This is a genomic window from Streptomyces mangrovisoli (assembly GCF_000974985.2).
Classification (GTDB): Bacteria; Actinomycetota; Actinomycetes; order Streptomycetales; family Streptomycetaceae; genus Streptomyces; species Streptomyces mangrovisoli.
Genome location: NZ_LAVA02000103.1, coordinates 1 through 57,671, shown reverse-complemented (window position 1 = coordinate 57,671; position 57,671 = coordinate 1). Strand labels below are relative to the sequence as shown.

The following is a 57,671-nucleotide window of genomic DNA, read 5'->3' as shown; positions in this document are numbered from 1 at the left end:
GCGCGGCCGTGGGGACCGCTGGACTTCGCTCCCCCGACCGGCTTCGCCCCCCGGCCCGCTTAGCACCCGACCGGCTTCGCCCCCCGGGCCGCTCGGCACCCCCGACCGGCTTCGCCGCCGGACGCGCCGCGCCGCCGTCAGCCCGCGACGGGTACGCCGACCGCCGCGAGGCCGCCGGTGAGGTAGGCCGCCCGGGAGGCGTGCCGCTGGATCTTGCCGCTGGAGGTCTTCGGGATGGTGCCCGGCTGGACCAGCACGACGTCGTGCAGCGGCAGTCCGTGCGCCTCTCCTACGGCGCTGCGGATCAGCTCGGTGATCGCCGCTGCCTCGCCCGCCACATCCGGCGTCAACTCGGCTATGAGGACGGGCTGTTCGCCGTCGATCCCGCCGTCACCGCCGTCACCGCCCGTGCCGCCCCCGTCGACGGAGAACGCGGCGGTGCAGCCGGGCCGCAGCGCCGGGTGGGCGAGTTCGGCCGTCAGCTCCAGGTCCTGCGGGTAGTGGTTGCGGCCGTCGACGACGATGAGGTCCTTCAGACGTCCGGTGACGAAGAGTTCGCCGTCGCGCAGGTGGCCGAGGTCGCCGGTGCGCAGGAATCGCCCCTCGTGGCCGGGGAGTTGCGCGCGGAAGGTCTCGCGGGTGGCGAGGGCGTTGCGCCAGTAGCCCTTCGCGACGCTCGCACCCGCGACCCAGATCTCGCCGGTCTCGCCGTCGGGCAGTTCCTCGCGCCGCTCCGGGTCGGCGATCACGACGGTGAGTCCGGGAGCGGGCCGGCCGCAGCCGACGGCGGCGGCGTCCGGGGAACCGGCGTGGTCGGGCTGGGTGGCGGCGAGCGTGGGCGCGGTGCCGGGTGTGCCGCCGGTGACCATCAGGGTCGCCTCGGCGAGGCCGTAGCAGGGGTAGAGGCTCTCGCGGCGGAAGCCGGCGGGGGCGTAGGTCTCGGCGAAGCGGCGCAGGGTGGCGGCGCGCACGGGTTCGGCGCCGTTGAAGGCGACCCGCCAGGAGCTGAGGTCGAGGGCGGCGACGCTCTCGGGCGTGGCGTGCTTGAGGCACAGCTCGTAGGCGAAGTTGGGGCCGCCGCTGGTGTGCGGGCGGTAGCGGCTGATCGCGGACAGCCAGCGCTGCGGTCGCTGGAGGAAGTGCAGCGGGGAGAAGAGGGTGCCGGTGGCGCCCAGGTAGAGGCTGTTGAGGACCGGGCCCATGAGGCCCATGTCGTGGTAGACGGGCAGCCAGCTGACCATGAGTTCGTGGCCGTACGCGGCGACGGTCTCGGGGGTGTGGCCCATCCGCTCGGAGATGACCCGCTCGTTGTCCAGCAGGTTGGCGTGGGTGACCATCACGCCGCGCGGGGCGGAGGTCGAACCCGAGGTGTACTGGAGGAAGGCGACGGCGTCGGCCGCGATGCCGGGCTCGCGCCAGGCGTCGGCGGCCTCGTCGGGTATGTCCTCGGTGGCGATCCTGGCTATGTGGTCGAGTTCCGGCAGATGCTCGGCGAGGGCGCCGAGCGCGGCGATCACCTCGCGGCCGCCGAGGACGACCTTGGCGTCCGCGTCGGCGATCAGGCGCTTCATGCGGTGCAGCGCGCGATGGTTCTGGGCGCGGCCCTGCGGGGGCACGCCCGGTACGGCGACGACGCCCGCGGCGAGGCAGCCGAGGAAGCCGGAGACGAACTCCAGGCCGGGCGGGTACAGGAGCATCGCGCGGGAGCCGGCGAGGCCATGCTCCTGGAGCCAGGCGGCGACGGCGCGGGTGCGGCGCAGCAGGCGCGCGTAGGAGATGTCCTGGATCTCGCCGTCGCAGTCCCCCGTGACGAGATGGCGGTAGGCGGTGCGGTCCGGCTGGTCGGTGGCGTGCGCGGTCAGTAAGTCGACCAGATGTCGAGCCATGGGCGAGTCTCACCTGTCTGGATAGGTGGGGGATGAACTCTTGTTCGAGGGCCGCGTGCACGACGCGCAGAAGCCGTGGCCGAACCGGCACCCTTGCCGGCCGTCCTTCTCGACCCCCCACGCGAGGAGTTGCGTCTCCGCGTCCCCCGACTCCCCGCGCTCCCCGTTCCGTTGCTACCGGTCGCCGTTCGATTGCTACCGGTGAGTAGCACCATAGCAAGCCACCACAGGCCGACATGCCGAAGGCGTGTAAACGGTGCGTGTCCAACAGAGTTGGCCGATCCGGCACCCTTCCGCCGATGTCCGTCACGGCTCCTCGATACGCTCTGCCGCGCACCGCGGCCGTGCGGCGCCACGAGCGGGAACGCCGAGCCGACGGCCGAATCGGAACGGTCCCTCCCGGCCGGTACGGCCACCCGGCGGCCCGGTGCGAGCTCCCGGCCACAACCCGCGACGGCGAATTCCGGTCAGAGCGCCATGACCGCCCCTCTGTCGCCTTTGATCCCAAATGCCCGATCACCGATTCGGCCCTACCGTTGTCCTATGGAGCACGCACTCAGTCCCGCGACCCTTGCCGAGCTGCGCCGCCCGCGCCCCTATCCCGCGGTGTCCGTGCTGACGCCCACGCACCGCCGCGAGCGCAGCAGCGCCCAGGACGCCGTTCGGCTCCGCAATGTGCTGGCCGACGCCAAGAAGCAGCTGGAGTCCGATCCGGCGGTGACCCGGGACCGCAGGACCGATGTCGAGGAACAGCTCGACCGGGCCCTCGCCGAGATCGACCTCGCGCACGCCGAGGACGGACTGGTGATCTTCGCCGCGCCCGGCGAGCACCAGGTGTGGTCGCTCGGCCGCACGGTGCCCGAGCGTGTCGTGCTCTCCGACACCTTCCTCACCCGCAACCTCGTCTCCGCCCAGGCCGCGGAGCGCCCGTTCTGGGTCGCCTCGCTCTCGCCCGACCGGGTCACGCTGTGGGACGGCGGGGCCGACCGGGTCACCGAGCACCACGGCGACGGCTTCCCGATGGCCCGGGAGCCGCGCAACTTCGACCCCGAGCGCCAGGAGCGGATCGGCGACACGCCCAGCGCCTTCCGGGACGAGGACACGCGGCACTTCCTGCGCGAGGCCGACGGCGCGATCGGCGCGATGCTGCGCGACGACCCGCGGCCGCTGTACATCACCGGCGAGCAGGCCGCGCTGTCCCTGCTGGACGAGGCCGGCAGCGCGACCCGGAGCGCGGGCGCGGTGCACATGCCGCACGGCGGCCTCGCGCACGGCACCCCCGAGGCGGTCTGGCAGGCCGTACGCCCGTACCTGGACGAGGCCACTCGCGAGAGCGCGGCCGCGGTGGCCCGGGAGCTCGAATCGGCGCGCGGGCGCAAGAAGTTCGCGGCGGGCGTGGACGAGCTGTGGCAGAACGCGCGGGAGGGCCGGGTGCGCCTGCTCGCGGTCGAGGAGAACTACCGCGTGACCGTCCGCGACGACGTGGGCGACCATCTGATCCCGGCCGAGACCGGCGACATGGACGCCCGCGAGGACATCGTGGACGAGATCGTCGAGCAGTGCCTGGAGACCGGCGCCGATGTGCGCTTCGTCCCGGACGGCGCCCTGGACGGCATGGACGGCATCGCGGGGGTCCTGCGGTACTGAGCCCACGACTCCGGCACCCCTGATCGCCGACGGCCTGCGGGCGGCGCCCGAAAAGGGCTGATCTACGCTGGCGGGAAGTCTCGGCGACAAAGGAGTGCGCACGTGGGTGACCTGCTGGGCGTTGCGGTACTGGGCGCGGGCCACATGGGGGCCGATCACATACGGCGGCTGGACCGGGTGGTGAGCGGCGCCAGGGTCGCCGCGGTGGCCGACCCCGACGGCACACGGGCGAAGGAGGCGACGGCCGGCATCGAGGGCGTCTCGGTGCACACGGACGTCGAGGCCGCGCTGGACGCGCCGGGCGTGGACGCCGTACTGATCGCCTCGCCCGGCCCCGCGCACGAGGACGCCCTGCTCGCCGCGTTCGCGCGACGGCTGCCGGTGCTGTGCGAGAAGCCGATGGTGCCGGACTCCACCGGCGCGCTGCGGGTGGTGGAGGCCGAGGCCCGGCTCGGGCGGCGGCTGGCGCAGATCGGGTTCATGCGCCGCTACGACGCCGAGTACCGGCAGCTCAAGTCGCTGCTGGACGGCGGCGATCTGGGCCGGCCGCTGATGCTGCACTGCACCCACCGCAACGTCTCCTCGCCGCCCGGCTTCACCAGCGCCATGCTGATCAACAGCTCCGTCTCGCACGAGATCGACGCGGCCCGGTGGCTGCTGGGCCAGGAGCTGACGGCGGTGACCGTGCTGCGGCCGCGCTCCTCGGCGGGCGCGCCCCAGGGCCTGACCGACCCGCAGTTCGTGCTCTTCGAGACCGAACGGGGCGCCCTGGTGGACGTCGAGGTCTTCGTCAACTGCGGCTTCGGGTACGAGGTGCGCTGCGAGGCGGTGTGCGAGCAGGGCAGCGCCAGGATCGGCGACACCCGCTCGATGGCCGTCACCCGCCGGGGGCTCGCCGGGCAGGAGGTGCCGCAGGACTACCTGGTGCGGTTCGCCGACGCCTACGAGCGCGAGGTGCAGGACTGGGTGGACGCCACCCGGCGGGGCGAGGTGACCGGCCCGAGCGCCTGGGACGGCTACGCCGCCTCGGTCGTCGCCGAGGCGGGGGTGCGGGCGCTGGAGACGGGGGCGCGGACCCCGGTCGAGCTCGCCCCGCGCCCGGAGCTGTACGCGGCACCGACCCGCTGAGCCGGCGCCGGGGCCGCACCGGAGCCCCCGGCGCCGTACCGCCTCACACCGTCCCGAACAGCGCGCTCAGGCCGCGGTCGACCTCGGCGGACACGTCCTCGTGGCCGGCCGGGAGGACGGCGTAGGACCGCAGCAGGAAGCGGCGCAGGGCGGCCGTGTCGAACTGGAGCAGGGCGAGTCCGTACGGGGAGTGGAACTCCACGACCGTACGGGCCCGTCCGCACGGCCAGATGTGCACGTCGCCGCTGCCCGCGGGCCCTTCGAGGCCCGCGTCGAGGAGGGCGCGGCCGAAGGTCCAGGTGACCGCCTCGCCGTCCAGCGTGACGTCCGGCGGGAAGTCGAGGTGCACGGCCAGCGGGTCCGCGGGTGTGTAGCGGAGGACGGCGGGCACGGACAGCTCGCACTCGTCGGGGGTCACCAGACGGGCACGGGTGGGCTGTTCGAGGGTGAGATCCATCGTCGGTCTCCGCTGAGGGTGAGGTGGGCCGGTTTTCCGGTGCGCTGTTACGACTCCGTGGGGGCCCGTCGGATTACGCGAAAGCCGCCATCAATCCATGTGACCTGCATCACTTGCCCCCGCCAGAGGGACGAATAGAACAGACGCACCCGGAACGTCCGCCCGACCGAATCCCGAACGCCGCCGCATGATCCATCAACCCGCGTACCCCGCCTACGACTTGCGGAAGTCCCCGGGTACGCCGAACGGGCCGGGTGATCACTCCGGATAGACGCTGGCATATGTCAGAAGCACCACCGGATCGGGTGTCGCCAAATCCCTTACAGCGCGTCGCGGGCTGTGCAACAGTCGTAACGGTCCTTCCGCCCAGAACCTGGCCGTACCGTCCCCGCATCGGAGTGCGTCATGTCGTCCCACCCCTCCGCGGACCACCCAGCCGCCCAGCCGCCGGGTCGCGGCCCGGTCGACGCCCTGATATCCCAGACGCGGCGACTCAAGGTGGACATGGACGCGGTGCTGCGGGACACCCCGAGCGAGGGAACGGACCCCGAGGAACGCTGGCAGCGTGCGCTGTGCGACCTGGCGCTCCATCAACTCCACGATCTCGACGCCCATTTGGCGCAGCTCAGGGAGGGGCCGCCACCGGTCCTCGAACCACCGTCGGCCCTCGAACCCACGGCGCCGCCCACCCCGCCCGCCGCCGCACCACGCTCCGGCTCGCTGCTCAGCCGGGTCGGCAGCGCCGAGTGGAACCTCCTGACGGACGAGGCCAGTTGGTCGGGCGAGCTCTACCAGATCCTCGGCCGCGCGGCCTCCGCGCCCCCGCTCACCCTGGACGAACTGCCCTCCGTCGTGCTCGACGAGGACCGTCCGAGACTCACCGCGATGGTCACCGACTGCCTCGTCGACGCCAAGCCCATCGACGGCGAGTTCCGTGTCGTACGGCCCGACGGCGTCGTACGCACCGTGCACATGATGGGCGAGCCCGTGCTCGACGCCGACGGCGGCACCGCCTCGATGTGGGCCGTGTTGCGGGACGTCAGCGAACTGCGGCGCAGCCAGCGGACGGTGGACGAGACCCGTGACTCGCTCCACCGTCACCAGGAGCGCGCGCAGACCGAGCGCCGGCTCGCGGTCGAGCTCCAGGAAGCCGTGCTGCCGCCCTGGCGCGGCTCCCTGCGGCTCCCGCACCGGGGCCCCCGAGCCCTCGACGTGGCCGCGCACTACGTGCCGTCGTCGAGCGGCGCGCTGATCGGCGGGAACTGGTACGACGCGCTGGAACTGCCCGACGGCGACACCCTGCTCAGCGTCGGCGACCTCACCGGCCACGGCGTGAGCGCGACCTCGGGCATGGCGATGCTGCTGGGCGCGCTGCGCGGCATGGCGATGGCGGACACCGCGCCGGGCCGACTGCTGCGTCTGCTCAACCAGTTGCTGGACGCGACCACACAGCCCGCCCTCGGCAGCGCCGTCTGCTGCCGCTACCGGCCGGAGTCCCGCACGCTTGTCTGGGCGCAGGCCGGACACCCCGCCCCGGTGCTCTTCCGGGACGGGGTGGGACACGCTCCGGCCGCACCGCACGGCGTCCTGCTGGGCGCGACCTCGGGTGCCGTCTACGGCGAGGCCGAGGAGACCCTCGAAGTCGGCGACCTGGTGGTGCTGTACACCGATGGACTCGTGTCACGGCACGAGGGGACGACGGCCGCGGGCCGGCTGCTCGGGCTCGCCCCGCGCCTCGCTCACGCGCGCACCGCGCAGGACGCGGTGCGCACCGTGATCGAGGAGTTCGACGAGTGCGAGCGCCAGGACGACACCTGCGTGCTCGTCGCGCGGGTGCAGGAATGACCGCCGCGCCGGTGCACAAGTGACGGCGCGCGACAGCAACCGGCAACGGATCTGGTGCAGTTAAGAACCAACAACGGGCGTCGGTGATACGGACCCCCTATACCCGTGCGCTGTTGCCGCCCCTGCCCTTCTGCTTGGGCAGCCTGGGCAGAGCGAGCTTGATCTCCTCCCGCAGCTCGTGGATCTTCGGATAGCTGGCGTACTGCGCGGTGAGCCGGTACATCTCGCGCAGCCGGTCCCAGGTGCGGTGCGAGGAGTTGGACCCCATCGACACCAGCGCCAACCGCGCGTAGCGGGCCGCCTGTTCGGGGTCGTCGGCGATGAAGCAGGCCGACGCCATGGACAGGAAGTCGAAGATCTTCGACCGCTGGCGCCCGTCGATCCGCAGCGCCAGCGCCTTCTCCGCGAAGTGCTGGGCATGCGAGGCCGCGCCCGGCTCGTGCTCGGCGAGCGTCCGGTAGGCGAGGGCCTGCATACCGAACAGATCCTCCTCCTTGAACATCTGCATCCAGCTCGGCGGCGGCACGTCGCCCTTGTCGGAGACGAAGAGGTCCTCCGCCTGGCCGAGGGTGCGGCGCATCGCCTGCCCCTTGCCCATCGACGCCTGCGCCCAGGCCTCGATCGTGTAGAGCATGGCCCGGGTGCGCGGCAGCACCTCCTCACCGGAGCCGGACTTGGCGAGATTCATCAGATCGAGCGCGTCGTCGGGCCGACCCAGGTGCACCATCTGGCGGGCCGCGCGGGAGAGCGCCTCCCCCGCGCGAGGCCGGTCGCCGCCCTCGCGCGCGGCATGGGCGGCGATGACGAAGTACTTCTGGGCCGTGGGCTCCAGGCCGACGTCGTGCGACATCCAGCCCGCGAGGACGGCGAGATTGGCGGCGACGCCCCACAGGCGCCGCTGGAGATGATCGGGGTGGCGGTAGGCGAGCATGCCGCCCACCTCGTTGAGCTGGCCGACCACCGCCTTGCGCTGGAGGCCGCCGCCACGGGCGGCGTCCCAGGCCCGGAACACCTCGACCGAGCGCTCCAGTTCCTCGATCTCCTGCGACCCGATGGGGGCGGCCTCATAGCGGTCGTACCCGGCGGGGTCGGCGTGCAGGGGATGGTCGAGGTCGGGGGCGTCGGCCCGGAGAGTCGGATCGGTGTGCAGCCAGTCGTGTATGGCGCCGCTGAGTGCGGATCCCGCGGCGAGCGCGGCACCCGCGCCCACCAAGCCGCGTCGGTTGAGCATGAGGTCCATTCCCGTGAATTCGGTGAGGACCGCGGCGGTTCGTTCGGGCGCCCACGGCACACCGTCGGGACGCTCCATGCTCCCGCCGTCCTGCCGTTTCCCCGCACGCCCGTGCCGTACCAGACCGAGGTCCTCGATGGTCACGACACGGCCGAGACGCTCGGTGAACAGGACCGCCAGCACCCGCGGCACCGGATCGCGGGGGATCTCCCCCATGTCGATCCACCGCCGAACCCGTGAGGTGTCGGTCGACAGCTGGGGGTGGCCCATGGCCGCCGCCTGCCGGTTGACCAGCCTCGCGAGTTCCCCCTTGGACCAGCCGGCCAGGCCGAACAGGTCCGAAAGGCGGGTGTTGGGTTGTCCGCTCACGTCAAGCCCCCAGGTTCTCGGCTGAGTTGACAGTAGCCCTGGGAGACATGCCGGGCGACTATTCGCCAGGGTTCGCCAGGGTGCGCCAGATGGTGTGCCAGTGCGCCCCGGGTGTCGAGTAGGAACGCGCCACCCCGACCCGGTCACCGCCCCGGACGGAACCCGTGGATTCCTTCCTCGGGCATGTGCGGGCCGGACTTGCCAGAGGAACATTCCCCAGGATGTCCCCTCCGGGGCCGGGTCGGGCAGGCGCTGAATCGCAGGCACACGAAGGGATCTGTCTCGCCCATGTACGCAGCATCGTCCTCCGTGTCCGCCCCGCCCCGGCCGCTGCGCCCCCGCCCGGCGGGCAGCGGCCCCTACCTCGACCCGGTGCGTCCGCCGGCGGCCCCCGTGCTCGGTGCGGGCAGGGCGCGGCGCGTCCCGGGGCCCGGCACCCAACCGCTCAGCGGGAGACTCGACCTGTCCGGTCCCCAGGGGGCCCAGCTGCGCGCGGCGATCGCCTCCGTGCACCGGATCTGCCCGGAGTTCGCACCGGTGCAGGTGCTGCGCCGCAGCGGCCGGTCCGTGCTCCTCGTCGGAACGACCGGGCGCAGCACGGCCGTCGCCAAGTGTTTACTCGACCAGTCCCCAGCCTGGGCGGAGCGGATCCGCCACGAAATAGCCGCATACCGCTCGTTCGTCCGGCACCGCCCGCCCGTGCGGGTGCCCCGGCTGATCGCGGCGGACCCGGAGAACTGCACGCTGGTGATCGAGCGGATGCCGGGCCGGGCCGCGGCGCTGCAACGCCACCCGGTCGAGGCCCCGTCCCGCACGGACATCAGGACGGCGCTCGGCGCGGTGTGCCGGCTGAACGCCTGGCGGCCCCCGGCGGGCACATTCGACGCCCCGCTGGACTACGCGGCCCGCATCTCCCGCTACCACGAACTGGGTCTGCTCACCGACCGGGACCTGGGCGACCTCCAGAAGCTGCTGCACGGCATCGCGCACTCGGCGGGCCGCCAGGGCATGGGCCAGTTCTGCCACGGCGACGCCCTGCTGTCGAACATCCTCCTGTCCCCGGCCGGTCCAGTGCTGGTGGACTGGGAGCACGCCGGCTGGTACCTGCCCGGCTACGACCTGGCGACGCTCTGGTCGGTCCTCGGGGACGCCCCCGTGGCGCGCCGGCAGATCAGCCAGATCGCCCAGTCGGCGGGCCCGGCGGCCCGGGACGGGTTCCTGGTCAACCTGATGCTCGTCCTCACCCGTGAGATCCGTACGTACGAGATGGCCGTGCAGCGCTCGATGCACGACGCGGCCCCGGCGGCACCGGGGATGGCCCACCCGAGCGCCGCGCCGTCCGGCGAGGAACAGCGGCTGCTGCTGCGGCGGTTGCACGACGACTGCCAGCTGGCCCGCAAGGCCGTGCGCGCGGCGGTCGGCACTCGCTGACGGGGACGGAGGCCCGCGGTGCGCCCGGAGTGGCGGCGCACCGCGGGCCTTCGTGCGTCGACAGGGCCGAGCAGCCGTACCGCCGAGCAGGCCTGTCCCACCGGGCCGTACGGCCACCCATTGGTCTAGCCCACTGACGCCCCGCAGGCCCGCGGGATGTCGCCCCGAAACTCGCCGAACCCTCGTGTGACATGGGAATTCACGCTTCCCTGGGCATGATTGACGGATCGTCGGCAAGCCGGTACCACTGAGCTGCGCTCAGCCCCGCACGCCCCGGCACGACCGCCCGTCACAGGAGGCCGCATTGCGAGGATCTGCCACCGACCCCACCCGCACGCCCGGCCACAGACGCGCGCGCCGCACCGCGGGGGCCCTCGCCTCCGCGGCGCTGCTGCTGCCGCTGCTCGGCGCGGCTCCGGCTGCCGGCGCCGACGCGGCCGCGGGGGGCTCGCTCCAGAGGGCGTTCGCCTCCGCGGCCGCCGAGTACCACGTACCGCAGAGCGTCCTGCTGGGCGTCTCGTACCTCCAGTCCCGCTGGGACACCCACGCCGGTGCCCCGAGCGTCAGCGGCGGCTACGGTCCGATGCATCTGACGGACGCGAGCACCGCGCTCGCCCGCGCCGCCTCCGACGAGGCCGGTGACGGCGGCGCCGGGGACGCCCGCGGCGACTCCGCGCGCGCCGCCCTCGCCCCGACCGCGGCCGTGCCCCAGGACTCCGCGCTCCCGGACCGGCTGAAGACGCTGCCCCGGGCGGCCGAGCTGACCGGGCTGCCGGCGGCCGAGCTGCGCGAGGACGCGGCCGCCAACGTCGAGGGCGGCGCGGCCCTGCTCGCCGCCGCGCAGCGGCGGCTGGGCGAGCCGCTGAGCGCGGACCCGGCCGCCTGGTACGGAGCGATCGCCGAGTTCTCCGGCGCCGACGACTCCGCGACGGCGGCGGCGTACGCGGACGATGTCTACGACGTGATCCGCGGCGGCGAGGAGCGCACCACGGACACGGGCCAGCAGGTCGTCCTCGCCGCGCAGCCGGATCTCGCGCCGCGGACCGGGCAGCTCGCGGCGACCGGTCTGCGCACGGTCTCCGACGACGGCACGGAGTGCCCGAAGTCGGTGTCGTGCGAGTGGATCCCGGCGCCGTACCAGGAGTTCGGCGACAACGACTACGGCAACCACGACCTCGGCGACCGGCCCGCCTCGCAGAGCATCAAGTACATCGTCATCCATGACACCGAGGGCACCTGGGACGGGGTCCTCAACCTCGTGCAGGACCCGACGTACGTGTCGTGGAACTACACGATCCGCTCCACCGACGGCCTGATCGCCCAGCACGTGAAGGCGAAGGACGTGGCCTGGCACGCGGGCAACTGGTACGTCAACGCCAAGTCGATCGGCATCGAGCACGAGGGCTTCCTGACCTCGCCGGACGCCTGGTACACGGAGGAGATGTACCGCTCCTCGGCCCGGCTGGTGCGCTATCTGTCGGCTAAGTACCACATCCCGCTGGACCGGCAGCACATCCTCGGGCACGACAACGTGCCCGGCCCGACGACCTCGACGATCAAGGGCATGCACACCGACCCCGGCCCGTACTGGGACTGGGCGCACTACTTCGAGCTGCTCGGCCGGCCCTTCCACGCCACGGCGGGCAAGCACGGCGGGCTGGTGACGATCCTGCCGGACTACGCATCCAACCAGCCGGAGTACACCGGCTGCGTCACCGCGGGCGTGGCCTGCGCGGCGCACGGCTCCAGCGAGGTACGCCTGTACTCCGGGCCCGGGGAGTCGTATCCGCTGATCCAGGACATCGGTCTCGGTACGACCGCGACGACGGGCGTGAACGACCTGTCCTCGCGGGTCTCCACCGGGCAGCAGTACGCGGTCGCCGACCGTCAGGGCGACTGGACGGCGATCTGGTACCTCGGGCAGGAGGCCTGGTTCAAGAATCCGAAGGGCGAGCGGACCGCGGTGAACGCGGCCGGGTTCGTGGTCACGCCCAAGGACGGCCTGGACAGTGTGCCGGTGTACGGCCGCGCCTACCCGGAGGCCTCGGCCTACCCGTCCGGGGTACCCGTGCAGGCGGTCTCGCCGCTGCCGTACAAGCTGCTCAAGGGGCAGAAGTACGTGATCGGCGACCGGGTGCCGGGCGAGTACTACTACGCGGTGACGTTCACGACGGACTCGCACGCGGTGGTCCGCGGTACGGACCTGTACTACGAGATCCAGTACGGCCACCGGGTGGAGTACGTGCGCGCGGCCGATGTGCAGGTGGAGCCGTCGCTGTCGTAGCGGGCGGCGGGGGCCGGGTCGCCGTCGTGGCGGCCCGGCCCGCTCTTCTCAGCCCTGCTGGAAGAGTTCCGCCGGGAGCGGCTTGAGCAGGGCGTACAGGTCGTCGGTGATGGGGCGGTCCCAGGCGGCGATGGTCACCAGGACGTTGTCGCTGCGGTCGAACTGCACGCAGGCGATGCGGCCCTCGGACAGCTTCAGACGCCGCACGATCAGCAGGTTGTCGCCCTGCATGACCGGCACGTCCTCGATGCCGACGACCGTCACCTCCTCCTCGTTCTCCAGCGCCAGCAGCAGCTGGGCCACCTCGAACGGCACGTGTCCCTCGGGGACCTCCCGGGCCGGGGAGCCCTCGGGGAGGTTGCCGATGATCATCGCGGGGCCACGGCCGCCGAAGAGGTCGTAGCGCAGGAACACGCCCTGGCAGGTGCCGTCCGGGGCGGGCAGCAGGCCCGCGCCGAGATTGCCGGGCCAGTCGCCCGGGTCCATGGCCAGTACGTCGAAGTCAGGGCCCGCGGGAGTGGCACTGCGGCGGCGGAGGAACGACATGCCGCCATGGTACGTGGCCGCGGCCGCGGACGGCCCGCAGGGGCGCCCGTGACCGCGGGCCGGCCAGGCCGTCACCCATGACCCCGCTGCCGCGACACCCCTCAGGGGCGCGGGGAACTGCGCGAGCAAGCCCCACCGGCCCGCGGCCGGGCCACCGGCATGTGCACCCCCGCGGGCGCGTCGTGGCCAGTCGCGCAGTTCCCCGCGCCCCTTGAGGGAGCTGCGAGGACCCTCGCCGGATGGCGCCGGTGGCGGTCAGGCCGGTTTCAGGTCGGCCGCGAGGCCGGAGCTCTCCGTGCCGACCTTGCGGTAGACGGCGGACAGCAGGCGGACCACCGCCGCCTCGTCGACCCCCAGCTCCGCCGCGATCTCCGCCTCGCCGTGCCCCCGCGCGGCCAGCGCCGCGGCGCGGCTCTCGCGGGCGGTGAGGGCGTCGGTCTCCGTGCTGTGCAGCCGGCGCGGCCGCAGTCCGGCGGCGGCGAGTTCGTCGCGCGCGGTGTCGACCAGGCCGTCCGCGCTGCACTGCACGGCCACGTCGAGGCCCCGGTAGAGCTGCTCGGCGGCCTCCTTGGTGCGGCCGGTGAGACGCAGCTCCGTGCCGAGTTCGACCAGGGCGCAGGCCAGCTCGTAGGCGGCCGGGGAGCGCTCCAGATGGGTGACGGACTCCTCGAGGTACTTCACCCGCGCGGAGCCCGAGGACACCGCGGCGAGCGTACGCAGGGCGTGCCCGATGGTGGACGGCGCGCCGAACTGCCGTGCGCGGGCGAGGGCTTCCTGGGCGGTCGCGAGGGCCCGGTCGGGCGCGTCGTGGCTCTCGGCGCGGGCGAGCAGCAGCTGCCAGGGGCACCACGCGGGGTTGCGGATGCCCCGCGGGTCCAACCGGCGTCCCGCGGCGGCGAGTTCGGCGGCCGCTTCCTTGGTCAGGCCGCGCGCGAGCAGGAGTTCGCCGTGCACGGTCTGCGCGTCGGGGAAGACGACGGCGGCCGGGAAGGGCGGCCCGAAGCAGTACTGGTCGCCGATCTGCGTGGCCTCGGCGACCCGCCCGCGGGCCAGCAGCACCTGGATGAGGCTGCCGACGGCGTACCAGTGGGCGGGCGTGCCGGGTCCCACGCGCTCGGCAAGCCGGAGGCCCGCGCGGACGAAGTCCTCGGCCTCGCCGAGCCGGCCGCGGCGGTAACGGAGGTAACCGAGCAGGGTGTGCGCGAAGGAGAGGTGGCCGCCGCGCCAGCCCTGCTGCTCGTAGTCGGCGATGCCCGCGGCGAACAGTTCCTCGGTGCGGGCGGGCCGGTCGGCGTACATGAAGGCGAGGGCGACCAGGACGGGCACTTCGAAGCCGCGGTCGGGCTCGGCCCAGCGCAGCCCGCCGGCCAGGGCCCGCTCGGCGTGCCGGAGGGCGACCTGGGAGGGTTCGCCGCGCTGCACGGCGTCCCAGGCGCGCAGGCCGATGATGTAGCGCTCGGTGAGGTCGCGGCCCCTGAGCCGGTCGGCGAGCTTGGCCAGGCGGCGGGAGCGCGAGGGGTGGTCGGGCTCGTCGGCGCGGAACGCGTCCCACATGAACTGCTCGGAGACCAGGCGGATCTTGACGCGGGCGTCGTCGGTGCCGCGGATCTCCCGGGCGAGCAGGTCGGACGACTCGGCGAGGCGGTCGCTGTGCGCGAGCACCTGGGAGAGCCGGTAGACGATGTGCTGGCGCAGCGCCGGGTCGGCGATGGGCTCGGCGAGGGCGGCGCGCAGATGGTTGACGGTGGTGGCGGGCTCGGTGAGCAGGGACGCGCTGCCCAGTTCGTAGAGCACGGCCGCCCGGTCCTCGGTGGGCGGGGGCTCGCGCAGGGCGCGGGCGAGGTAGCTGCGGGCGGCGTCGGGGGCGCCGGCCCGGAGGGTCTCACCGGCGGCGGCGCGCAGTTGCTGCACCACCCAGGGGTCGCCCTCGGGGTGGGTCTCCAGCAGATGGCGGGCCGCGGCGGCGGGGCCCTGTCCGTCGTCGAGGACGCACCAGGCGGCCTGGCCGTGCAGGGCGACGCGGACGCCGGGCTTGATGGCCCGGTAGACGGCGGTGGCGATCAGCGGGTGGATGAACTCCAGGGTCTCGGCGCCGACGAGGATGCGCGCCCCGCGCAGCGCGTCGGCCGCGTCGGCGGCCTCCTCGGGGCCGAGTCCGGCCACCGAGGCGGCGAGCGCTGGATGGATCTCGGTGCCGAGCACGGCACAGGCCCAGGCGAACCGGACGGTGGAGGGGCCCAGGCGTTCGAGGCGTGAGATGAGCCCGCTGCCCTTGACCGCGGCGGCGAGGTCGCGCAGCAGCGGGGCGCCGTCCTCGGTGGGGCTGAGGCCGCGGTCGCTCACCTTGGCGGTGAGTTCGACGGTCTCGAAGGGGTTGCCGCCGGTGACGGCCCAGGTCTCGCGGCAGAACGCGTCGTCGGCGTGGCCGCCGAGCGCCTCACGCACCAGGTCGGCGACGGCGGCGGCGCTGAGCGGCTCCAGGTCGAGGGGACGGCCGCCGGCGCGGCCGGGCAGTCCGCGGAACGATTCGGCGTGGTCGGGGAGTTCGTCGGGCCGGTAGGCGACGACGGCGAGCATGGGGAGTTCCTCGGCGCGGGGCGCGAACGCGGCGAGCCAGCGCAGGGATTCGGGGTCGGCCCAGTGCGCGTCGTCGAGGACGAGGACCATCGGGGCGCGTCGTACGGCGAGATGGGTGAGCACCCAGTCGAGCCCGTCGGCCAGGCCCTGCGGGTCCGGGGGCGCGCCGTCGGTGGGGGCGCACAGGCCGAGGGCCGGGCCGACGATGTCGTACCAACTGCCCAGCGAGGCCCGGACCTCACTCTCGGGGACCCCGGCGAGCTGCGGCTGGAGGAGTTGCCGGGCCACGTGGAAGGCGACGCGCTGTTCCTGGTCGCCGCCGCGCGCGGACAGCACCGTGCAGCCGAGTTCGGTGGCGCGCCTGCGGACCTCGGCGAGGAGGGTGGTCTTGCCGATGCCGGCGCGGCCCGCGAAGGCGAGCAGCGCGCCACGGGGGCGCCGCGTCGGCTCCACCCCGTCCGGACGCAGGCCGGTGAGGTCGCCCAACGCCTCTTCGACCGCGGCCAGTTCACTCTCCCGCTCGAAGAGGGTTCGTTTGCCCCGTGCCGCCTTCTGCACCATGACCCACCCCCTGCCACGGCCGGCGCTCGCGCGGGGAGCGGGCGCGCACCGTGACTACAGGCACCTCAGCGTACGCCTCCCGCTGGTCCGGCGCGGGTCATCCGGGCCGGGTGAACCCGTTCGGATTCCGTTGTGTTACCCACGAGTTCGGCCGGTCGTCCCGTTCGCCGGTCCGGTTGTTCGTGTCACCGGCGCCGGGGGCCCGACGGAGGGCGTGCGGGCTGTTCTCGGACCCGGCCGGAAAGGCCCCGTTGGGGCCCGCCGGGAGGGCGGGCCCGCGGCGGTGCGCTCAGGTCAGGTCGAACTCCCCTTCCCGTGCCCCCGACACGAAGGCGCCCCATTCCGCGGGGGTGAAGATGAGCGAAGGGCTCTGCGGGCTGCCGCTGTTGCGCATCGCGATGAATCCCTCGACAAAGGCGATCTGCACATCGCCCCTGCCGCGGCTGCTGGACTGCCACTCGGCGTTGCTCAGGTCCAGCTCCGGCTTCTCCCAGCCCACCGGCGCGTGCTGGATGGTGCTCTCGGCCACGTCCGTGCTCCTCCCGATTCGTCGTCCGCGGCCAGCCTAGCGATCGGTCCCGACGGCCGACAGGCCACGTGAGGGGGACGTTTCCCAGGGCTTTGCGGGGGTTGGTCCGGGGCGCAGAACGGAGGCCGGGCCGGTCAGGTCTGCGGCGGCCGGTCCCCCACCAGCCACATGGAGAAGAACTGCGATCCGCCGCCGTAGGCGTGTCCGAGCACCCGGTGGGCGTCCGGCACCTGGTGTTCCCCGGCCTGGCCGCGCACCTGGAGCGCGGCCTCCGCGAACCGGATCATGCCGGAGGCGCCGATGGGGTTGGTGGACAGGACCCCACCGGACATGTTCACCGGCAGTTCGCCGTCGAGTTCGGTCACGCCGGACTCGGTGAGCTTCCAGCCCTCGCCCTCCGCGGCGAACCCGAGGTTCTCCAGCCACATGGGCTCGTACCAGGAGAACGGCACGTACATCTCGACGGCGTCGATCTCCCGGCGCGGGTCGGCGATGCGGGCCTGCCGGTAGACGTCGGCGGCGCAGTCCTTGCCGGCCTGCGGCGAGACGAAGTCCTTGCCGGCGAAGAGGGTGGGCTCGCTGCGCATCGCGCCGCCGAGCATCCAGGCGGGCGGCCGGGGCGAACGGGCCGCGCCCGCCCGGTCGGTGAGCACCATCGCGCAGGCGCCGTCGGAGGAGGGGCAGGTCTCCGAGTAGCGGATGGGGTCCCAGAGCATCGGGGAGGCCTGGACCTTCTCCAGGGTGATGTCGTGCTCGTGCAGATGGGCGTAGGGGTTCTTCAGCGCGTTGCGCCGGTCCTTGTAGGCGACGAGGGAGCCGACCGTGTCGGGGGCGCCGCTGCGCCGCATGTAGGCGCGCACGTGCGGGGCGAAGAAGCCGCCCGCCCCGGCCAGCAGCGGCTGCTGGAAGGGGATCGGCAGGGACAGGCCCCACATGGCGTTGGACTCGGACTGCTTCTCGAAGGCGAGGGTGAGCACGGTGCCGTGCACGCGGGCGGCGACCAGGTTCGCGGCGACCAGGGCGGTGGAGCCGCCGACGCTTCCGGCGGTGTGCACGCGCAGCATGGGCTTGCCGACCGCGCCGAGGGCGTCGGCGAGGTAGAGCTCGGGCATCATGACGCCCTCGAAGAAGTCGGGGGCCTTGCCGATGACGACGGCGTCGATGTTGGCGTACGTCAACTCGGCGTCGTTGAGGGCGCGTCGGGCCGCCTCGCGGACGAGCCCGGCGATCGACACGTCGCGGCGGGCCGCGACGTGCTTGGTCTGGCCGATCCCGACGACGGCCACGGGCTCCTTGCTCATCGCGGATCCCCTTCGAGTACGGCGACCAGGTTCTGCTGCAGGCACGGTCCTGAGGTGGCGTGGGCGAGGGCGCGGTCCGACTCGCCGCGGTGGATGCGCGCGGCGGCCTCGCCGATCCGGAGGAGCCCCGCGGCCATGAGGGGGTGGGCGGCGAGCGCGCCGCCGGAGGGGTTGACGCGGACGTCGTCGCCGAGCCGCAGCGCCTTGCGCAGGACGATTTCCTGCGAGCTGAAGGGGGCGTGCAACTCCGCGGTGTCGACGGGGCGTTCGTAGGCGCCGGCGTGTTCGGCGGCGAGCCGGGCGGACGGCGCGTCGGTGAGGTCGCGCACGCCGAGGCCGTGCGGTTCGATGCGGTGGTCGATGCCGCGGATCCAGGCGGGGCGTTCACACAGTGCGCGGGCCCGGTCGCCGGCGGCCAGGATCACGGCGGCGGCGCCGTCGCCGACGGGCGGGCAGTCGCCGGTGCGCAGCGGCCGTACGACGTAGTCGCCCTGGGGCCGTGCGCCCCGCAGCTGGGCGTGGGGGTTGGCGTCGGCGTCCGCGCGGCTGCGGGCGGCGACGGCGGCGAGGGCGGGCTCGTCGGCCTCGCCCGCGTCGATCAGGGCCTGTGCCTGGAGGGCGGCGAGGCTCACGGAGTCCGGCCAGAGCGGGGCCAGGTAGTAGGGGTCGAGCTGCCGGGTGAGGACGTCGCGGACCCGGCCGGGCGAGGACTTGCCGTAGGAGTAGACGAGGGCGGTGTCCGCGTCGCCGGTGAGCAGTTTGGTCCATGCCTCGTAGAGCGCCCAGGCGCCGTCCATCTCCACGTGGGACTCGGAGATGGGCGGCCAGGCGCCGACGCCGTCGAGGGCGAGGGTGAAGGAGAAGGCGCGGCCCGCGAGGTAGTCGCAGGAGCCCGAGCAGGTGAAGCCGATGTCGGCGGTGCGCAGTCCGGTGCGCTCCAGCACCTCGTGCAGCACCGGCATGAGCATCTCGACCTCGGACAGCTCGTCGCTGGTGCGCCGGTGGTCGGTCTGCGCGAACGCCACCACGGCGATGTCCCGCGTCACAGCAGCTCCTTGAAGGTGTCGTAGTCCGCGTCGGGTTCGCCGGTGGGGCGGTAGTGGTCGGGGAAGCGGGCGTCGTCGGTCCACACCGGCTCCACGCGCAGGCCCATGCGCACCTGGTCGTAGGGGATGCCGCCGATCCGGCCGTGCAGCGCGAGTCCGGCGCCGTCGAGGGCGATGTGGGCGTAGACGTACGGGACTTCGATGTCGAGGTTCTTGGCCTTGATGTTGACGATGCAGTACGTGGTCACGGTGCCGCGCGGGCCGACCTCGACCTGTTCGGTGGTGGCGACGCCGCAGGTGGGGCAGGCGCCGCGCGGCGGGACGTAGACCTTGTGGCACTCGGGGCAGCGTTCGCCGACCGTGCGCCGGTCGGCGAGGGCGTGGATGTGCGCGGACTGGGCGCGGCCGGGCGAGTAGACGTAGTCGAGGCGGGCCTCGGCGACGATGCCGGTGACCGGGTCGGCGAACTGACCGTCGTGCGGACGTGGTTCGCTCGTGACGGCCGCCGGGCCCTCGCGCCCGTCGAGGTCCGGCCCGGCGTACGGCTCGAAGCAGGCGATGTCGGTGATGGCGCCGGTGCGCTCGGCCGCCCAGCGGACGCGGACGCGCATCCCGGTGCGCACGGCGTCGGGTCCCGGCGCGTCGAGGGCGTGCAGCAGGGCGGTGTCGGCGCCGTCGAGGCGGACGAGGGCCCAGGCGAAGGGGGTGGCGAGCGGCTGGCCGCGGCGGGGGGCGGGGTTCCAGGCCCAGGTGGTCACGGTGCCGGTGGGCGCGACCTCGACCAGGTCACGCAGGTCCTCGGCGGTCACCGGGTCGTACTCCATGGGCGGGACGAGGACGCGGCCGTCGCCGGTGCGGACGCCGAGGACGACGCGTTCGCGCAGGCCGGTGAGGAAGGCGCTCTGGACGGGGCCGAGGGAGCGGGTGAAGGGGAACTCGACGACGAGCGGGGCCTTGAGGACTTCGGGCATGGCCGGTCTGCTCCTTCGGGTCAGGCGCGCTTGTAGACGGGCGGCCGCTTCTCCGCGAAGGCGCGGGCGCCTTCCTTGGCGTCGGCGGTGTCGAAGACCGGCCAGCCGCGGGCGAGTTCGGCGGCGAGGCCGTCGGTCTCGGTCAGCTCCGCGGTCTCGTACACCGACGCCTTGACGGCCTCGACGGCGAGCGGGCCGCAGGAGTTGACGAGTTCGGCGATCTCCAGGGCCTTGGTGAGGGCGGTGCCGTCGGGTACGACGTGGCCGACCAGGCCGATCGCCGCGGCCTCGCGGGCGGCGTAGGGCCGCCCGGTGAGCAGCATCTCCAGGGCGTGGGTGCGCGGGATCTGGCGCTGGAGGCGGACGGTGGAGCCGCCGATCGGGAACAGGCCGCGCCGGACCTCGAAGAGGCCGAAGGTGGCGGACTCGCCCGCGACGCGGATGTCGGTGCCCTGGAGGATCTCGGTGCCGCCGGCCACGCAGTGGCCCTCGACGGCGGCGATCACCGGTTTGCGCGGCCGATGGTGGCGCAGCATCGCCTTCCAGTGCAGATCGGGGTCGGCCTTGAGCCGGTCGCGGTACTCCTCCCCCGCCATGCCCGCTCCGGCGAGGGCCTTGAGGTCCATGCCCGCGCAGAACGCGCCGCCCGCCCCGGTGAGCACGATCGAGCGGACCGTGTCGTCCGCGTCGGCCTCCAGCCAGCCGTCGTACAGGCCGACGAGCATGGGGAGCGAGAGCGCGTTCCTCGCTTCGGGCCTGTTGAGCGTGAGCACCAGGGTGGCGCCCTCGCGTCGCACGGTGAGGTGTTCCGTCCCGCCCATGGGCGTCTCCCCTCTCGAAGAACGAGAACAGGTTGCAGTAGCGGGGACGGCACTTCAAGGGTTTTCTGACAGTCAGTCAGATTTGTTGGCCGCGGGCCCTTCACAGTTGCGGTGCCCTTTGCTCTGATGACCGGCGGACCGGCAACCGAGGCACGCCCGGGGTCAGGAGGAGCGGTGGAGTACAACATTGCCGACCTGTTCGAGTCGGTCGTCGACGTGGTCCCCGACCGCGAGGCGCTCGTGTATCTCGACCACCCGGGCACCGGCGCGGAGCGCCGGCTGACCTACGCGGAGTTGGACGCGGCCGCCAACCGCGTCGCCCATCACCTGCTCGACAGCGGTATCCGGCCCGGCGAGCACCTTGGCCTGCATCTCTACAACGGGATCGAGTACCTCCAGACGGTCTACGGCTGCCTCAAGGCGCGGATCGTCCCGGTCAACGTCAACTACCGCTACGTCGAGGAGGAGTTGGTCTATCTCTACCGGGACGCGGACCTGGTGGCCCTGGTCTTCGACGCGGAGTTCGCCGACCGGGTCGCCGCCGCGCTGCCGAAGGTCCCCGGCCTGCGGCACCTGGTCCGGGTCGGCCCGCCCGCCCCGGAGGTCCCGGGCGCGGTGCCCTTCGCCGAGGCGGAGGCGGGCGGCTCGCCCGAGCGGGGATTCGCCCCGCGCTCCGGGGACGACCAGTTCATCATCTACACCGGCGGCACCACCGGGATGCCCAAGGGCGTGATGTGGCGCCAGGAGGACCTGTTCTTCTCCGGGCTCGGCGGCGGGGCGCCCACCGGCGAACCGGTCAAGGCGCCCGAGGAGCTGGCCGAGCGGGTGGCGGCCGGCGGCTACGGGATCACCTTCTTCCCGACCCCGCCCCTGATGCACGGCACCTCCACCCTCACCGCGCTCATCGGCTTCGACTTCGGTCAACGCGTCGTGCTGCACCGCAAGTTCGTGCCGGAGGAGGTGCTGCGCACCATCGAGAAGGAGAAGGTCACCAGCGTCTCACTGGTCGGCGACGCGATGCTGCGCCCCCTCATCGACGCGCTCGAAGGGCCGCTCAAGGGCACGGACACCTCATCGCTGTTCAGCGTCTCCTCCTCCGGCGCGATCATGTCGGAGACGGTACGGCGGCAGTTCGGCGCGCTCGTCCCGAACGCGATGCTGCTGAACAACTTCGGCTCCTCGGAGTCGGGCTTCAACGGCACCGCCACGGAGGACTCCGGGCCCGAGCGGGGCTTCCGCATCCGGGTCAACTCCCGCACCCAGGTGGTCGATCCGGCGAGCCGGCTGCCGGTGGCCGACGGCGAGGTGGGCCGGATCGCGCAGTGCGGCCATGTGCCGCTCGGCTACTACAACGACCCCGCGAAGACCGCCGAGACCTTCTTCGAGCGGGACGGCGTGCGCTGGGTGCTGCTCGGCGACATGGCCACCGTGGACGAGGACGGCGTGGTCACCGTGCTCGGCCGGGGCTCGCAGTGCATCAACACCGGCGGCGAGAAGGTGTACCCGGAGGAGGTCGAGCAGGCGCTCAAGTCGCACCCCGACGTGTACGACGCGCTGGTGGCCGGGGTGCCGGACGCCACGTGGGGCCACCATGTCGCGGCGGTCGTGCAGGTGCGCCGGGGGGCCGCGCACCCCTCCCTGACCGACATCCAGAGCCACTGCCGCGACCGTCTCGCCGGGTACAAGATCCCCCGCCAGCTCGTCATCACCGACACGATCCAGCGCTCCCCGAGCGGCAAGGCGGACTACCGGTGGGCGCGGGAGGTGGCGGCCTCGGCGGACGGGTGAGCCACGGCAGTCGCCCCCGGACGGGCGGTCACCCGGGACCGCGCCCCATGACGGCGCACCCGTCCCGCCGAGGAACCGGCCCACTCGCCCGGTGAACCACGCGGGGTCGTCCGGCCACGGATGGTGACCGGCGCCCGGCTGCGCGCCGACGTCGGCGCGCGGGGACGCGTCGGCGACGCGACCGCGGGCAGGGCCCGCCGGCGAGCTCTCCGGCCGCACCCCTGGGGCGGGGTGGGCGCGCCCCTTCAGGGGCGCGGGGAACTGCGCGAACGGGCACCACGGAGCCGCGCGGGGGCACTGTGCGGTGTGTACGGCTGCGGGCCGGTGGGGGCTGGTCGCGCAGTTCCCCGCGCCCCTTGGGTGGGTGGGCCTGGGCCCCGTCGGAGAGGCCTGGGGGGCAACGCCCCGAGTGCCGAGGCCGTCGACGCGCGGGCCCGCGCCACGCGCGTGGGGTGGCGGGCGGCGTAGAGCATCGCGAGGCTGCCGCCCGCCGAGTGGGCGAGCAGGTCGATCCGGTTCAGGCCGAGGTGCGCGCGCAGCGCCTCGACGTCGCCGACCAGCCGGTCGCAGCGGTACGACGCCGGGTCCGCCGCGGCCGCCGAGTCACCGGTACCGCGCAGGTCCAGCAGGATCAGCCGGCGGTGCGCGGCGAGTCCTCCCAGGTCGCCGAGGTAGCGGGCGGCGCGCATGGGGCCGCCGGGCAGGACGACGAGCGGGGCGCCCTCTCCCGCGGCGCGGTAGGCGAGCGTGGTCCCGTCGGGCGCGCAGAAGGTCGGCATGGCGTCGATCCTCCGCCGCGTGCCCGCCGCCCCGCAACGGAAAAACACCCGGCCCCACCCCTTGCCAGCAGGCGGGACGGCCTGAATTACTGGCCCCGGAGAACTCGACCGAATGATCGGTCGCCCGTATTGGCACGGTTGGTGAGGGAGACATGCCCATGGCGGACGCGACGGAGCTGCTGGACGCGGGCGAACGGCTCGGCCTCGACGAGCTGCGCGAGCTCCAGCTGGAGCGGCTGCGCGCCTCGCTGCGGCACGCGTACGCGAACGTGCCGTTCTACCGGGACTCCTTCGACAAGGCCGGCGTCCACCCCGACGACTGCCGCTCCCTCGCCGACCTGGCCCGTTTCCCCTTCACCGCCAAGGCGGACCTGCGCGAGAACTACCCGTACGGCATGTTCGCCGTCCCCCGGGACCAGGTCCGCCGCATCCACGCCTCCAGCGGCACCACCGGGCGCCCCACGGTCGTCGGCTACACCGAGAACGACCTGTCGATGTGGTCCGACATGGTCGCGCGCTCCCTGCGCGCGGCGGGCGCCCGGCCGGGCGACATCGTGCATGTGGCGTACGGCTACGGCCTGTTCACCGGCGGCCTCGGCGCGCACTACGGCGCCGAACGGCTCGGCTGCACGGTCGTCCCCGCGTCCGGCGGCATGACGGCCCGTCAGGTGCAGCTGATCCAGGACCTGAAGCCTGGCGTCATCATGGTCACCCCCTCCTACATGCTCACCCTGCTCGACGAGTTCGAACGGCAGGGCGTGGACCCGCGCGGGACCTCGCTGCGGGTCGGCGTCTTCGGAGCCGAGCCCTGGACGCAGGAGATGCGGCGCGAGATCGAGGAGCGGTTCGCGATCGACGCCGTCGACATCTACGGGCTCTCCGAGGTGATCGGCCCGGGTGTCGCGCAGGAGTGTGTGGAGACCAAGGACGGGCTGCACATCTGGGAGGACCACTTCTACCCGGAGGTCGTCGACCCGATCACCGGCGAGGTGCTGCCGGAGGGCGAGGAGGGCGAGCTGGTGTTCACCTCGCTCACCAAGGAGGCCATGCCGGTGGTGCGTTACCGCACCCGCGACCTGACCCGGCTGCTGCCGGGCACGGCCCGTACGTTCCGGCGCATGGAGAAGATCACCGGCCGCAGCGACGACATGGTCATCCTGCGCGGGGTCAACCTCTTCCCCACGCAGATCGAGGAGATCGTGCTGCGCACCCCCGGTGTCGCCCCGCACTTCCAGCTGCGGCTGACCCGCGAGGGGCGCATGGACGCGCTCACCGTCCGGGCCGAGGCCCGGCACGGCGCCGGCCCGGAGTCCCGGGACGCCGCCGCGCGGGCCATCGCCGCGGCCGTGAAGGACGGCATCGGGGTGTCCGTGACCGTCGAGATCGTCGAACCGGAGTCGCTGGAGCGGTCGGTGGGCAAGATCCGCCGGATCGTGGACCTGCGGCCCCGGTAGGCCAGGCCCACGTCCGCCCGCCGGCTACGCCTCGCCGAACCGGTCCCGCAGCTCCCGCTTGAGGATCTTCCCGCTCGCGTTGCGCGGCAGCTCGTCCACGAAGAGGATCCGCTTCGGCGCCTTGAAGTGGGCGAGCTTCTCCTTGGCGTGGGCGAGGAGTTCGGCCTCCGTGACCTCGCCGCGGGGCACCACCACCGCCGTGACGGCCTCGATCCAGCGCTCGTCGGGCAGGCCGATCACGGCCGCCTCCGCCACGCCCTCGTGCGTGTAGAGGGCGTCCTCCACCTGACGCGAAGCGACCAGCACACCACCGGAGTTGATGACGTCCTTGACCCGGTCGACGACCGTGAAGTAGCCGTCGGCGTCGCGCACCGCCAGGTCGCCCGAGTGGAACCAGCCGTCGCGGAACGCCTCCTGGGTCTCCTCGGGCTTGTCCCAGTAGCCCTCGCACAACTGCGGTGAGCGGTAGACGATCTCGCCCTGGGTGCCGTCCGGCACCGGCCTGCCGTCCTCGTCGACCACCCGGGCGTCGACGAACAGCACGGTGCGCCCGCAGGAGTCCATCCGGCCCTTGTGCTCGTCGGGCGCGAGCACGGTGGCGAGCGGGCCGATCTCGCTCTGCCCGAAGCAGTTGTAGAACGCCAGCCCCGGCAGGCGTTCGCGGAGCCGCTCCAGGACCGGCACGGGCATGATCGACGCGCCGTAGTACGCCTTGCGCAGCCCGCCGAGGTCGCGCTCGGCGAAGTCGGGGCGGCCGGCGAGGGCGATCCACACCGTCGGCGGCGCGAACAGGCTGTCCACCCGGCCGGCCTCGACCAGGTCGAACAGCTCGTCGCCGTCCGGCTTGTCGAGAACGACGTTGGTCGCGCCGACCGCGAGATAGGGCAGCAGGAAGACGTGCATCTGGGCCGAGTGGTAGAGCGGCAGCGCGTGCACCGGCCGGTCCCCCGCGCTCAGGTCGAGGGCGGTGATCGCGCTCAGGTACTCGTGGACCAGGGCGCGGTGCGTCATCATCGCGCCCTTGGGCAGGGCGGTCGTACCGGAGGTGTACAGCAGCTGCACGAGGTCCTCGCCGCGCGGTTCGGGCCCGTCGTACGGCTCCGCGGCGGCCAGCAGGTCGAGCAGCGAGCCCTCGGCGTCGCGCAGCGGGACGGCCCGCACCCCGGCGGGCAGCCGGTCCGCGAGGCCGGGGTCGGCGAGGACCACCTCGCTGCCCGACTGGCCGACGATGTAGGCGAGATCGTCCCCGGTCAGGTTCTGGTTGACCGGCACGTGCACAAGGCCTGCGCGGGCGCAGGCGAGGAAGCCGATGAGGTACGCGTCGGAGTTGTGGCCGTAGGCACCCACCCGGTCGCCGGGGGCGAGGCCCAGGCCGAGGAGCGCGGACGCGGCGCGCGAGACGGCGTCGTCGAACTCCTCGTAGGTCCAGGTGCGGTCGCGGTACTCGACGGCGACCCGGGCGGGAACGCGCCGGGCGCTGCGGCGCAGCACCCCGTCGACGGTGCTGCCGTGTTCAGGCTTCATGCCACATGATCCTCGGACCGGCGCGGGGAGCGGTCAAGCCACCGAGCCGTATCTCCGCACCCTCCCGAAAGGGATCGAATCTGACCGATTGTGGCGGAATGCTGCGTTGAGGTGGTCTCGTCCCCCATGCTGAGGCCCTGGAACGGCCGGTGGGGACGAATGGGTGAGCCGCATGGGGTGGTTGCGGTGGTGGGGACGCGGTGGGCGGGCCCCCGAGACGCTGCGGACGGGCACGGAGAACCTGTTCAGCGGGGGCACCGCGGGAGTGGTCTTCCAGGGGCGCGACATCACGGTGCAGCTCCCGGCCACGCTTCCGGCGGCGGTCGCGGGACTGGACCCGGTGCCGCCCGCGTTCGCCGGGCGCGAGGAGGAGCGGGACCGGCTGGTCGCCCTCCTTGCGCCCGACGGCGGCGAGGGGACCGGGAGCGGCGGCTGCGTGCCGGTCAACGTCACCGGGCTGCCGGGCGTCGGGAAGACCGCGCTGGCGCTCGCGGCGGCGCACGCCGCGGTGGCGGCCGGCGCGTTCACCGGCGGCGCCATCGCCGTCACCGTGCACGGCTACGACGACGAACGCACGCTCACCGCCGGGCAGATCCTGGAGTCGCTGCTGCGCGGCCTCGGCATCCCCGGCGAGAAGATCCCGCCCACGGAACAGGACCGGGCCCGGCTCTACCGCGATCTGCTCCAGAAGATGACCCAGCAGGGCCACCGGCTGCTGGTCCTGCTCGACGACGTCTCTGCCGCGGAACAGGTGGCGCCGGTCCGCCCCGCCGACGACCGGCACGCGCTGCTCATCACCTCGCGGCATGTGCTCAACTCCCTGGTGGGGACGACCGTTCCGCTGGCGGAACTGTCCGGGGAACCGGCCGTCGAACTGATGGCGCGCACCCTGGAGCAGACCCGCCCGGGCGACCGGCGCATCCGCCGCGAGCCCGAAGCCGCGGCCCGCGTCGTCGAGTTGTGCGGCGGGCTGCCGCTGGCCCTGCGCATCACCACCGCCGTGCTCGCGGGCTCACCGGAACGCTCGGTGAGCACCCTCGCCGACGAACTCGCCCGGACGGACGACCGGTTGGCGCTGCTGGCCGACGGGGAGCGCGCCGTCACGGCGTCGTTCGAGCTGTCGTACCGGCATCTGCGGCACTCCGGCGGCGACGGCGCGGCACGCCTGCTGCGGCTGCTGACCGCCGACTGGGGCACCGACCTCTCCACGGCGGCCGCCGCCGCGCTCGCCGGCGAGCAGCAGGTGCGCGTCAAGCACCTGCTGTCGACCGTGCTCGCGCGCGCCCATCTCGTGGAGGAGGTGGAGCCGGACCGCTGGCGGATGCACGACCTCGTACGGCTGTACGTCACCTCGCTGGCCGAGGACCGGGCGACGGCGGACGCGGACGAGCGGGGCGCCGCCGTCGAGCGGCTGCTGCAGCACTACGCGTCGCTGGACGGGCCCGGCACCGGCCACACCGAACATCTCACGCCGGCGCCCGCGCACTGGCTGCCGCTCGGCCGCGAACACGCGGGGCTCAGCGGCGCCTTCGCCCACGCGGTCGCGCGCCAGGACCACGCGCTGGTGCTGCGGCTCGCCGGGCGCGCCTACCGGGCCGCCGTCATCAGCGGCGATCCGGCGCGCGCCCAGGAGGTGGCACGGGCCGGCTTCGTCGCCGCCCGGCGCCTGGCCGACTTCGACGCCCAGGGCCACATGCTGATGTTCGAGGGCACGGCGTACGGCCTGCTGGACCGGCCCACGGAGGCGATCCGCAGCTACCGCAGGGCGGGGACGAACTTCCGCAAGCGGGGGGTGCACGCGATGGAGGGGGTGCGTCTGCTGCGTTCGGGGGAGACACATCTGCGGGTTCGCCAACCCTCTCAGGCCTGTGCGGCCCTGCGCCTGGCCGTGCGGCTGGCCCGGCGCGCGGAGGACCGCCGCCTGGAGGCGCGCTGCCTCGACGTGCTGGCCCGGGCGCTCGACATGGTGTCCGACGACCTCTCCGTCCCGGTGCGGCGAGCGGCGCTGCCGCTCCTGGACGCCCTCGGGGACACGCCCGCCGTGGCGGAGACCCGTGCGGGGCTGGCCGACAACCTGGGCAATCTCGGCCAGTGCGCGGAGGCCGCGCACGAGGCGCAGACCGCGGTGGAGATCGCCCGCCGCACGACGGACCGGCACGCGCTCGCGACGGCGCTGAGCAGCCTCGGCACGGCCGAGACCCGCTGCGGCCGCCACCGCGCCGCGACCGAGGCCCATCGCGAGGCGCTGGGCCTGTGGCAGGATCTCCGGCTGCTCCGCGACAGCGCGAACTCCCAGGGCGACCTTGCGCGTGCGCTGAGCCTCTCGCGACGGCACCACGAGGCGCTGCGGCATTTCAAGGACGCCGGATCCCTGCTGCGGGCCGTCGGTGACGCGCACGCCGAGGGCAGCCTCCTCATCGGGCTCGCCGACACCCTCGTACGCATCGACCGCTCCCAGGAGGCCGTCCGGACCTGTCGGCTCGCCCTCTCCCGGATCCGCTCCCGCGACGGCGGTGGCGGCTGCGTCAGATGCGAGGTGCTCGGCCTCGAGGGCCTGGCCGAGGCGCTGGCGTCGCAGAACCAGCACGACGAGGCTTTGCGCCACTGCGACGAGGCGGTCTCCCTCGCGCGCAGACGCAGTCTGGCGGCCGTCCTGGCCGATGTCCTGAGCACGAGAGGCGACATCCTGCGGCAGGCGGGACGGCCGGACGAGGCCCTGCCCGTGCTGCTGGAGGCGCGCTCCGATCACCGGAGGCTGGCCGACGCCCACGGCGAGGCACTCGACACCGTCCGTGTCGGGAGCGTCCTGTGGCGTCTGGACCGCCGGGAGGAGGCACGGGGCGAGATGGCCGCCGCCGTCTCGCTCAGCGAGGCGCTGGGCGCCGAGTATCTGCACGTGCTCGCCGGCAAACGGCTGCGCGAGATGAAGGCCGCCGGCCCCGACGGGGGCAGCCACCAGGAGCCGAAGCGGGTGCCCGTGACGCCCGTGGACTTCGTCCCGAACCAGAAGGGCATCCGCGTCCGGCTCGGGTGCGCCTGAGCCCCGTCCGGCCTCCAGGGGCCGGGTGCTGGGGGCCAGGTGCCGGCTGTGCACGCCCGGGGCCGGGTCGGGGGCCCCGGGGTCGGCGGGCCCGGGGTCGGCGGGCCCGGATCAGCGGGCCCCTGGGGCGGCCGCGACCCGTTCCAGTACTGCCTCGAGGTCCGTGCGCGACCACCAGGAGCCGTCCCGCAAGACGCCCGCGATGGCGTGCAGGGCGGTGTGGTCCGCCAGCGGGTCCGCGTCCAGGAGCACCAGGTCGGCCGGGAGGTCGGGCGCGATCCGGCCGAACGCGCCCTCCTCGCCCAGGAACCGGGCCGCCTCGGTCGTCGCCGTGCGCAGGACGGTCAGCGGGTCGAGACCGGCCTCGGCGAGGAAGTCGAACTCGTCGTGCAGGGCGAAGCCGGGAACGATGCCCGCGGCCCCGCACGCGTCGGTGCCCGCGACCATCGGGACCCCCGCGTCGGCGAACGTCCTCGTCATCCGCAGCTGCGCGTCCCAATGCCCGCGCAGGGCGCGACGGGTGGCCTCGGGCAGCCTGGCGAACCTGCGCACCGACCGGTCCCAGGACCGCAGTTCGGCGGGCGCCATGTAGCGGCGCCGCGGGTCCGCCGTGTGGACGGGCGCATCGGCGAACTGCTGCGTGTGCACCCGGATCAGGGTCGGGCACTGCCAGGTGGAGTGCCGGACGAACAGCGCCGCGAGCTCCTCCGCCTTCTCCTGGTCGTAGGAGGCGTCGGCGAGTTCGTAGGCGTCGGCCTCCACCGTGGAGGTCTTCGTGGCGGGGTTCACCACCAGGCCCTTGATGAGCTTCGTCGCCAGCCGGTCCGCGCCGGGGAAGGTGACCTTCGGGATCGGCGGCAGCCTGCGGGTCGCGTTCTTCGCGCGGACCTCGGCCTCGCGGGCGGAGGCCGCCGCGAACACGGTGACGCCGGGCCCCAGATGCTCGATCGACCACACGCCGCCGCGCGCCGCCTCCCGGGGATCGAGATCGGGCGGCAGATGCCCGCCCAGCCGGATGCCGAGCCGGTTCGCCTCCGCCAGGGCCGCCATGAACACGTCGCCCGTGGTGAGGCCGGCCTTCACGAAGTCGGCGCCGTCCGCGTGCTGTTCGCGTACGGCACGCACCGCGCCGTCGGCGGTGCTCGCGTTCAGCGGGGTCAGCAGGTCACCAGCGGTCGCCTTCAGCGCGGGCGCTCCGGTCGGCGCGGGCAGCCGGCCCTCGCGCCGGGCCTTCAGCAGCGCCCTGTTGCCCGACATCTGCCGGAACCCGGCGACACCGTTCGCGAGCATCAGCGCGTAGGTTCCGTCGACGTCGTCCGGGGTGTTGAGGGCGTGCAGATGCATGTCCATGAAGGCCGGGACGGCGAACCGGCCGCGCCCCTCGACGACATGGGCGCCCTCGGCCGGTCCGCCGGTGGCGGTCACCGAGGTGATCCGGTCCCCCGCCACGAACACGTCCTGCCCGGCGGTGGCGCTGCCGTCGAACGGGTCGATCACGATGACGTCCCGCAGGCAGACCCGCCCGGTGATCGCGGACGGCTCGACGTACCTGCTCATGTGGCTCCTCGGGGTGCGCGCACCGTGCGGTGCGGGGTGGTCATGCCGGGTCGGCGGTGAAGAGTCGGCGGGCGTTGCGGGTGGTGAGGCCGCGCCAGGTGTCGGTGGCGGACGGCTGTTCGGCGGCGTCCACGGACGCGGTCTGGGCGAGCACGGCCACGGCGGGCGTCCAGCAGTAGTCGCTGCCGTAGAGCAGCCGGTCGGTGCCGAACGCGGCGCTCAGCGCCGGGACCTGGCGCGGGAAGGGGGTGCCCGCCATGTCGTACCAGAGGCCCCCGAGCTGCTCGACGACGCCCGGCGCGTCCGCCGGGCCGCCGCCCACCAGGGCGCGGAAGAGTTCCATGCGGTCGGCGAGGAGCGGGAGCGCCCCGCCGCCGTGGGTCAGGATCCAGCGGATCCGCGGGTAGCGGGTGACGACTCCGCGGAAGAGCAGGTCCGCGGCGGCGCGGGCGGTGTCGAAGAGGAACTCCAGCATCGGCCGCGGCCGGCCGGCGGTCAGGTCGTCGGCGTGCGGCGGCGACGTGGGGTGCACAAAGACGACGGCACCGCGGCGGTCCAGCTCCGCCCAGAGCGGCTCGAAGCGGGGGTCGCCCAGGTAGTGGCCGTGGTGGTTGGTCTCCACCGCGACTCCGTGCGCGCCGAGTTCATCGAGCGCGTACGCCGTCTCGACGAGCGCGCCCTCGACGTCGGGCAGCGGCAGGTTGGCGAAGTGACCGAAGCGGCGCGGGTGTTCGGCGCGCACCGCGGCGGCGAACCCGTTCACCTCACGGGCGAGGGCACGAGCCCGGCCGTCGTCCCCGAAGTGCACTCCGGGCGAGGAGACGGAGAGGTACGACGTCTCGATGCCCGCGCGGTCCATCAGGTCGACGTGCTGTTCCGCGCTCCAGGTCGGCCAGCCGGGCATCCCGTCGGGGTGCTCGACACCGGCGGACCGGGCCGCGGCGACATAGCCGTCGGTGACGAAGTGGGCGTGTACGTCGACAAGGGCGACGGGTGCGGTCATCGCGGGCTCCTGGGATGCGGGGGGCTTACCCGCGTCACCGTAGGAACGGGGGCCATGGAACGGCACGGGCGATTTCATTGAATGGAACAGCTTCCTCAGGAGCCCGCCGGGCGGCCGGGCCGGCCCCGGAGCCAGCACAGGGTGTCCGCGTAGAAGGCCGCCGTCCGCTCGGGGCGGTCGTCGCCGAGCAGGTCCCCGGCGACGTCGTAGCCGCGCCGGGCCAGATGCCAGGCCAGCACGGCGTACGGCGCCCGGTGCGCGGCGAGCTCCTCCGGCGGGACCACGAGCCGCCCGCCGGGGTGGGCCGGGGTGAGGGTGTCGCGTTCGTACACGCAGTCCAGCGCGACGATGCCCCAGCGGCCCGCGCGCCGTTCGAGGCGGTGCACGATCCGGGTGTGGGAGACGAGGTCGGCGAGGACGCCGTCGACGCGGGTCCGCACCTCGATGCGGGCGGGCGTCTCGGCGAAGGCCCGGCCGCCGGCGACGTGCACGACGGGCGGGGACAGACGGTGGACACTGCTGTCCCCCCGGCCGGACATGGCCTCGGACGCGTCCACGAAACCGGGGCCGTCGCCGCGGTACCAGCTGAGGGTCACCGTCGAGTCGGGCCAGTAGCACGCCCGCATCTGGTCCCACCAGCCGCGGTCGCGGCCTTGGCGCTCCAGCAGCACGGTTCGGGTGACGTGGGCGATCGCGGTGAGGTCGGCGACATCGGCGGCAGCGGTGGTGTCGGCGATGGCGGTGCTGTCGCTGTTCTCGATGGAGGTGAAGGGCGTGCCCGGGTTCGTCATGGATGTCTCCTGCGTTGTCGACGCCGTAGGTGTGCCACGATGCGAGGGGCAGCACGGTGAACCGGTATGAGTGATTCCGATGGGTGGCCGGTCGGTAGGTGACCATGAGTGACCAGTCGATGGGCGACGAGTCGGTGGATGAGGCGACCGGCGTGCCCGGTACCCCGCGCAGACGCGGCGGCAAGCCGTCCGAGGGGCAGCCGGTGATCGACCGGGCCTTCGCCCTGCTCGGCGCCTTCGACAGCGACCACCGCGCGCAGTCGCTCGGCGAACTCGCCCGGCGCAGCGGCATCCCGCGCAGCAGCGCGCTGCGGCTCGCCCGGTCGCTGGTGCAGGTGGGCGCGCTGGAGCGGCTCGACGACGGGCGCTTCGTCGTCGGACTGCGGTTGCTGGAGACCGCGTCGCTCGCGCCGCGCGGGCATGGGCTGCGGGCGGTGGCGATGCCGTACATGGAGGACCTGTTCCATGTGACGCGCCAGCATGTGCTGCTCGCGGTGCGGGACGGGGGCGAGGCGCTGCTCGTCGAGCGGCTGTCGGCGCTCGACGCCGGCCCGGTGCGCTACCGCGTGGGCGGCAGGCTGCCGTTGACGTCCACCGGCGTGGGGCTGGTGCTGCTCGCCTTCGCGCCGACGGCCGTCCAGGACGAGGTGGTCGCCGCGTACGAGCCTGCCCAGGGCCCGGACGAGGTCCGCACGCCGGACGATCTGCGGCGGGTGCTCGCGGAGGTGCGGCGCGGTGATCACGTGTTCGGGCGGCAGGGCCGGCCGTGGCCGGTGAGCACGGTGGCGGCGCCGGTGCGGGGTGGTGGGGAGGTGGTGGCGGCGCTGTCCGTGGTGGCGCCGACCACGGGGTTCGCGGACGCGGGGTACGGGCCGGCTGTGCGGGCGACGGCGCGGGCGATCTCCCGGCGGTTGGAGGAGGAGGGGCGGCGGGCCGGGGCTTGACGGGGTGCCCTGCGGGGTGCCCTGCGGGCGGCTGGCGGTGTGCCCGGCGGGCTTGCCGGTTGCCTTGCGGGCGGCTGGCGGTCTCGTTGTGGCTGAGCGCGCAGTTCCCCGCGCCCCTGAGGGGGTTGGCGGCGCCCGGGATGGAGATCTTCCGTTCTCCTCGGCGGACGGGAGCTGTCTGGTGGCGGTTCGGAGGTTTCCCCAGGGGCGCGGGGAACTGCGCGATCAGCCACGACGAGACGGGAGGCCGGGCGGGCGGGGGCATCAGATGCCCCACCAGTCGAACGGGTGCGTCGGGGTGTGGCGGGCGGTCGCCGGGTCCAGGCGGGACAGGCGGCCGCGCTGGAAGACCAGGGGGCCGCGTCGGCCGTCGGCCGCCTCCGGGTGGCGGACCCGGCCCACCACCGCCAGGTGGTCGCCCGCCGGGTAGCTGTCCTCGACGTCGCACTCGAGCCAGGCCAGCGCGCCGTCGAGGCGCGGTCCCGCGGGCGCCGCCAGATCCCACGTGCCGGTGCCGAACCGGTCCGCGGCACGGCCCGCGAAGGCCGCACACACCTCGTGCTGGTCCTCCGCGAGCACGTTCACCCGGAACCGCCCGGCGTCGACGATCGCCCGCGCGCTGGCCGAGCGCAGGCCGCCGTAGAAGACCACGAGCGGCGGGTCGAGGGAGACGGAGGTGAAGCTGCCCACCGTGACGCCCACCGGGCCCCGCGCCGTCGTGGTGGTCACCACGCAGACGGATGTCGGGACATGGCCGAGCACATGGCGGAACGCGGCCGGGTCGACCTGGCCGGCGGGCGGGTCGCCGAGCGGGTCGGTCGGCGGGTCGGTCGGCGGGTTCATCGTGGCGGGAGCGGGCGCGGGAGCGGGCGCGGGCACAGTGATCTCCAGGGGTGACGGGGCCGGGATCCCGCGCCGACGGTGGCGGGAGGCCGTACCGGCGCGGATGTCGCCCCAGTGAAACGGCGGCCGCGGCACCGGGCATTGGGCCGGGCGGCCAAACCCGGCGCCCGGTGTTGGGCGCCGGGCCCAAGCCGGTGCCCGACTGGTCCGCCGGCCCAAACCGCTCCGTGTTTTCTGCGTTCCCGGAACCAAGACAGCACGGCGGACCCGGCGTGGAATCCCGGCAGCGGCACCTCGCCCCACGAGGTGCCGGCACGAGCCGCACTCCTGGAGGACCCATGACCACGCCCACGACCGCCCCCGCGCAGCGCACGGCCGCCGCCCTCAAGGAGAGCGCGGCCGCCCTGGTACCGCTGCTCCAGGGCAACGCGGCCCGGACGGAGGCCGACCGCAGGGTCGCCGAGGAGAACATCGCGGCCCTGACCGAGGCCGGCCTGTTCCGCCTGACCGTTCCGCGCCGACTCGGCGGCCACGAGGCGAACTTCCGGACCTTCCTGGAGGTCACCACCGAACTGGCCCGCGGCTGCGGATCGACCGCCTGGGTGACGACGCTGGTCAACGTCTGCAACTGGATGGTCGGCCTCTACCCCGAGCGGGCCCAGCGCGAGGTGTGGGGCGAGGACCCCGACGCGCGGGTCTGCGGGGTGCTCGCGCCGAGCGCCACCAGCCGGGCGGTCGACGGCGGCCTGGTGGTCACCGGCCGCTGGGGCTTCGCCTCGGGCAGCCTGCACGCGCAGTGGGCGACGCTCGGCATCCCGGTCGTGGACGCGTCGGGCCGGCAGATCGACCAGGGCGCCGCGCTGATCCCGATGAGCGAACTGACCGTCGAGGACACGTGGTTCGTGGCGGGGATGCGCGGCACGGGCAGCAACACCCTGGTCGCCGACGAGGTGTTCGTGCCCGAGCACCGCATCCTGTCGGTCACCCGCGCCGTGCAGGGCTCCTACGCGACGGAGCGGGGGGCCGAGACGCTGTACCGGTCGGCGCTGGTCCCGGTCCTCGCGCTGGTGCTGGCGGGCCCGTTGGCCGGGCTCGCGCAGGCCGGGATGGAGGTGGTCACCGCCTCCCTCGCCAAGGGCAAGGGCATCTCGTACACGTTCTACGAGCGCGCGTCCGAAGCACCCTCCACGCAACTCCAGTTGGCCGAGGCGGCTCAGCTGGTCGACACCGCGCGGCTGCATCTGATGCGGGCCGCCGACGACATCGACGAATGGGCGGCGCGCGGCGCGTACATGCCGCTGGAGACGCGGGCCCGGGTGCGCATGGACACCGGCTACGTCGCCCGCCGGTCCCGCGAGGCCGTGGATCTGCTGCTGAGCGTGCAGGGCGCGGGCAGCTTCGCGGAGGCCAGTCCGCTCCAGCGGATCTGGCGGGACCAGGAGACCGGCAGCCGGCACGCCGTGATCAACCCGGCCATCGCCGGCGAGCTCTACGGCCGGGCCCTGCTCGGCATCGCGGAGCAGGTCACCCCGCTGATCTGAGAAGCGGGACACCCCGCAGGTCCGGGGAGCGGGACACCTCGCTGATCCAAGGAGCGGGGTGCAGCGGACGGAATGCCTCAGGTGTCGTGGAGGGGATCGTCGTGAACACCGTCGCCCTCGGGCCGGAGCACCGCCGTGCCCAGGGTCCCCGCGGCCTCCAGGGCCGTGAGGACCTCGGGCAGCCGGGGTGCCAGGTCGTGGCCCAGCAGCTCCTGGGCGCGCTTGACCCGGTAGGTGACCGTGTTGCGCGCCACGTGCAGCCGCGCGGCGGCCGCGGTGAGGCTGCGCTCGTTGCGCAGATACAGGTACAGGGTGCGGCGCAGCTGCTCGGCGTGCGCGCTGTCCGCGGCCAGGGCGCCCAGTTCGTCACCGACGAAGCGGCGCAGCGCCGGCAGGTCGGCGCAGAGCAGGGCCGCGAGTCCGACGCCGGGATGGTCGACGACGGGCCCGGTGCCGCGCGGGTTGAGCCGCATGACCCGCGCGGTGTGCCCGGCGTCCTCGTGGGACTGGCGGAAGCCCGCCAGTCCGTGCCGGACCGCGCCGCAGGCGAACCGGATGCCCTGGGGGTACGGCGGCCCGCCGGAGGCCGGGGCGGAGGTCCCCGTCCGCGGGTCTCCCCACGCCCATACGGTCGTCCGGCCGACGGGGACGACCAGGGTCGCGGCGCAGCCGCGCCGGTGCAGCAGTTCGGCCGCCGCCCGCTGGAGGTCGCCGACGGCCTCGGCGGCCGGGCTGTCGCACCAGGCGATGACGGCCAGGTGGTGGCCCGACAGGCGGTAGGCGAGCAGCTCGCTCGTGCTGTCCTGGCGGACCGGACGGCCGTCGAGGACGGCGCGGACGGCCTCCTCGCGGGCCGCGGCGCCCCCGGTGAGCCACCGGTCGTGCTCGGCGAGGTACTCGGCGGTCATGCGGGAGGAGAAGTCGTCGATGAACCCGAACAGCAGCTCCGACAGGCGGCGGAAGTGCTCCGCGCGTTCGGCGGGCGGCACGAGGTCCTGGCAGGCCGCCATCAGGGCCCGGGTAAGGGCGGCGTGCGCGACACGGATGCCGCGCAGCACCTTGTCCAGACCGAGCCGTCGCCGGGCGAACTCGCGGTCCCCGAGCAGGGATTCCTCGGGCGCCGTACGGTCGTCGGTGGCGCCGGCGAGCAGCAGCAGGGCGTGCAGTGTGGCCGCCTCGGTGCCCATGCGCAGGGTCTCGAAGGGGACCGGTCCGCCGCCCAGTTCGGGGACCTCGCGGATGATGACGCGGGCCAGTTCGGCACCGGCGGCGACGGCCCAGGCCACCGGCTGGGGCCGAGCTGTCCGGTCGCCTCGGCGAGGGTGCCCGCGAGGCTCGCGGGCGCCTCGGGCACGGCCGCGGGGTCGGGGGCGAGCCGGTAGATCCAGCCGGAGGGGCCGTCGCCCGCGCGCCCGGCCCCATGCAGGCCGTTCCGGCCGGAGGGGTCGTCGGCCGCGCGCCCGGCCGCATGCAGGCCGTTCCGGCCGGAAGGGCCGTCGCCCGCGCGCCCGGCCGCATCCCGGCGGTTGCCGGGGCTCTCGGCCGCGTCCGGGCGGTTCCGGCCGGAGGGGCCGGCATCGTGTCGAGCGGTCATGGTGCCGTCCTTGCCGTCGTACCTGCCGGGAGCACGGGCGCCCGGGCGGACCTGCCCGACAGACCCCGCACCGCCGTCGGACCTGCCCGACAGACCCCGCACCGCCGTCGGACCTGCCCGACAGAGCCCTACGCCACCGTCGCCGGGTCCGCCCCGATCACCTCGCGCAGGGCCTGCGCGGTGCGGTCGAGATGGCGGCCGAGCAGCTCGGCGGCCGCGTCGGCGTCCCTGCGCAGTACGGCGTCGACGATGCCCTGGTGCTCGCCGGCCACGTCGCGTTCGGTGTCGTGGCCCACGGGCAGCGCCCACCGGCGGTACAGCGTGGCCGCTTCCCGCAGGCCGGTCGCGAGGGCCAGCAGCCGCGCGTTGCCGCAGCCCTGGAGCAGGGCGTGGTGGAACTCCTCGTGCACGGCGAACCACTCGGGGTTGACCGAGCCGTCCGGCCGCACGACGGTGACGCCGGAAAGATGGTGGTGGGCCGCGACCACGGCCGCCTCCCATTTGAGATCGCCGCGTTCGATCGCCCGGCGCAGCACCAGGGTCTCGATGTCGACGCGGGCCTCGGTCAGTTCGTTCAGGTCGTCCAGGGACAGGGCGACCACGCGGAAACCCTGCTGGGGCGCGGCGCGGACGAGTCCCTGCTCCGACAGGCGGGTGAGGGCCTCGCGCACCACGGACTGGCTGACCGAGAACCGCTGGGCCAGCTCCACCAGCCGCAGCCGCTGCCCCGGCTGGAACACGCCTTCGAAGATGTCCTCGCGGATCAGCGCGTAGACGATGCCGCCCCGGGTTGCCTTCTCACCTGCCATGACCCCAGACGCTACCAGTAAAACGCCAACCCAAAAAAATATCGTTAATTCATTGCTTCCTAGAGATTCGCGGGGAAGACTGCTCGCGCAGACACCCCGCACAGCACGCACGGAGGGCCACATGCGCCTGGCAGACATCGACGGACGACTCGTCATCAGGGGTCCGGAGGGCCATCTCGACGTGGCGGAGGCGAGCGGCGGACGCTTCGGTCCCGACGCGCAGACCGCGCTCGACCGGTGGGAGGAGTTCTCCGCCTGGGCCCGGCAGTTCCTCGCCTCGCCGGAGGCGGTGAAGGCGCCCGTGGTCGCCACGGCCCCCGGCACGGTGTGGGGGCCGCCGGTCCCGCGCCCGGCGCAGATCTTCGCGGTCGGCCTCAACTACCGCGACCACATAGCGGAGTCGAAGCTCGACGTGCCCACCGAGCCCGCCGTCTTCACCAAGTTCCGCACGTCACTGACCGGCCACGACCGGCCGGTCGTCCTGCCGGAGGGGTTCGTCGACTGGGAGACCGAACTCGTCGCCGTCATCGGGCGGCCCTGTCGGCACGCCACCCGCGAGACCGCGTGGTCCTACGTCGCCGGGCTGACCGTCGGCCAGGACCTCTCGGAGCGGCGGCTCCAACTGACCGGCCCGGCACCGCAGTTCTCGCTCGGCAAGTCCTACCCGGGGTTCGCCCCGCTGGGCCCGGAACTGGTCAGCACCGACGAGTTCGCCGACCCCGACGACCTGGAGCTGGGCTGCCGGCTCGAAGGCGGCGAGGTGCTCCAGAAGAGCCGTACCTCCGCGATGGTCTTCGACGTGCCCGAGCTCGTCGTCCGCCTGTCGGCCGTGTGCCCGCTGCTGCCCGGGGACCTGATCTTCACCGGCACCCCGGCCGGCGTGGGCGGCGCCCGCACCCCGCAGCGGTTCCTCGCCCCGGGAGACGTCCTCGTCACGTGGATCGAGGGGATCGGGACGCTGCGCAACCCGATGGTCGGCAGCTGACCGCCCTTCCCTCAGCCCGCCGGCTCCCCCCTTCCCCTCGCCCCGCCGGCTCCCCCCTCGCGAAACCCCGCCGAACCGAAGTACACCGAAGCAGACCAACACAAACAGAAGCAGACCTGAGCAGACCTGAGCAGCCCCACCGCCGATCCGAAAGAGCCGCAACCATGTCACTGCACCGACTGACCCAGATCGTCATGGGCGTGCCGCATGTCGAGCAGACGGCCGCCTACTACGCCGAGTTCGGCCTCACCCCCGTCGCGGCCCCCGACACCGCCCTCGGCACCGCCCCCGAAACCGCCTCCGCCACCGCCGCCACGACGGCGGCCGCGCGCCCTGCGCACACCCTCGCCACCGTCGACGGCGGCGAACAGCTGCGGATCGTGCACTCCGCGCGCCGCCGCCTGGTCGAGCTGGGCGTGGGCGCCGACGACCCCGACGACCTCGACCGGATCGCCGCGTCCCTGACCGCGCTCGACGTACCCGTGCACCGCGCGGACGGCTCGCTCACCGCCATGGACCCCGGCACCGAGGTCGTGGTCCGCGTGGAGATCGCCCCGCGGCTGCGCCAGACCCCCACCCCGGCGCCCGTGTTCAACTCCCCCGGCGCCGACGCGCGGCTCGGCGAGCGCGCCCCCGGCATCCTGCGGGACGGACCGGTGCGCCCGCGCAAGCTGGGCCATGTCGTCCTCGGCTCCACCGACCAGGAGACCTCGCAGCGCTTCTTCCAGGAGGGCATCGGCTTCAAGGTCAGCGACACCGTCAAGGGCCTGGCCGCGTTCATGCGGTGTTCCGGCGACCACCACAACGTGCTGGTGCAGCAGGCCCCGGTGTCCTTCCTGCACCACACGTCCTGGCAGGTCGACGACGTCGACGAGATCGGGCGGGGCGCCACGTCGATGCTGGAGGCGGACCCGGGCCGGCATGTCTGGGGCCTCGGCCGCCACTACATCGGCTCGAACTTCTTCTGGTACCTGAAGGACCCGGCCGGCAACTTCTCCGAGTACTACTCCGACCTCGACTGCGTGGTGGACGACGCGCTGTGGAAGCCGGGCGACTTCGAGGGCGCCAAGTCCCTGTACGCGTGGGGCCCGCCGCCGCCCCCGTCGTTCCTCGCGCCCGAGGACCTCGCGGCCCTGATGACCGGCGCGCACGCCGCGGCGAAGTGAGGAACGCCGCCATGTACGAGCAGCCCGTCCCGCACCACGAGCCACAACCCGGCCCGCACCGGCACCACTTGCCCGCCGACACCCCCACCGACGCCTCCGCCGGCGCCCTCGTCGACGTCCTCGTGGTCGGGGCCGGTCCGACCGGTCTGACCACGGCCCTCTTCCTCGCCCGCGCCGGCCGGCGGGTGACCGTCCTGGAGCGCTGGCCCCACCCCTATCCCCTGCCGCGCGCCGTGCACTTCGACGACGAGGTCGCCCGGCTGCTCGCCGACGCCGGACTCGGCGACCTGCTCGGCTCGCTGTCCGAGCCCGCCGACACCTACGAGTGGCGCAACGCCGACGGCGAGACCCTGCTCGGCTTCGACTGGTCCGGCTTCGGACCGTCCGGCTGGCCGCAGGCGAACATGACCTACCAGCCCGATCTGGAAAGGGCGTTGGCCGAGGCGGCGCAGGAGCACCCGAACGTGACGGTGCTGCGCGGCCACGAAGCCGTCGCCCTGGCCGAGAGCGCGGACGACGTCACCGTCACGGTCCGCGACTCCGCGGACAACTCCCTTGAACTGAAAGCCGCGTGGGTCGTCGGCGCGGACGGCGCGAACAGTTTCGTACGCCGCCACATGCCGACCCGGATGACCGACCTCGGCTTCTTCTACGACTGGCTCATCGTGGACGTGCGCCCGCACACCGAGCGCGACTGGAACCCGGTCAACCTCCAGATCTGCGACCCGGCGCGGCCCACCACCGCGGTGTCCGGCGGGCCGGGCCGGCGCCGCTGGGAGTTCATGCGGATGCCCGGCGAGAGCGCCGAGGAGCTCAACACCGAAGCCGCCGCCTGGCGGCTGCTCGAACCGTTCGGGATGCGGCCCGACACCTGCGCGCTGGAGCGGCACGCCGTCTACACCTTCCAGGCCCAGTGGGCGGACGTCTGGCGCGCCGGGCGGCTGCTGCTGGCCGGCGACGCGGCCCATCTGATGCCGCCGTTCGCGGGACAGGGCATGTGCTCCGGGATCCGGGACGCGGCGAACCTGTCCTTCAAGCTCGACCTGGTGCTGCGGGGCGCGGCCGACCCGGCCGTCCTCGACACCTACGGCACCGAGCGCGGCGCCCATGTCCAGCACGCCATCGGCATGTCGGTGGAGCTGGGCAAGGTCATCTGCGTCACCGACCCCGGGGAGGTGGCGGCCCGCGACGCGTTCATGATCGGGCACGGGGCCGACCCGGAGCGGATCCTGCCGCCGCTGCCTCCGCCGGTGCTGACCGACGGGCTCCTCGCCCAGGGGCGGCCGGGCACGGCCGGACACCTGACCCGGCAGGCCAGGATCACCTACCGGGGGCGCACCGGCCGGCTCGACGACGTGGTGGAGCGCGGGTTCGTCGTCGCCGCCGCCGAGGACCCGCGCACGCTGCTCCCGGCGGACCGCCTCGCCTTCCTGGAGAGCATCGGGGCGCGCCTGCTGCACCTGGTGCCCTCGGCCGCGCGGGACGCCGACGAACAGGTGGCCGCCGTCGACGTCGACGGCTTCTACCTGCCCCATCTCCGGGACGAGGGACAGGCCGCCGTGATCATCCGCCCCGACCACTATCTCTTCGGCACCGCGGCCACCCCCGAGGGGCTGGCCGGGCTCGTCGACGACCTCGCGGGGCAACTCGGCGCGCCGAGCCGCCGTACCGCGAGGACCCCGGTCCCCCTGCCCGTGCCCACCCATGGAGGTGAGGGGTGAACGCGCCCACCGCGTCCGTCCCCGGCGAACCGGCCGCCGAGCCGATCTGGCGGCCCGATCCGGCCGAGGCGGCGGGCTCGCACCTCGCCCGGTTCACCGACCTCGTCGCCCGCCGTACCGGCCTCGCGCACGCCGACTACCCGTCCCTGTGGGCGTGGTCGGTGCGTGACCTGTCCGGCTTCTGGTCGGCCGTGGCCGAGTACTTCGACCTCCGTCTCGGCGGCTCCTGGGAGCAGATCCTCGACGACGCTCCCATGCCGGGCACCCGCTGGTTCCCCGGCGCCCGGGTCAACTACGCCGAGCACGCCCTGCGTTCGGGTAGTCCGTCCGACCCTGCGCTGATCTCCGTCGGCGAGGACGGGACCACCGTCCGCACCACCTGGGCCGAACTGCGGCAGCAGGTGGGCGCGTTGGCCGCGTGGCTGCGCGGGCAGGGGGTGCGGGCCGGGGACCGCGTGGCCGGCTACCTGCCCAACACCGCCCACGCCGTGGTCGCGTTCCTCGCGTCGGCGAGCATCGGCGCGGTGTGGTCGGCCTGCGGGCAGGACTACGGCGCCGACGGGGCCGCGAACCGGTTCGCGCAGCTCGAACCGGTCGTGCTCGTCACCGCCGACGGCTACCGGTGGAACGGCCGGGAGCACGACCGGCGCGCGGAGAGCGCCGCGCTGCGGGCCGCGCTGCCCACCGTGCGCGTCACGGTGCGGGTGCCCAACCTCGGCCTGCCGCCCGACTCCGCCCCGGACACGGTGAGTTGGCAGGAGGCGCTCGCCGAGCCCGCCGGGTGCGCCTTCGCGGACCTGCCGTTCGAGGCTCCGCTGTGGGTGCTGTTCTCCTCCGGGACCACGGGCACGCCCAAGGGCCTCGTGCACGGCCACGGCGGGGTCCTGCTCGACCACCACAAACTCCTCGGCCTCCACCTCGACCTGCGGCCCGGCGAGCGCTTCCTCTGGTACACGACGACCAACTGGATGATGTGGAACATGGTCGTCTCCGGCCTGCTGGTCGGCGCCACGATCGTGCTCTACGACGGCAGCCCCGCCCATCCGGGACCCGGGCGGCTGTGGGAGCTGGCCGCCGAGCACGGCGCCCGGGTCCTCGGCGTCAGCCCCGGCTACCTGCAGGCGTCCGCCAAGGCCGGTCTCGAACCCGGCCGCGATCTCGACCTGTCCGCGCTGCGGGTGCTGGGCTCCACCGGTGCGCCGCTGCCCGCGGCGTCGTACCACTGGGTCCACGACCATGTGGGACCCCGCGTCCAGGTCGCCTCCACGAGCGGCGGCACCGACGTGGTCAGCGGTTTCGCCGGCGGCAGCCCGCTCACCCCCGTGTGGCCGGGCGAGATCTCCGCGCCGCTGCTCGGTGTCGGTCTGCGGGCCTACGACGGCGACGGGCGGCCGGTCGTCGGCGAGGTGGGCGAACTCGTCGTCACCCGGCCGATGCCGTCGATGCCGCTGCATCTGTGGAACGACCTCGACGGCAGCCGCTACCGGGAGACGTACTTCGGCACCTGGCCGGGGGTGTGGCGGCACGGCGACTGGATGACGGTGACCGCGCACGGCAGCGTCGTCGTGTCCGGGCGCTCCGACTCCACGCTCAACCGGCACGGGGTACGGCTCGGCAGCGCCGACGTGTACGCCGTCGTGGACGTGCTGCCCGGCATCCGCGAGAGCCTCGTCATCGGCGCCGAACTGCCCGGCGGGGGCTACTGGATGCCCCTGTTCGTGGTCCTGGAGCCGGGCCACGAACTGACCGACGACCTGTGCGCGGGCATCAGGAGGGCGATCGCCGCGCAGGCCTCGCCGCGGCACGTCCCCGACACGATCGTCGAGGTGCCCGCCCTGCCGCACACCCGTACCGGCAAGAAGCTGGAGGTGCCGGTCAAACGCCTGCTGCAGGGCGCGGCCCTCGACGAGGTCGCGGGCCGGGAGGCGGTGGACGACATCAAGGCGCTGGAGTACTTCACCCGCTTCGCGCCGTCCGCGCAGCCGACAGCATCCGGGCCACCCGCGCAGCCCGCACCGTCCGCGCCGTCCGCGCAGCCCGTGCCGTCCTCGCAGCTCTCGCAGCCGACACCGTCCGCGCCGGCCCCGCCGGAGTCCGGCGTCCGTCACACGGGCCTGGTCCGCCCCTCCCAATAGGGCTCGCGCAGGCGCCTCTTGTACAGCTTGCCGTTGGGGTCCCGGGGCAGTTCGGCGACGAAGTCGACGCTCCGGGGCCGCTTGAACGCGGCGAGTCGCCCCGCGCAGTGCTCCAACAGGGCCGCGGCGAGGGCCGGTCCGGGCTCGTGGCCGGGGGCCGGCTCGACGACCGCCTTGACCGCCTCGCCCCAGTCGTCGTGCGGCACGCCGAAGACGGCGGCGTCGGCGACGGCGGGGTGGGCGAGCAGGGCAGACTCGATCTCGGCCGGGTAGATGTTGACCCCGCCGGAGATGATCATGTCGATCTTGCGGTCGCGCAGGAAGAGATAGCCGTCCTCGTCGAGGTAGCCGAGGTCGCCGACGGTGAAGAAGTCGCCGATGCGGTTCTTGCGGGTCTTGGCCTCGTCCTTGTGGTAGCTGAAGCCGCCGGTGTTCATCTTCAGGTAGACGGTGCCGAGTTCGCCGGGCGCGAGCCGCTCGCCGTCGTCGTCGAAGACGGCGAGCTCGCTGATCGGCCAGGCCCGGCCGACGGTGCCGGGCTTCTTCAGCCAGTCCTCCGCGGTCGCGAAGGCGCCGCCGCCCTCGCTGGCCGCGTAGTACTCCTCCACCGCGGGCCCCCACCAGTCGATCATCGCCCGCTTCACATGGTCCGGGCAGGGCGCGGCGCCGTGGATGGCGTGCCGCATGGAGGTGACGTCGTAGCGGGCGCGGACCTCGGCGGGCAGCGCGAGCAGCCGGTGGAACTGGGTGGGGACCATGTGGGTGTGGGTGCAGCGGTGGGTGTCGATGAGGCGCAGCATCTCCTCGGGCGTCCACTTGTCCATCAGCACCAGCCGGTGCCCGATGTGCAGGGACGCGCCCGCGAACTGGAGGACCGCCGTGTGGTAGAGCGGCGAGCAGACGAGGTGCACGTTGTCGTCGTAGGGGGGGATGCCGAAGATGCCGAGGAAGCCGCCGAGATACGACTCCTCGGGCACCTTGCCGGGCAGCGGGCGGCGGATGCCGCGGGGGCGGCCGGTGGTGCCGGAGGTGTAGTTCATGACCCAGCCGAGTTCGCGCCCCTCGGGCGCCGACTCCGGCTGCCCGTCGAGGAGCTCGGCGTAGGGCCGGAAGCCCTCGACCGTGCCGACGGCGTACCGGGCGACGGCGGGCAGGCCGGCCTCGTCGGCGGCGGCGCGGGCCTCGTCGGCGAACCGCTCGTGCGCGATCAGCGCCTTGGCGCCGGAGTCGGAGACGATCCAGGCGATCTCGGCGCCGACCAGGTGGTGGTTGACGGGCACGAGGTAGAGACCGGCCTGCGTGGCGGCGAGGTAACTGGTCAGCAACTCGACCCCGTTGGGCAGGACCACGGCGAAGGCGTCGCCGCGCTGAAGGCCCGCGGCGCGCAGGCCGTGCACCAACCGGTGGGCGGCCGCGAGGAGGCGCCCCGCGGTCCAGGTCTCGCCGTCCGGGGCGACGAGCACGGTGCGTTCGGGGTCGGCGGCCGCCTGGGCCCAGAAGCCGACGGGAGGTGTGCTCATGGCTGTTCGCTCCTTCCCGCGATGCGGTTGATGCGGTCCACGGCCCTCTCGAAGCCGCGGGTCAGGTCGTCGACGACGGCCTGGACGCTGCGCTCGCTGTTCATCCGGCCGACGATCTGGCCGACGGGGGTGCCGAGCAGCGGCTCGACCTCGTACTTCTGGATGCGGGAGATCGCGTCGGCGACGAGCAGCCCCTGGAGGGGCATGGGCAGGGTGCCGGGTCCCTCGGGTCCTTCCCAGGCGTCGGTCCACTCGGTGCGCAGCTGGCGCGCGGGCTTGCCGGTCAGCGCGCGGGAGCGGACGGTGTCGCCGGAGCCCGCGGCGAGCAGCTTGCGGGTGAGGGCGGGCGAGTGCAGGTCGGCCTCGGTGGTGGTGAGCCAGAGCGAGCCGAGCCAGACGCCCTGCGCGCCGAGGGCGAGCGCGGCGGCCACCTGTTCGCCGCTGCCGATGCCGCCCGCGGCGAGCACGGGCAGCGGGCCGACCGCCTCGACGACCTCGGGCGTGAGCACCATGGAGGCGATCTCGCCGGTGTGGCCGCCCGCCTCGTAGCCCTGGGCGACGACGATGTCGATGCCGCCGTCCCGGTGCTTGACCGCGTGCCGGGCGCTGCCCGCGAGGGCCGCGACGAGCACGCCCTGCTCGTGGGCGCGGGCGACGATGTCGGGCGGCGGGGAGCCGAGCGCGTTGGCGAGCAGCCGGATCGGGCGGTCGAAGGCGACGTCGAGCTGGCGGCGGGCGACCTCCTCCATCCAGCCGGTGATGCGCCAGCCCACGGCGTCGCCCTCGGCCAGCTCCGGCACGCCGTGCTTGGCGAGGGTCTCGGCGACGAACCGCCGGTGCCCCTCGGGGATCATGGCCTCGACGTCGGCCTCGGTGACGCCCTCGACCTTGCGGGCGGGCATCACGACGTCGAGGCCGTACGGGCGTCCGCCGGCGTGTGCGTCGAGCCAGTCGAGGTCGCGTTCGAGTTCGTCGGGGGCGGTGTAGCGGACCGCGCCGAGCACGCCGAACCCGCCCGCCCGGCTGATGGCCGCGGCGACGGCGGGGAACGGCGTGAAGCCGAAGAGGGCGTGCTCGACGTGCAGTTGCTTGCTCAGCTCCGTCTGCATGGGCGCAGGATGCCGCAGTCCCCCGCACGACGGAAGGCTTTTTCTGACGCTGCGTCAGATCCATCAGGTCGACCTGACGCCCCGCCAGACCGACCTGCTCGATCCAACGGGGCGCCAGGGCCGCTTCAGAAGCCGTCCTCCAGCACCGCCATCGCCGCGTTGTGCCCCGGCACCCCGCTGACCCCGCCGCCGCGCACCGCGCCCGCGCCGCACAGCAGCACGTTGGCGTGCGAAGTCTCCACTCCCCAGCGGCCGGTGCCCTCCTGGGCGTAGGGCCAGGACAGTTCGCGGTGGAAGATGTTGCCGCCGGGCAGCCGCAGGTCGTGCTCCAGGTCGAGCGGGGTCTTGGCCTCGATGCAGGGCCGTCCCTCGGCGTCGGTCGCGAGGCAGTCGGTGACCGGTTCGGCGAGATGGGCGTCGAGCTGCGCGAGGGTCGCCTTCAGCAGCTCCTCGCGCGCGCCGTCGTTGTCGGCGTCGAAGAGCCGGGCGGGGGTGTGCAGGCCGAACAGGGTGAGCGTCTGGTAGCCGCGCGCCACCAGGTCGGGCCCGAGGATCGTCGGGTCGGTCAGGGAGTGGCAGTAGATCTCGGAGGGCGGCGCGGAGGGCAGCCGCCCGGCCGCGGCCTCGGCGTAGGCGGTGGCGAGTTGCTCGTATCCCTCGGCGATGTGGAAGGTGCCCGCGAACGCCTCGCGCGGGTCGACGGCCGTGTCCCGCAGCCGGGGCAGCCGCTTCAGCAGCATGTTCACCTTCAGCTGGGCGCCCTCGGCGGGGGCGGGCGCGGCGTCGCCGGTCAGCTCGGCGAGCGCCTGCGGGGAGGCGTTCACGAGGACGTGCCGGGCGGCGACGGTGCCCTCGCCGTCGGCGGTCCGGTAGGTCACCTCGGCCTGCCGGCCGTCGGTCTCGACACGGACGGCCTCGTGGCCGGTGGCGAGGACGGCACCGGCGGCGCGCGCGGCGCCGGCCAGTGCGTCGGTCAGGGCGCCCATGCCGCCGACCGGCACGTCCCAGGCGCCGGTGCCGCCGCCGATGACGTGGTAGAGGAAGCAGCGGTTCTGCGCGAGCGAGGGGTCGTGGGCGTCGGCGAACGTGCCGATCAGCGCGTCGGTGAGGACGACCCCGCGCACCAGGTCGTCCTCGAACCGGTCCTCCACGGCGACGCCGATCGGCTCCTCGAACAGGGCCCGCCACGCCTCCTCGTCGTCGACGCGGCGGCGCAGCTCCTCGCGCGCGGGCAGCGGCTCGGTGAGGGTGGGGAACACCTTGCGGGCGACCTCGCCGGTCATGCCGTAGAACCGCCGCCACGCGGTGAACGCGCGGTCCGAGCCGGTGAGTGCGGCGAACGCGTCGCGCGTGCGCTCCTCGCCGCCGCCGACGAGCAGGCCGGTGGCGCGTCCGTGCCGCTCGACGGGGGTGTACGAGGAGATGGTCCGCCCGCGCACCGCGAAGTCCAGGCCGAGGTCCCGCACGATCTTCGACGGCAACAGGCTGACCAGGTACGAGTAACGCGACAGGCGGGCGTCGACCCCCTCGAACGGGCGGGTGGAGACGGCCGCCCCGCCCGTGGTGGCGAGCCGTTCCAGGACCAGGACCGACCGTCCGGCGCGGGCCAGGTAGGCGGCGGCGACCAGGCCGTTGTGGCCTCCGCCGACGATGACGGCGTCGTACGCGCGAGATCCCTCGTGTGCAGGCATGGTCCTTCGTAACACGGGATGATCTACGGCGGCCAGGGGTGCGCGGCCGTGCCTCCTTCGGCGGGTCCGCCTTCCGGCGCTCCGTTCTCCGCCGCCGGGCCTTCCGGTGCCCCGGCTCCCGGCGCTCCGTTCTCCGTCGCCGGGCCTCCCGGTGCCCCACCTTCCGGCGCTCCGTTCTCCGTCGCCCGGCCGTCCGGTACCCCGCCTCCCGGCGCTCCGTTCTCCCTCGCCCGGCCGTCCGGTACCCCGCCTCCCGGAGTCCCGCCCGCCGTCGCCGTCCACTCGGCGCCGGTCAGCTCCCGGTAGGCGCGCACCCCGGCCTCCAGCGTGGGGAAGAAGCGGGCCGGGTCGGGCGGCCGCGCCGGTTCGTAGTGCTCCAGCTTGCGCCGTACGGGGTCCTTCAGCTCGGCGAACATCAGCCGGACGTGCCGTTCGGCGAGGTCCTCGTCGAGGTCGGCGAGGACGTCCGCGGCGGTGGTGTCCACGTCGGTGACGGGCTCGGCGGCGAGCAGGATCCAGCGCGGCGGCGGGTCCTGGCGGCTGAGCCGCAGCACCCCGTCGCGGAACGCCTTGGCGTTGGCGAAGAACAGCGGTCCGTCGAACCGGTGGATCACCAGTCCGGGCAGCCGGGCGGCGTCCGGGTACGAGCGGATGTCGTGGTACCCCTCCAGGCCCGGCACCCGGCCGAGGACCGTGCTGTACGGCCACCACGCGCGCCGGAACACGTTGAGGATGGACAGGCCGACGGCGACCGCGATCCCGTTCAGTACGCCGAGCAGCGCGACCCCGAGGAAGGCGGCCATGCACAGCCAGAACTCCGTACGGCGCTGCCGCCACAGCCGTGTAGTGCCGCGGATGTCGGCGAGCGACAGGGAGGCGGTGACGACCACCGCGGCGAGCGCGGGCTGCGGCAGATTGCGGAACAGGCCCGGCAGCAGCACCAGCATCAGCACGATCAGCACCGCCCCGACCACCCCGGTGAGCTGGGTGCGGGCCCCGGCGCGCTCCGCGACCGCCGTACGGGAGCCGCTGGTGGAGACGGGGAAGCCCTGGAACAGGCCCGCCGCCACGTTCGCGGCGCCGATCGCGGCCATCTCCTGGCCGCCGCGCACCTCCTGCCCGGTGCGGGCGGCGAACGCGGAGGCGTTGGAGATGGTGTCGGCGAGCGAGACCACGGCGATGCCCAGTGCTCCGGCCGCGAGCGGCCCGAGGTCGGCGAGGCGCACGTGCGGCAGGGTGAACGGCGGGAAGCCCTTCGGGAGGGTGCCGACCAGTCCGACCCCGTGGGCGCCGAGGTCGAACAGCGAGGTGGCGCCGATCGCGAGCACGACCATCACCAGCACCGCGGGCACCTTGGGCAGCCGGCGCTGAAGGGCCAGGACGAGCACGATCCCGGCGCCGCCGACCGCGATCGCGGCGGGCACCGCCTTTCCGTCGGCGAGGCCGCGCACGAACGCGGCCGCCTCGCGGATCAGCCCGTCGGCGTCGGTGGAGAAGCCGAACAGCTTGGGCAGCTGACCGACGAGGATGGTCAGGCTGAGCCCGTTCATGTAGCCGATCATGGTGGGCTTGGAGATCAGGTCCGCGACGAAGCCGAGCCGGGCCACGCTCGCCAGGATCGTGATCACGCCGACCATCAGCGCCATCATCGAGGCCAGCGCGACGGCGCGGGCGCTGTCCCCACCGGAGGCGACCAGCGGCAGCACGGTCGCGGCGATCATCGGGCCGAGCGCCGAGTCCGGCCCCAGCACCAGGATCCGGGACGGGCCGAGGACGGCGTACGCCAGCAGGCACAGCACCGACGTGTACAGGCCGGTGATCGCGGGCAGTCCGGCGAGTTCCGCGTACGCCATGCCCTGCGGCACCAGCAGGGTGGTGAGCACCACCCCGGCGACGACGTCCTTGACCAGCCACTCGCGGCGGTACGACGACAGCGTGCGCACGCCGGGGGTCCGGCGCAGCGCCCGCAGCGCGGCCGGACCCCTCGCGTCGTCGTCGGAGGTCATGTCCGTCCGGTCAGCCCTCCGCCGCGGCCGGGCCGCTGCGGGAGCGGGCCACGAGTTTGCCGAGCTCCCACAGCAGGAGCAGGGCGATGGCCGGCAGCAGCGCCCAGCCGAACTGGCGCAGTGTCAGCGGCGTGGTGTCGAGGATGCGGTTGAAGGCGTCGGTCTGGGTGGCGAGGACGGCGAGCACGAACTCGCCGAGCATCGTCCAGTTCAGCTGCCTGCTGTCGAAGGTGGAGAGGGCGAAGACCGTGGACCGCTCGCTGCGGCACTCCTGGGCGGCGACGATCAGGCAGAGCGCGAACGACGTGAACGCGATGGAGTTGCCGATCTCCTCGCTGCCGAAGTGGTCCTTGCCGAGCTTGATCATCAGCAGCAGGCCGACGGCGATCGCCAGCCCGGCGAGGCCGACGGTGAGCATCAGGGCGCGGGTCATGACGGGTTCGCCGCGCGGCCGCGGCCGGCGCGCCATCAGCCCCGGGCTGACCCGGTCGAAGCCGAGGGAGAAGCCGAAGGCGGCGTTGACGACGAAGTGGATCCACAGCACCTGCGCGGGCGTGAACGGCTCGCCGCCCGCGATGTTGAGCAGGGTCGCGCCGAGGAAGGTCAGCACGAACACGACCAGCAGGACCAGCACGAAGCGGATGTACTTGGTGAGGTTGTCGTAGATCTTGCGGCCCTGCTCGACCGCGAAGACGATCGTGGCGAAGTTGTCGTCGGACAGGATCATCCGCCCGGCGTTCTTCGCGACCTCCGTGCCGGAGCCCATCGCGATGCCGATGTCGGCGGCCTTGATGGCGGGGGCGTCGTTCACGCCGTCGCCGGTCATCGCGACGACCTCGCCCTTCTTCTTCAGGGTGTCGGCGAGCAGCACCTTGTGCTCGGGGGCGACGCGGCCGACCACGCCGATCCGGTCGATGCGGTCGAGGCGTTCCTCCTCGGACAGCGCCGCGAAGTCCGCGCCGAGGATGGCCTCGCCCTCGATGCCGACCTGTTCGGCGATGGCGGCGCCGGTGACGACGTCGTCGCCGGTGACCATGCGGACCCGGATGTGCGCGGCCTGCGCGCCCGCCACCGCGGCCTTGGACTCGGCGCGCGGCGGGTCCTCCATGGCCACCAGGCTGGTCAGCCGCAGTTCGGTGATCAGCGCCAGCAGGTCGTCGCCCGCCGCGGCGAACGCGTCCGGGTCGAGGTCGCGGGCGGCGGCGGCCATCACCCGGCGCCCCTCGTGGCCCATCCGGTCCATCGCCGCGTCGGCCCGTGCGTTCAGCTCCGCGGTCCAGGGGACGGTCTCCCCCTCCGCGAGGGCGGTGGCGGTGCGGCCGATGACGGCCGGGCCCGCGCCCTTCACGAAGCAGCGCACGACCGGGCGGCCCCGCTCGTCCTCCGTCGAGTGGAAGGTCGCCATCAGCTTGTACGACGGGTCGAAGGGCAGCGTGGCGAGGCGCGGCAGCCGCTCGCGGGTGGCCTCGACGTCCAGCCCGGCCTTGTGCCCGAGCACCAGCAGGGCGCCCTCGGTGGGGTCGCCGACCACCCGGCCGTCGACCAGCCGGGCGTCGTTGGCGACGACGTACGGCAGGATCGCGTCCTCGACCCCGGCGGCCCGGCCCGCCGCGTGGTGGACGCGGCCCTCCAGGCCGTAGCCGGTGCCGGAGACGGTGTACCGGTCGACGGGGTCGACGACCTCGACGACGGTCACCTGGTTCATGGTCAGGGTGCCGGTCTTGTCGGAGTTGATGGCCGAGGTGAAGCCGAGGGTCTCCACCGACGGCAGGTCCTTGACGATGGCGTGCCGGTGGGCGAGGTCCAGGCTGCCGATGGACAGGATGGTCTGCGTGACGGTGGGCAGCGCCTCGGGGACGGCGGCGATCGCGAGCGAGACGGCGCTGATGAACAGCACGTCCCAGGACTGGTCGCGGCTGCGTCCGAGGGCGAACATCACGATCATGGTCAGGCCGGCCGCGCCGACGATCCACAGGGTGAGCCGGTCCAGCTCCCGGGTCAGCGGCGACTGTTCGCGCTCGGTCGCCGAGAGCATCCCGGAGATCTTGCCGAGTTCGGTGCCGGTGCCGGTGGCCGTGACGATCATGACGCCGCTGCCGTGGGTGACGGGCGTGTTCATGAACGCCATGTCGCTGAGATCGCCGGGCGCGAGGCCCTCGCCGCGCACGACGCCGGGCTCCTTGCCGGCGGGGGTGCTCTCGCCGGTCAGCGCGGACTCGTCGATCTGGAGGGCGCTGGCGCTCACCAGCCGGCCGTCGGCGGGCACCTCGTCGCCCGCGGTGAGCAGCACGACGTCACCGACGACGACCTCCTCGGCGGGGATCTCGCGCTCCGTGCCGTCGCGGCGCACCCGGGCGGTCGCCTGCATCATCGACTTCAGGGCGTTCATGGCGCTCTCCGCCTTGCCCTCCTGCCGCATCCCGATGACCGCGTTCAGCACGGTCAGCACGGCGAGGACGACCGCGGTGCCCCACTCCTGCACGGCCAGCGACACCACCGCGGCGCCGACCAGGATCAGCTGCATCGAGGAGCTGTACTGCGCGAGGAACCGGCGCCAGCCGGGCGGCGGCTGTTCCTCCGGCAGCGCGTTGGGCCCGTCAGCGGCGAGCCGTGCGGCCGCGCGTTCGGCGCTGAGGCCGACGGCGGGGTCGACCTCCAGGGCCGTCGCCACCTTGCCGGGCGGCATGGCGTGCCAGGGGGTCTCGCTCCGTTCGACTGCGGGCGCGCTCATCGCTTCCGCCTCCGTTCCGCGTCGGCCGAGGACGCGTAGGGGTCGGGTGGCGCCCCGGCGGGCGCCTCCTTCACCAACTGCTCCCTGGCCTGCGCCAGTTCGCGCCGGGCCGCCTCGCCGACATCCGGGTACCTGGGGTCGATCTCGATCAACGTGTGCACGAGTACGGCGGCGGCGCACACCCGGGCGAACCACTTGCGGTCCGCGGGGACCACGTACCAGGGCGCCCAGCGGGTGCTGGTCGCCGACAGCATCTCGGAGAAGGCCCGCTGGTAGTCGTCCCAGTGGGCGCGCTCACGGACGTCGGCGGCGGAGAACTTCCAGTTGCGCTCGGGCACGTCGATGCGTTTCAGGAAGCGGGTGCGCTGCTCCTCCTTGGAGAGGTTCAGGAAGACCTTCACCACGCTGTACCCGTTCTCGGTGAGGTACCGCTCCCAGTCGTTGATCTGCCGGTAGCGCCGCTTCCAGACGCTCTTGTGGCCGCCGGGGTCGGGCAGCCGCTGCCGGTCGAGGAGTTCGGGATGCACCCGCACCACGAGGACCTCCTCGTACTGCGACCGGTTGAAGATCCCGATCTCGCCGCGCCGGGGCAGCCGGTTCGCGTACCGCCACAGGTAGTCGTGGGCGAGTTCCTCCGGAGAGGGCACCTTGAATCCGGCGACGTGCACGCCCTGCGGGTTGACGCCCGTCATGACGTGCCGGATGGTGCCGTCCTTGCCGCCGGCGTCCAGCGCCTGGAGGCACAGCAGCACACCGCGGGTGCCGTCGGCGGCGAGCCTGCGCTGCAGTTCGGCGAGCATGTCGACGCCTTCGCGCAGCAGCCGCTGCCCGTCGGTCTTCTTCTTGATCCCCGCCTTGTAGCGGGGGTCGAAGTCCCTGCCGAGGTCCACCTTCTCGCCCGGGGGCACCCGCAGCGGCTCGATGAACTCCGCGATACGGCGCGCCCGCCGGGTCAGTTCGTCCGCCATGGGTTCCTCCCTGATCGACGGTGCGCCGATCTCCCTCGCCCGGCGCGTCCGGCATCGCTGCGGCTGCCGGCTGCGGCCGGGCACGGCTCCTCGATTCGAGTGGCTCACGGACAGCCGGGCCGCGTCGTCACCCCCGGGGGGTGACTCCGGGCGACCGCCCGCCGCCCGGCGGTCGTCCGTCGCCCGCACCGGGCCCGCCGACCACCCGCGGCGGGTGATGCGCCGGCCGATACGGCGGGACGCCCGGGCTCCGGATGTCATCCTGCGGGTTCGCCGGGGCCGGTCGCGCAGTTCCCCGCGCCCCTGACGGGGCACAGGCAGGTCGCCCCAGGGCCGCGCGGAACTGCGCGACCCGCCCCCCTCAGGGGCGCGGGGAACTGCGCGAACAAGCCCCACGCACCCGCACCCGCAGATCCAGCGGCCGTGGCCGGCCCCTTCAGGGGCGCGGGGAACTGCGCGACCGGCCCCCACCCAGCCGCACACGCACCCGCAAACCCAGAAGCCGGGACCAGCCCCTTCAGGGGCGCGGGGAACTGCGCGAACGAGCCCCATCCGCCCGCACCCGAACGCGCACCCGAACCGCCGGAGGCCGGCGTCACGGCGGGTCGTAGCGGACCGCGGTCGACGTGAGCAGATCCTGGAGCGAGGCGTCCCGCCTGCTGAAGGGCACCCACAGCAGCCCCCACGGGAACGTCACGCACAGCACCGCGCGCAGCAGGGCACGGGGGATCTTCACAGGCCGCCCGGTACGGCGGGCGACCCGCAGGCCCATGAGCCCGGTGCCCACCGTGCGGCCGACCATGGCCCACCCCGCGGTGAGGTAGAGGACGGCGATGACCCAGCCGCCCAGCACCGTGGCCCAGCCGGGCAGGTCGGGCATCTTGAACGGCGGCCCGGTGAACGCCATCCGCGCGCACCCGGCCGCGAGTTCCAGGGCCAGCCCGAGACCGGTCGCCACCAAGAAGTCGACCACCGCGGCCAGGCCCCGCGAGACGATGCCGGCCGTGTCGCCGCGCAGGTCCGCCCTGCCGTACCAGCCGTAGGCCTGGGTCACGGCACCCGCCCGGGGGCCGTACCGGGCTCGTCGCCCGATGCCGGGGCGACCCGGTGCAGCAGGCGGTCGGCGACGCGGTCGATCCTCCGGTCGGCGCGCATGCTGCGCGCCCGGAAGGCGTCGACGGTCTCCCCCGCCATGCCGCCCCCGGTGTCCCGGACGATCCGGCCGAGGTCGATCTCCTCCAGCACCTCTTTGGCGAGTCCGGCGAGGTCGATACGGGCGATCACGGCGTCGATGTCGGCGCGGGAGACGATCCGGTCGACGTCGACCCGGTCGGTGATCCGCGCCAGGTCGACGCGGTCGGCGACCCGGTTGACGTCGATCCGGTCGGCGACCCGCGCCACGTCCACGCCGTCGGCGATGGTGTTGACGTCCACCCGGCCCGCGACCCGGCCGACGTCGACCCGGTCGGCGATCCGGTCGACGTCCAGGCGGTCGGCGATCGCGTCCAGGTCGAGGCGGTCCATGATGCGGTCGATGTCGACGCGGTCCACGATCTCGTCGACGTCGACGCGGTCCACGACCCGGCCGACGTCCACCCGGTCCACGATCCGGTCGATGTCCACCCGCTCGACGGCACGGTCCAGGTCGACGCGGGCGACGAGGCCGTCCAGGTCGATCCGGTCGGCCACGGCGTTCGTCGCGGTGCGCAGCAGCGCGTCCGCCACGCCCGCCGCGGTTCCCAGCGCGAGCCGGCCGAGGCTCGCCACGGTGTGCACGGGTCCGAGGACTCTCAGCGCGATCATGCCGTCCAGCAGACCAGGGGCGGCGGCCCGGCGCATCATCCGCGGCGGGTGACCCGGTGCCGGGTGCCCGGCGGCGGGCGGTCCGGAGCCATCGCCGGGTGCGGCCACGTCGTGGCTGGTCGCGCAGTTCCCCGCGCCCCTTCAGGGGACGTCCGGTCCAGCCCCCCCAAAGGGGCGCGGGGAACTGTTCGAGCGACCACGACGGACCCGCACAGCCCCCGGCGACGGGGTCAGTGGTCGCCGTACGCCCGCTGCTGGCGCAGGACCGCCACCCGGCGGTACAGCTCGACCGCCTCCGCTCCGCGGCCGAGCTGTTCGAGGCAGTGGGCCTCGTCGTTGCGGCTGGCGAGGGTGTCGGGATGCTCGGGGCCGAGCACTCGTTCGCGGGCGGCGGCGACGCGGCGGTACTCGGTGAGCGCGTCGGCCCAGCGGCCCAGCCAGCCGAGGCCGACGGCGACCTCGCGGCGGCTGACGAGGGTGTCGGGATGTTCGGGGCCCAGCACCCGTTCGCGGATGGCGCACACGTCGCGGGACTCGGCGAGCGCCTCCTCCCAGCGCCCGAGCCGTCCGAGGTTGACGCCGAGGCCGTGCCGGGCGCGCAGGGTCTCCGCGTGGGTGGGACCCTGCACCCTCGTACGGTCGTCGACGAGGTCGCGGTAGAGCTGGAGCGCGTCCGTGCTGCGGCCGAGCCGGCCCAGGCTGATGCCGACCTCGTAGCGGGCGGCGAGGGTGTCGGCGTGGTCCGGGCCGAGGGTCCGCGCGCGGGCCTCGGCGACCTCGCGGTAGGTGCGCAGGGCCTCTTCCCAGCGCCCCAACTGGCCCAGCGCGTAGGCGACTTCGTAGCGGGTGACCAGGGTGTCGGGGTGGTGGACGCCGAGCACCCGGGCGCGGGCCGCGGCCACTTCGCAGGCCATGCGGTACGAGTCCTCCAGGCGCCCCAGCCGGCTGAGGTTGAAGGCGAGGTTGTGGCGGCAGCGCAGGGTGTCCGGATGGTCGGCACCCATGGTCCGCTCACGGGCGGCGAGCACCGAGCCGTACGCCTGGTGCGCGTCGAAGTGCCGGCCCAACTGCCCGAGGACGTACGCCATTTCCTGTCTGGCGGCCAGGGTGTCGGGATGGTCGACGCCGAGCAGCCGCTCGCGGGTGCGGGCCACGTGGGTGTACTCGCGCAGCGCGTCGGCGGCCCGGCCGGTGCGGCTGAGGGTGAAGGCGACCTCGTAGCGGCTGGCGAGGGTGTCGGGGTGGTCGGGGCCGAGCAGCCGCTCCCGTTCGGCGGCCACGGCGCGGTGGATCTCGCCGGCCTCGGACCAGCGGCCGAGCCGCCCGAGCGTCAAACCCGCGTTGTGGCGGCCGGCGAGGGCGGTGGCGGCCTCGCGGTCGGGGGCGGGCGGCGCGGCGGGGGCGGGGACCCGGGCGGTCGCGCCGGCCGGGCGCGGGGTCCAGTCGCCGGTGAGCCCGGCACCCGGGTCGGGCGGGACGGCCGCCATGCCCGCGGCGGCGCCGGCCTTGTGCCCGGTGGTCATGCCGCGGGTCCAGGAC

General features: G+C 73.8%; 41 protein-coding genes. 14 read left to right on the top strand and 27 right to left on the bottom strand.

Translation table 11 applies throughout. From position 1 onward, the window contains the following. Positions 1-137: 137 nt before the first annotated feature. On the bottom strand, positions 138-1,886 hold the full coding sequence (locus tag WN71_RS34095; protein ID WP_046585371.1) for a fatty acyl-AMP ligase: 1,749 nt from the start codon (positions 1,884-1,886) through the stop codon (positions 138-140). A 543-nt stretch (positions 1,887-2,429) separates the two neighbouring features. Between WN71_RS34095 and WN71_RS34090 the strand changes: the two genes are divergently transcribed. Both WN71_RS34090 and WN71_RS34085 read left to right on the top strand, forming a co-directional pair. Next, positions 2,430-3,533 (top strand): baeRF3 domain-containing protein, encoded by a 1,104-nt coding sequence (locus WN71_RS34090; RefSeq protein ID WP_046585373.1) that lies wholly within the window; start codon positions 2,430-2,432, stop codon positions 3,531-3,533. A 102-nt stretch (positions 3,534-3,635) separates the two neighbouring features. Further along, a complete protein-coding gene (locus WN71_RS34085; protein WP_046585374.1) occupies positions 3,636-4,661 on the top strand; it encodes a Gfo/Idh/MocA family protein in 1,026 nt (341 codons plus the stop codon). Between the two features lie 43 nt (positions 4,662-4,704). Here the strand turns inward: WN71_RS34085 and WN71_RS34080 are convergent, their stop codons facing one another. Beyond that, positions 4,705-5,118, bottom strand: a complete 414-nt coding sequence (locus WN71_RS34080) for an SsgA family sporulation/cell division regulator (RefSeq protein ID WP_046585375.1) — start codon at positions 5,116-5,118, stop codon at positions 4,705-4,707. Positions 5,119-5,523: 405 nt separating this feature from the next. On the opposite strand from WN71_RS34080, the gene WN71_RS34075 reads away from it, so the two are divergent. After that, on the top strand, positions 5,524-6,963 hold the full coding sequence (locus tag WN71_RS34075) for a PP2C family protein-serine/threonine phosphatase (RefSeq protein WP_046585376.1): 1,440 nt from the start codon (positions 5,524-5,526) through the stop codon (positions 6,961-6,963). Between the two features lie 97 nt (positions 6,964-7,060). On the opposite strand, the gene WN71_RS34070 is transcribed toward WN71_RS34075, so the two are convergent. Next, a complete protein-coding gene (locus WN71_RS34070; RefSeq protein ID WP_046585377.1) occupies positions 7,061-8,563 on the bottom strand; it encodes a DNA-binding protein NsdB in 1,503 nt (500 codons plus the stop codon). Positions 8,564-8,851: 288 nt separating this feature from the next. Here WN71_RS34070 and WN71_RS34065 point away from each other — a divergent pair, with 288 nt between their 5' ends. Then, the gene (locus WN71_RS34065) at positions 8,852-9,994 is read left to right on the top strand and encodes an aminoglycoside phosphotransferase family protein (RefSeq protein ID WP_046585378.1); all 1,143 of its coding nucleotides are present in this window, start codon (positions 8,852-8,854) and stop codon (positions 9,992-9,994) included. A gap of 304 nt (positions 9,995-10,298) precedes the next feature. Next, entirely contained in the window at positions 10,299-12,278 is a 1,980-nt protein-coding gene (locus tag WN71_RS34060) for an N-acetylmuramoyl-L-alanine amidase (protein WP_046585379.1), read from the top strand. A 48-nt stretch (positions 12,279-12,326) separates the two neighbouring features. Here WN71_RS34060 and WN71_RS34055 read toward each other — a convergent pair whose 3' ends face one another. From WN71_RS34055 to WN71_RS34025, 7 genes are all read right to left on the bottom strand, one after another. Then, positions 12,327-12,824 (bottom strand): hypothetical protein, encoded by a 498-nt coding sequence (locus tag WN71_RS34055; RefSeq protein ID WP_046585380.1) that lies wholly within the window; start codon positions 12,822-12,824, stop codon positions 12,327-12,329. A gap of 255 nt (positions 12,825-13,079) precedes the next feature. Then, complete coding sequence (locus WN71_RS34050; RefSeq protein WP_046585382.1) at positions 13,080-15,962, bottom strand: ATP-binding protein; 2,883 nt, start codon at positions 15,960-15,962, stop codon at positions 13,080-13,082. Positions 15,963-16,251: 289 nt separating this feature from the next. Continuing rightward, on the bottom strand, positions 16,252-16,491 hold the full coding sequence (locus tag WN71_RS34045) for a DUF397 domain-containing protein (protein ID WP_046585383.1): 240 nt from the start codon (positions 16,489-16,491) through the stop codon (positions 16,252-16,254). Positions 16,492-16,625: 134 nt separating this feature from the next. Next, positions 16,626-17,792, bottom strand: coding sequence for a thiolase domain-containing protein (locus WN71_RS34040; RefSeq protein ID WP_046585385.1), 1,167 nt, complete (start codon positions 17,790-17,792; stop codon positions 16,626-16,628). Further along, entirely contained in the window at positions 17,789-18,838 is a 1,050-nt protein-coding gene (locus tag WN71_RS34035; protein ID WP_046585388.1) for a thiolase domain-containing protein, read from the bottom strand. The genes WN71_RS34040 and WN71_RS34035 overlap by 4 nt, the downstream gene beginning before the upstream one ends. After that, on the bottom strand, positions 18,835-19,809 hold the full coding sequence (locus WN71_RS34030) for a Zn-ribbon domain-containing OB-fold protein (protein ID WP_046585392.1): 975 nt from the start codon (positions 19,807-19,809) through the stop codon (positions 18,835-18,837). Before WN71_RS34030 ends, WN71_RS34035 begins: the two co-directional genes overlap by 4 nt. Before the next feature lie 20 nt (positions 19,810-19,829). After that, on the bottom strand, positions 19,830-20,630 hold the full coding sequence (locus WN71_RS34025) for a crotonase/enoyl-CoA hydratase family protein (protein ID WP_046585394.1): 801 nt from the start codon (positions 20,628-20,630) through the stop codon (positions 19,830-19,832). A 174-nt stretch (positions 20,631-20,804) separates the two neighbouring features. On the opposite strand from WN71_RS34025, the gene WN71_RS34020 reads away from it, so the two are divergent. Further along, the gene (locus WN71_RS34020; protein WP_046585396.1) at positions 20,805-22,418 is read left to right on the top strand and encodes an acyl-CoA synthetase; all 1,614 of its coding nucleotides are present in this window, start codon (positions 20,805-20,807) and stop codon (positions 22,416-22,418) included. Between the two features lie 245 nt (positions 22,419-22,663). Here the strand turns inward: WN71_RS34020 and WN71_RS34015 are convergent, their stop codons facing one another. Further along, positions 22,664-23,197: an alpha/beta fold hydrolase gene (locus WN71_RS34015; protein WP_079178330.1), complete on the bottom strand. Its 534-nt coding sequence runs from the start codon at positions 23,195-23,197 to the stop codon at positions 22,664-22,666. A 158-nt stretch (positions 23,198-23,355) separates the two neighbouring features. Here WN71_RS34015 and paaK point away from each other — a divergent pair, with 158 nt between their 5' ends. Beyond that, entirely contained in the window at positions 23,356-24,651 is a 1,296-nt protein-coding gene (gene paaK, locus WN71_RS34010; RefSeq protein ID WP_046585398.1) for a phenylacetate--CoA ligase PaaK, read from the top strand. 24 nt (positions 24,652-24,675) lie between these two features. On the opposite strand, the gene WN71_RS34005 is transcribed toward paaK, so the two are convergent. After that, the gene (locus WN71_RS34005) at positions 24,676-26,175 is read right to left on the bottom strand and encodes an acyl-CoA synthetase (protein ID WP_046585400.1); all 1,500 of its coding nucleotides are present in this window, start codon (positions 26,173-26,175) and stop codon (positions 24,676-24,678) included. 172 nt (positions 26,176-26,347) lie between these two features. On the opposite strand from WN71_RS34005, the gene WN71_RS34000 reads away from it, so the two are divergent. Then, positions 26,348-29,215, top strand: a complete 2,868-nt coding sequence (locus WN71_RS34000) for a tetratricopeptide repeat protein (protein WP_052743035.1) — start codon at positions 26,348-26,350, stop codon at positions 29,213-29,215. A 111-nt stretch (positions 29,216-29,326) separates the two neighbouring features. Here the strand turns inward: WN71_RS34000 and WN71_RS33995 are convergent, their stop codons facing one another. The 3 genes from WN71_RS33995 to WN71_RS33985 form a co-directional block, all read right to left on the bottom strand. Further along, the gene (locus WN71_RS33995; RefSeq protein ID WP_046585402.1) at positions 29,327-30,772 is read right to left on the bottom strand and encodes an amidohydrolase family protein; all 1,446 of its coding nucleotides are present in this window, start codon (positions 30,770-30,772) and stop codon (positions 29,327-29,329) included. Between the two features lie 40 nt (positions 30,773-30,812). After that, positions 30,813-31,775 (bottom strand): amidohydrolase family protein, encoded by a 963-nt coding sequence (locus tag WN71_RS33990; RefSeq protein WP_046585403.1) that lies wholly within the window; start codon positions 31,773-31,775, stop codon positions 30,813-30,815. A 95-nt stretch (positions 31,776-31,870) separates the two neighbouring features. After that, a complete protein-coding gene (locus tag WN71_RS33985) occupies positions 31,871-32,566 on the bottom strand; it encodes a nuclear transport factor 2 family protein (protein ID WP_079178329.1) in 696 nt (231 codons plus the stop codon). Between the two features lie 104 nt (positions 32,567-32,670). Between WN71_RS33985 and WN71_RS33980 the strand changes: the two genes are divergently transcribed. Beyond that, entirely contained in the window at positions 32,671-33,510 is an 840-nt protein-coding gene (locus WN71_RS33980; RefSeq protein ID WP_079178328.1) for an IclR family transcriptional regulator, read from the top strand. A gap of 264 nt (positions 33,511-33,774) precedes the next feature. Here the strand turns inward: WN71_RS33980 and WN71_RS33975 are convergent, their stop codons facing one another. Further along, positions 33,775-34,389 carry a flavin reductase family protein gene (locus tag WN71_RS33975; protein ID WP_240529865.1) on the bottom strand — a complete coding sequence of 205 codons (615 nt, stop codon included), beginning with the start codon at positions 34,387-34,389 and terminating at the stop codon, positions 33,775-33,777. Positions 34,390-34,691: 302 nt separating this feature from the next. Here WN71_RS33975 and WN71_RS33970 point away from each other — a divergent pair, with 302 nt between their 5' ends. After that, a complete protein-coding gene (locus WN71_RS33970; RefSeq protein ID WP_046585408.1) occupies positions 34,692-35,894 on the top strand; it encodes an acyl-CoA dehydrogenase family protein in 1,203 nt (400 codons plus the stop codon). A gap of 77 nt (positions 35,895-35,971) precedes the next feature. Here the strand turns inward: WN71_RS33970 and WN71_RS33965 are convergent, their stop codons facing one another. Then, complete coding sequence (locus WN71_RS33965) at positions 35,972-37,180, bottom strand: PucR family transcriptional regulator (protein WP_240529864.1); 1,209 nt, start codon at positions 37,178-37,180, stop codon at positions 35,972-35,974. A 436-nt stretch (positions 37,181-37,616) separates the two neighbouring features. Next, positions 37,617-38,297, bottom strand: coding sequence for a GntR family transcriptional regulator (locus WN71_RS33960; RefSeq protein ID WP_046585410.1), 681 nt, complete (start codon positions 38,295-38,297; stop codon positions 37,617-37,619). A gap of 121 nt (positions 38,298-38,418) precedes the next feature. On the opposite strand from WN71_RS33960, the gene WN71_RS33955 reads away from it, so the two are divergent. The 4 genes from WN71_RS33955 (at position 38,419) to WN71_RS33940 (ending at position 44,304) form a co-directional block, all read left to right on the top strand. Then, a complete protein-coding gene (locus tag WN71_RS33955; RefSeq protein WP_046585411.1) occupies positions 38,419-39,282 on the top strand; it encodes a fumarylacetoacetate hydrolase family protein in 864 nt (287 codons plus the stop codon). 164 nt (positions 39,283-39,446) lie between these two features. Beyond that, the gene (locus WN71_RS33950; RefSeq protein WP_046585413.1) at positions 39,447-40,448 is read left to right on the top strand and encodes a VOC family protein; all 1,002 of its coding nucleotides are present in this window, start codon (positions 39,447-39,449) and stop codon (positions 40,446-40,448) included. 11 nt (positions 40,449-40,459) lie between these two features. Then, complete coding sequence (gene mhpA / locus WN71_RS33945) at positions 40,460-42,169, top strand: bifunctional 3-(3-hydroxy-phenyl)propionate/3-hydroxycinnamic acid hydroxylase MhpA (RefSeq protein WP_079178327.1); 1,710 nt, start codon at positions 40,460-40,462, stop codon at positions 42,167-42,169. Continuing rightward, positions 42,166-44,304, top strand: a complete 2,139-nt coding sequence (locus tag WN71_RS33940) for an acetoacetate--CoA ligase (protein ID WP_079178326.1) — start codon at positions 42,166-42,168, stop codon at positions 44,302-44,304. Before mhpA ends, WN71_RS33940 begins: the two co-directional genes overlap by 4 nt. On the opposite strand, the gene WN71_RS33935 is transcribed toward WN71_RS33940, so the two are convergent. From WN71_RS33935 to WN71_RS33895, 9 genes are all read right to left on the bottom strand, one after another. Then, on the bottom strand, positions 44,274-45,824 hold the full coding sequence (locus tag WN71_RS33935; RefSeq protein ID WP_046585415.1) for an acyl-CoA synthetase: 1,551 nt from the start codon (positions 45,822-45,824) through the stop codon (positions 44,274-44,276). The two genes, WN71_RS33940 and WN71_RS33935, sit on opposite strands and share 31 nt — an antisense overlap. After that, positions 45,821-46,933 (bottom strand): NAD(P)H-dependent flavin oxidoreductase, encoded by a 1,113-nt coding sequence (locus tag WN71_RS33930; RefSeq protein WP_046585417.1) that lies wholly within the window; start codon positions 46,931-46,933, stop codon positions 45,821-45,823. Before WN71_RS33930 ends, WN71_RS33935 begins: the two co-directional genes overlap by 4 nt. Before the next feature lie 125 nt (positions 46,934-47,058). Beyond that, a complete protein-coding gene (locus tag WN71_RS33925; RefSeq protein ID WP_046585419.1) occupies positions 47,059-48,624 on the bottom strand; it encodes a phytoene desaturase family protein in 1,566 nt (521 codons plus the stop codon). Positions 48,625-48,647: 23 nt separating this feature from the next. Then, on the bottom strand, positions 48,648-50,630 hold the full coding sequence (locus WN71_RS33920) for a SulP family inorganic anion transporter (RefSeq protein ID WP_240529863.1): 1,983 nt from the start codon (positions 50,628-50,630) through the stop codon (positions 48,648-48,650). Positions 50,631-50,640: 10 nt separating this feature from the next. Further along, positions 50,641-53,361 carry a cation-translocating P-type ATPase gene (locus WN71_RS33915; RefSeq protein ID WP_046585421.1) on the bottom strand — a complete coding sequence of 907 codons (2,721 nt, stop codon included), beginning with the start codon at positions 53,359-53,361 and terminating at the stop codon, positions 50,641-50,643. Further along, the gene (locus WN71_RS33910; protein ID WP_046585422.1) at positions 53,358-54,329 is read right to left on the bottom strand and encodes a polyphosphate kinase 2 family protein; all 972 of its coding nucleotides are present in this window, start codon (positions 54,327-54,329) and stop codon (positions 53,358-53,360) included. Before WN71_RS33910 ends, WN71_RS33915 begins: the two co-directional genes overlap by 4 nt. Before the next feature lie 595 nt (positions 54,330-54,924). Beyond that, the gene (locus tag WN71_RS33905; RefSeq protein ID WP_052743036.1) at positions 54,925-55,383 is read right to left on the bottom strand and encodes an RDD family protein; all 459 of its coding nucleotides are present in this window, start codon (positions 55,381-55,383) and stop codon (positions 54,925-54,927) included. Beyond that, positions 55,380-56,132 carry a hypothetical protein gene (locus WN71_RS33900; protein ID WP_046585528.1) on the bottom strand — a complete coding sequence of 251 codons (753 nt, stop codon included), beginning with the start codon at positions 56,130-56,132 and terminating at the stop codon, positions 55,380-55,382. The genes WN71_RS33905 and WN71_RS33900 overlap by 4 nt, the downstream gene beginning before the upstream one ends. A 230-nt stretch (positions 56,133-56,362) precedes the next feature. Further along, positions 56,363-57,671, bottom strand: a 1,309-nt coding sequence (locus tag WN71_RS33895) for a tetratricopeptide repeat protein (protein WP_143074911.1), incomplete at its 5' end; no start/stop codon positions are given.

What these genes read in the sequence shown, in the direction of transcription:
- WN71_RS34095 (WP_046585371.1), bottom strand. Translation starts at nt 1,886, where the DNA reads ATGGCTCGACATCTGGTCGACTTACTGACCGCGCACGCCACCGACCAG.
- WN71_RS34090 (WP_046585373.1), top strand. Translation starts at nt 2,430, where the DNA reads ATGGAGCACGCACTCAGTCCCGCGACCCTTGCCGAGCTGCGCCGCCCG.
- WN71_RS34080 (WP_046585375.1), bottom strand. Translation starts at nt 5,118, where the DNA reads ATGGATCTCACCCTCGAACAGCCCACCCGTGCCCGTCTGGTGACCCCC.
- WN71_RS34075 (WP_046585376.1), top strand. Translation starts at nt 5,524, where the DNA reads ATGTCGTCCCACCCCTCCGCGGACCACCCAGCCGCCCAGCCGCCGGGT.
- WN71_RS34065 (WP_046585378.1), top strand. Translation starts at nt 8,852, where the DNA reads ATGTACGCAGCATCGTCCTCCGTGTCCGCCCCGCCCCGGCCGCTGCGC.
- WN71_RS34055 (WP_046585380.1), bottom strand. Translation starts at nt 12,824, where the DNA reads ATGTCGTTCCTCCGCCGCCGCAGTGCCACTCCCGCGGGCCCTGACTTC.
- WN71_RS34050 (WP_046585382.1), bottom strand. Translation starts at nt 15,962, where the DNA reads ATGGTGCAGAAGGCGGCACGGGGCAAACGAACCCTCTTCGAGCGGGAG.
- WN71_RS34040 (WP_046585385.1), bottom strand. Translation starts at nt 17,792, where the DNA reads ATGAGCAAGGAGCCCGTGGCCGTCGTCGGGATCGGCCAGACCAAGCAC.
- WN71_RS34030 (WP_046585392.1), bottom strand. Translation starts at nt 19,809, where the DNA reads ATGCCCGAAGTCCTCAAGGCCCCGCTCGTCGTCGAGTTCCCCTTCACC.
- WN71_RS34025 (WP_046585394.1), bottom strand. Translation starts at nt 20,630, where the DNA reads ATGGGCGGGACGGAACACCTCACCGTGCGACGCGAGGGCGCCACCCTG.
- WN71_RS34015 (WP_079178330.1), bottom strand. Translation starts at nt 23,197, where the DNA reads ATGCCGACCTTCTGCGCGCCCGACGGGACCACGCTCGCCTACCGCGCC.
- paaK (WP_046585398.1), top strand. Translation starts at nt 23,356, where the DNA reads ATGGCGGACGCGACGGAGCTGCTGGACGCGGGCGAACGGCTCGGCCTC.
- WN71_RS34005 (WP_046585400.1), bottom strand. Translation starts at nt 26,175, where the DNA reads ATGAAGCCTGAACACGGCAGCACCGTCGACGGGGTGCTGCGCCGCAGC.
- WN71_RS34000 (WP_052743035.1), top strand. Translation starts at nt 26,348, where the DNA reads ATGGGGTGGTTGCGGTGGTGGGGACGCGGTGGGCGGGCCCCCGAGACG.
- WN71_RS33995 (WP_046585402.1), bottom strand. Translation starts at nt 30,772, where the DNA reads ATGAGCAGGTACGTCGAGCCGTCCGCGATCACCGGGCGGGTCTGCCTG.
- WN71_RS33990 (WP_046585403.1), bottom strand. Translation starts at nt 31,775, where the DNA reads ATGACCGCACCCGTCGCCCTTGTCGACGTACACGCCCACTTCGTCACC.
- WN71_RS33985 (WP_079178329.1), bottom strand. Translation starts at nt 32,566, where the DNA reads ATGACGAACCCGGGCACGCCCTTCACCTCCATCGAGAACAGCGACAGC.
- WN71_RS33980 (WP_079178328.1), top strand. Translation starts at nt 32,671, where the DNA reads ATGAGTGACCAGTCGATGGGCGACGAGTCGGTGGATGAGGCGACCGGC.
- WN71_RS33970 (WP_046585408.1), top strand. Translation starts at nt 34,692, where the DNA reads ATGACCACGCCCACGACCGCCCCCGCGCAGCGCACGGCCGCCGCCCTC.
- WN71_RS33960 (WP_046585410.1), bottom strand. Translation starts at nt 38,297, where the DNA reads ATGGCAGGTGAGAAGGCAACCCGGGGCGGCATCGTCTACGCGCTGATC.
- WN71_RS33955 (WP_046585411.1), top strand. Translation starts at nt 38,419, where the DNA reads ATGCGCCTGGCAGACATCGACGGACGACTCGTCATCAGGGGTCCGGAG.
- WN71_RS33950 (WP_046585413.1), top strand. Translation starts at nt 39,447, where the DNA reads ATGTCACTGCACCGACTGACCCAGATCGTCATGGGCGTGCCGCATGTC.
- mhpA (WP_079178327.1), top strand. Translation starts at nt 40,460, where the DNA reads ATGTACGAGCAGCCCGTCCCGCACCACGAGCCACAACCCGGCCCGCAC.
- WN71_RS33935 (WP_046585415.1), bottom strand. Translation starts at nt 45,824, where the DNA reads ATGAGCACACCTCCCGTCGGCTTCTGGGCCCAGGCGGCCGCCGACCCC.
- WN71_RS33930 (WP_046585417.1), bottom strand. Translation starts at nt 46,933, where the DNA reads ATGCAGACGGAGCTGAGCAAGCAACTGCACGTCGAGCACGCCCTCTTC.
- WN71_RS33925 (WP_046585419.1), bottom strand. Translation starts at nt 48,624, where the DNA reads ATGCCTGCACACGAGGGATCTCGCGCGTACGACGCCGTCATCGTCGGC.
- WN71_RS33920 (WP_240529863.1), bottom strand. Translation starts at nt 50,630, where the DNA reads ATGACCTCCGACGACGACGCGAGGGGTCCGGCCGCGCTGCGGGCGCTG.
- WN71_RS33915 (WP_046585421.1), bottom strand. Translation starts at nt 53,361, where the DNA reads ATGAGCGCGCCCGCAGTCGAACGGAGCGAGACCCCCTGGCACGCCATG.
- WN71_RS33910 (WP_046585422.1), bottom strand. Translation starts at nt 54,329, where the DNA reads ATGGCGGACGAACTGACCCGGCGGGCGCGCCGTATCGCGGAGTTCATC.
- WN71_RS33900 (WP_046585528.1), bottom strand. Translation starts at nt 56,132, where the DNA reads ATGATCGCGCTGAGAGTCCTCGGACCCGTGCACACCGTGGCGAGCCTC.